Origin of the sequence: Prevotella sp. OH937_COT-195 (assembly GCF_003932845.1) — a bacterium.
Lineage (GTDB): Bacteria > Bacteroidota > Bacteroidia > Bacteroidales > Bacteroidaceae > Prevotella.
The window spans coordinates 1-57,671 of sequence record NZ_RQZH01000001.1 but is presented as its reverse complement, the minus strand read 5'-3'; the positions used below and the strand labels follow the sequence as shown (position 1 = coordinate 57,671).

At 46.2% G+C, this 57,671-nt stretch carries 52 protein-coding genes, 1 tRNA gene and 1 pseudogene (1 of these 54 running past the window's edge); 15 read left to right on the top strand and 39 right to left on the bottom strand.

Going from position 1 to position 57,671, the window contains the following annotated elements:
• On the top strand, positions 1–288 hold the final stretch of the coding sequence (locus EII32_RS00260) for a TolC family protein (protein ID WP_125233461.1). It extends 1,044 nt beyond the left edge of the window; 288 of the gene's 1,332 nt are visible here — the last part of the coding sequence; the start codon falls outside the window, past its left edge; its stop codon occupies positions 286–288.
• Positions 289–388: 100 nt separating this feature from the next.
• Here the strand turns inward: EII32_RS00260 and EII32_RS00255 are convergent, their stop codons facing one another.
• Genes EII32_RS00255 through EII32_RS00220 form a run of 8 tightly spaced genes read right to left on the bottom strand, consistent with a single transcriptional unit; the run spans position 389 to position 7,570 of the window.
• Positions 389–586: a hypothetical protein gene (locus EII32_RS00255; protein ID WP_125233460.1), complete on the bottom strand. Its 198-nt coding sequence runs from the start codon at positions 584–586 to the stop codon at positions 389–391.
• Between the two features lie 52 nt (positions 587–638).
• Entirely contained in the window at positions 639–1,280 is a 642-nt protein-coding gene (locus EII32_RS00250) for an HAD family hydrolase (protein ID WP_125233459.1), read from the bottom strand.
• Positions 1,281–1,330: 50 nt separating this feature from the next.
• On the bottom strand, positions 1,331–2,644 hold the full coding sequence (locus EII32_RS00245; RefSeq protein ID WP_125233458.1) for a DUF58 domain-containing protein: 1,314 nt from the start codon (positions 2,642–2,644) through the stop codon (positions 1,331–1,333).
• A gap of 55 nt (positions 2,645–2,699) precedes the next feature.
• Positions 2,700–3,668: an AAA family ATPase gene (locus EII32_RS00240; protein WP_199741370.1), complete on the bottom strand. Its 969-nt coding sequence runs from the start codon at positions 3,666–3,668 to the stop codon at positions 2,700–2,702.
• 28 nt (positions 3,669–3,696) lie between these two features.
• Positions 3,697–5,034: a DUF4350 domain-containing protein gene (locus EII32_RS00235; RefSeq protein WP_125233456.1), complete on the bottom strand. Its 1,338-nt coding sequence runs from the start codon at positions 5,032–5,034 to the stop codon at positions 3,697–3,699.
• Positions 5,027–5,650 carry a DUF4129 domain-containing protein gene (locus EII32_RS00230; RefSeq protein WP_125233455.1) on the bottom strand — a complete coding sequence of 208 codons (624 nt, stop codon included), beginning with the start codon at positions 5,648–5,650 and terminating at the stop codon, positions 5,027–5,029. Before EII32_RS00230 ends, EII32_RS00235 begins: the two co-directional genes overlap by 8 nt.
• Before the next feature lie 3 nt (positions 5,651–5,653).
• A complete protein-coding gene (locus EII32_RS00225; protein ID WP_125233454.1) occupies positions 5,654–6,580 on the bottom strand; it encodes a hypothetical protein in 927 nt (308 codons plus the stop codon).
• Between the two features lie 24 nt (positions 6,581–6,604).
• Positions 6,605–7,570 carry a stage II sporulation protein M gene (locus tag EII32_RS00220; protein WP_125233453.1) on the bottom strand — a complete coding sequence of 322 codons (966 nt, stop codon included), beginning with the start codon at positions 7,568–7,570 and terminating at the stop codon, positions 6,605–6,607.
• 97 nt (positions 7,571–7,667) lie between these two features.
• Here EII32_RS00220 and EII32_RS00215 point away from each other — a divergent pair, with 97 nt between their 5' ends.
• Positions 7,668–8,402: an RDD family protein gene (locus EII32_RS00215; protein WP_125233452.1), complete on the top strand. Its 735-nt coding sequence runs from the start codon at positions 7,668–7,670 to the stop codon at positions 8,400–8,402.
• Between the two features lie 325 nt (positions 8,403–8,727).
• On the opposite strand, the gene EII32_RS00210 is transcribed toward EII32_RS00215, so the two are convergent.
• From EII32_RS00210 to EII32_RS00150, 13 genes are all read right to left on the bottom strand, one after another.
• Entirely contained in the window at positions 8,728–8,991 is a 264-nt protein-coding gene (locus EII32_RS00210; protein ID WP_125233451.1) for a hypothetical protein, read from the bottom strand.
• 9 nt (positions 8,992–9,000) lie between these two features.
• Complete coding sequence (locus EII32_RS00205) at positions 9,001–11,559, bottom strand: TonB-dependent receptor domain-containing protein (RefSeq protein WP_125233450.1); 2,559 nt, start codon at positions 11,557–11,559, stop codon at positions 9,001–9,003.
• Positions 11,560–11,576: 17 nt separating this feature from the next.
• A complete protein-coding gene (locus tag EII32_RS00200) occupies positions 11,577–12,194 on the bottom strand; it encodes a DUF4974 domain-containing protein (RefSeq protein WP_125233449.1) in 618 nt (205 codons plus the stop codon).
• Positions 12,184–12,678 (bottom strand): RNA polymerase sigma factor, encoded by a 495-nt coding sequence (locus EII32_RS00195; protein ID WP_158611087.1) that lies wholly within the window; start codon positions 12,676–12,678, stop codon positions 12,184–12,186. The genes EII32_RS00200 and EII32_RS00195 overlap by 11 nt, the downstream gene beginning before the upstream one ends.
• 133 nt (positions 12,679–12,811) lie before the next feature.
• Positions 12,812–13,138, bottom strand: coding sequence for a TfoX/Sxy family protein (locus EII32_RS00190; protein WP_125233447.1), 327 nt, complete (start codon positions 13,136–13,138; stop codon positions 12,812–12,814).
• Positions 13,139–13,227: 89 nt separating this feature from the next.
• Positions 13,228–13,632 (bottom strand): OsmC family protein, encoded by a 405-nt coding sequence (locus tag EII32_RS00185; RefSeq protein WP_125233446.1) that lies wholly within the window; start codon positions 13,630–13,632, stop codon positions 13,228–13,230.
• Between the two features lie 89 nt (positions 13,633–13,721).
• Positions 13,722–14,933, bottom strand: coding sequence for an L-serine ammonia-lyase (locus EII32_RS00180; RefSeq protein WP_125233445.1), 1,212 nt, complete (start codon positions 14,931–14,933; stop codon positions 13,722–13,724).
• A gap of 90 nt (positions 14,934–15,023) precedes the next feature.
• Positions 15,024–17,663 carry a 3'-5' exonuclease gene (locus tag EII32_RS00175; RefSeq protein ID WP_125233444.1) on the bottom strand — a complete coding sequence of 880 codons (2,640 nt, stop codon included), beginning with the start codon at positions 17,661–17,663 and terminating at the stop codon, positions 15,024–15,026.
• Between the two features lie 82 nt (positions 17,664–17,745).
• Positions 17,746–18,822: an ABC transporter permease gene (locus EII32_RS00170; protein WP_125233443.1), complete on the bottom strand. Its 1,077-nt coding sequence runs from the start codon at positions 18,820–18,822 to the stop codon at positions 17,746–17,748.
• Between the two features lie 22 nt (positions 18,823–18,844).
• Positions 18,845–19,909: an ABC transporter permease gene (locus tag EII32_RS00165; RefSeq protein WP_125233442.1), complete on the bottom strand. Its 1,065-nt coding sequence runs from the start codon at positions 19,907–19,909 to the stop codon at positions 18,845–18,847.
• A gap of 17 nt (positions 19,910–19,926) precedes the next feature.
• Positions 19,927–21,390, bottom strand: coding sequence for an ATP-binding cassette domain-containing protein (locus EII32_RS00160; protein WP_125233441.1), 1,464 nt, complete (start codon positions 21,388–21,390; stop codon positions 19,927–19,929).
• A 27-nt stretch (positions 21,391–21,417) separates the two neighbouring features.
• Complete coding sequence (locus tag EII32_RS00155) at positions 21,418–22,305, bottom strand: HlyD family secretion protein (protein ID WP_125233440.1); 888 nt, start codon at positions 22,303–22,305, stop codon at positions 21,418–21,420.
• Between the two features lies 1 nt (position 22,306).
• On the bottom strand, positions 22,307–23,563 hold the full coding sequence (locus EII32_RS00150; protein WP_125233439.1) for a TolC family protein: 1,257 nt from the start codon (positions 23,561–23,563) through the stop codon (positions 22,307–22,309).
• Positions 23,564–23,725: 162 nt separating this feature from the next.
• Here EII32_RS00150 and EII32_RS00145 point away from each other — a divergent pair, with 162 nt between their 5' ends.
• On the top strand, positions 23,726–24,634 hold the full coding sequence (locus EII32_RS00145; RefSeq protein WP_125233438.1) for a helix-turn-helix domain-containing protein: 909 nt from the start codon (positions 23,726–23,728) through the stop codon (positions 24,632–24,634).
• A 200-nt stretch (positions 24,635–24,834) separates the two neighbouring features.
• Here the strand turns inward: EII32_RS00145 and EII32_RS00140 are convergent, their stop codons facing one another.
• The 7 genes from EII32_RS00140 to EII32_RS00110 all read right to left on the bottom strand — a co-directional run bounded on the left by EII32_RS00140 (position 24,835) and on the right by EII32_RS00110 (position 32,218).
• On the bottom strand, positions 24,835–26,772 hold the full coding sequence (locus EII32_RS00140; protein WP_125233437.1) for a hypothetical protein: 1,938 nt from the start codon (positions 26,770–26,772) through the stop codon (positions 24,835–24,837).
• 127 nt (positions 26,773–26,899) lie between these two features.
• Positions 26,900–27,940 (bottom strand): YeiH family protein, encoded by a 1,041-nt coding sequence (locus EII32_RS00135; protein ID WP_410524550.1) that lies wholly within the window; start codon positions 27,938–27,940, stop codon positions 26,900–26,902.
• Between the two features lie 24 nt (positions 27,941–27,964).
• Positions 27,965–28,321 carry a fluoride efflux transporter CrcB gene (gene crcB, locus EII32_RS00130; protein WP_125233435.1) on the bottom strand — a complete coding sequence of 119 codons (357 nt, stop codon included), beginning with the start codon at positions 28,319–28,321 and terminating at the stop codon, positions 27,965–27,967.
• A gap of 70 nt (positions 28,322–28,391) precedes the next feature.
• On the bottom strand, positions 28,392–29,984 hold the full coding sequence (locus tag EII32_RS00125; RefSeq protein WP_125233434.1) for a peptide chain release factor 3: 1,593 nt from the start codon (positions 29,982–29,984) through the stop codon (positions 28,392–28,394).
• 35 nt (positions 29,985–30,019) lie between these two features.
• Positions 30,020–30,877, bottom strand: a complete 858-nt coding sequence (gene rfbD, locus EII32_RS00120; RefSeq protein ID WP_125233433.1) for a dTDP-4-dehydrorhamnose reductase — start codon at positions 30,875–30,877, stop codon at positions 30,020–30,022.
• 16 nt (positions 30,878–30,893) lie between these two features.
• Complete coding sequence (locus tag EII32_RS00115; RefSeq protein WP_125233432.1) at positions 30,894–31,472, bottom strand: DUF4924 family protein; 579 nt, start codon at positions 31,470–31,472, stop codon at positions 30,894–30,896.
• Between the two features lie 80 nt (positions 31,473–31,552).
• Positions 31,553–32,218, bottom strand: a complete 666-nt coding sequence (locus tag EII32_RS00110) for a LysE family translocator (RefSeq protein ID WP_125233601.1) — start codon at positions 32,216–32,218, stop codon at positions 31,553–31,555.
• A 208-nt stretch (positions 32,219–32,426) separates the two neighbouring features.
• Here EII32_RS00110 and EII32_RS00105 point away from each other — a divergent pair, with 208 nt between their 5' ends.
• On the top strand, positions 32,427–33,407 hold the full coding sequence (locus EII32_RS00105) for an ROK family protein (RefSeq protein WP_125233431.1): 981 nt from the start codon (positions 32,427–32,429) through the stop codon (positions 33,405–33,407).
• A 501-nt stretch (positions 33,408–33,908) separates the two neighbouring features.
• Entirely contained in the window at positions 33,909–34,079 is a 171-nt protein-coding gene (locus EII32_RS11990; protein ID WP_158611086.1) for a hypothetical protein, read from the top strand.
• Positions 34,080–34,219: 140 nt separating this feature from the next.
• Here EII32_RS11990 and EII32_RS00100 read toward each other — a convergent pair.
• Positions 34,220–34,292: transfer RNA gene (locus EII32_RS00100), tRNA-Lys, on the bottom strand.
• Between the two features lie 269 nt (positions 34,293–34,561).
• A complete protein-coding gene (locus EII32_RS00095; RefSeq protein ID WP_125233430.1) occupies positions 34,562–36,865 on the bottom strand; it encodes an NADP-dependent malic enzyme in 2,304 nt (767 codons plus the stop codon).
• A 278-nt stretch (positions 36,866–37,143) separates the two neighbouring features.
• Between EII32_RS00095 and EII32_RS00090 the strand changes: the two genes are divergently transcribed.
• The gene (locus EII32_RS00090; protein ID WP_125233429.1) at positions 37,144–37,962 is read left to right on the top strand and encodes a DUF3298 domain-containing protein; all 819 of its coding nucleotides are present in this window, start codon (positions 37,144–37,146) and stop codon (positions 37,960–37,962) included.
• Between the two features lie 120 nt (positions 37,963–38,082).
• Here the strand turns inward: EII32_RS00090 and trxA are convergent, their stop codons facing one another.
• The gene (gene trxA / locus EII32_RS00085) at positions 38,083–38,568 is read right to left on the bottom strand and encodes a thioredoxin (RefSeq protein WP_125233428.1); all 486 of its coding nucleotides are present in this window, start codon (positions 38,566–38,568) and stop codon (positions 38,083–38,085) included.
• Positions 38,569–38,774: 206 nt separating this feature from the next.
• Between trxA and EII32_RS00080 the strand changes: the two genes are divergently transcribed.
• The 4 genes from EII32_RS00080 (at position 38,775) to EII32_RS00065 (ending at position 45,480) form a co-directional block, all read left to right on the top strand.
• On the top strand, positions 38,775–39,644 hold the full coding sequence (locus EII32_RS00080; RefSeq protein WP_125233427.1) for a helix-turn-helix domain-containing protein: 870 nt from the start codon (positions 38,775–38,777) through the stop codon (positions 39,642–39,644).
• 170 nt (positions 39,645–39,814) lie between these two features.
• Positions 39,815–41,137: a TolC family protein gene (locus tag EII32_RS00075; RefSeq protein ID WP_125233426.1), complete on the top strand. Its 1,323-nt coding sequence runs from the start codon at positions 39,815–39,817 to the stop codon at positions 41,135–41,137.
• Positions 41,134–42,216, top strand: coding sequence for an efflux RND transporter periplasmic adaptor subunit (locus EII32_RS00070; protein ID WP_125233425.1), 1,083 nt, complete (start codon positions 41,134–41,136; stop codon positions 42,214–42,216). Before EII32_RS00075 ends, EII32_RS00070 begins: the two co-directional genes overlap by 4 nt.
• 24 nt (positions 42,217–42,240) lie before the next feature.
• Positions 42,241–45,480, top strand: a complete 3,240-nt coding sequence (locus EII32_RS00065) for an efflux RND transporter permease subunit (RefSeq protein WP_125233424.1) — start codon at positions 42,241–42,243, stop codon at positions 45,478–45,480.
• Positions 45,481–45,569: 89 nt separating this feature from the next.
• On the opposite strand, the gene spt is transcribed toward EII32_RS00065, so the two are convergent.
• Positions 45,570–46,757 carry a serine palmitoyltransferase gene (spt, locus tag EII32_RS00060; RefSeq protein WP_125233423.1) on the bottom strand — a complete coding sequence of 396 codons (1,188 nt, stop codon included), beginning with the start codon at positions 46,755–46,757 and terminating at the stop codon, positions 45,570–45,572.
• Between the two features lie 169 nt (positions 46,758–46,926).
• Between spt and EII32_RS00055 the strand changes: the two genes are divergently transcribed.
• Positions 46,927–47,949, top strand: a complete 1,023-nt coding sequence (locus tag EII32_RS00055) for a diacylglycerol/lipid kinase family protein (protein ID WP_125233422.1) — start codon at positions 46,927–46,929, stop codon at positions 47,947–47,949.
• 133 nt (positions 47,950–48,082) lie between these two features.
• On the opposite strand, the gene EII32_RS00050 is transcribed toward EII32_RS00055, so the two are convergent.
• The gene (locus EII32_RS00050; RefSeq protein WP_125233421.1) at positions 48,083–48,757 is read right to left on the bottom strand and encodes a YggS family pyridoxal phosphate-dependent enzyme; all 675 of its coding nucleotides are present in this window, start codon (positions 48,755–48,757) and stop codon (positions 48,083–48,085) included.
• A gap of 87 nt (positions 48,758–48,844) precedes the next feature.
• Between EII32_RS00050 and EII32_RS00045 the strand changes: the two genes are divergently transcribed.
• Positions 48,845–49,033, top strand: a complete 189-nt coding sequence (locus tag EII32_RS00045) for a hypothetical protein (protein ID WP_125233420.1) — start codon at positions 48,845–48,847, stop codon at positions 49,031–49,033.
• A 13-nt stretch (positions 49,034–49,046) separates the two neighbouring features.
• Here the strand turns inward: EII32_RS00045 and EII32_RS00040 are convergent, their stop codons facing one another.
• On the bottom strand, positions 49,047–49,544 hold the full coding sequence (locus EII32_RS00040; RefSeq protein WP_125233419.1) for a DUF4494 domain-containing protein: 498 nt from the start codon (positions 49,542–49,544) through the stop codon (positions 49,047–49,049).
• 243 nt (positions 49,545–49,787) lie between these two features.
• Between EII32_RS00040 and EII32_RS00035 the strand changes: the two genes are divergently transcribed.
• The 3 genes from EII32_RS00035 (at position 49,788) to EII32_RS00025 (ending at position 53,778) form a co-directional block, all read left to right on the top strand.
• Positions 49,788–50,489 (top strand): YARHG domain-containing protein, encoded by a 702-nt coding sequence (locus EII32_RS00035; RefSeq protein WP_125233418.1) that lies wholly within the window; start codon positions 49,788–49,790, stop codon positions 50,487–50,489.
• Between the two features lie 178 nt (positions 50,490–50,667).
• A complete protein-coding gene (locus EII32_RS00030) occupies positions 50,668–51,915 on the top strand; it encodes an ABC transporter permease (protein ID WP_125233417.1) in 1,248 nt (415 codons plus the stop codon).
• A gap of 198 nt (positions 51,916–52,113) precedes the next feature.
• Positions 52,114–53,778 (top strand): AMP-binding protein, encoded by a 1,665-nt coding sequence (locus EII32_RS00025; RefSeq protein ID WP_125233416.1) that lies wholly within the window; start codon positions 52,114–52,116, stop codon positions 53,776–53,778.
• Positions 53,779–53,900: 122 nt separating this feature from the next.
• Here EII32_RS00025 and EII32_RS00020 read toward each other — a convergent pair whose 3' ends face one another.
• The 5 genes and pseudogenes from EII32_RS00020 to EII32_RS12445 form a co-directional block, all read right to left on the bottom strand.
• On the bottom strand, positions 53,901–55,430 hold the full coding sequence (locus tag EII32_RS00020) for an NAD(P)(+) transhydrogenase (Re/Si-specific) subunit beta (protein ID WP_125233415.1): 1,530 nt from the start codon (positions 55,428–55,430) through the stop codon (positions 53,901–53,903).
• A 3-nt stretch (positions 55,431–55,433) separates the two neighbouring features.
• The gene (locus EII32_RS00015) at positions 55,434–55,745 is read right to left on the bottom strand and encodes an NAD(P) transhydrogenase subunit alpha (protein WP_125233600.1); all 312 of its coding nucleotides are present in this window, start codon (positions 55,743–55,745) and stop codon (positions 55,434–55,436) included.
• Positions 55,746–55,861: 116 nt separating this feature from the next.
• Positions 55,862–57,019, bottom strand: coding sequence for an NAD(P) transhydrogenase subunit alpha (locus EII32_RS00010; RefSeq protein ID WP_125233414.1), 1,158 nt, complete (start codon positions 57,017–57,019; stop codon positions 55,862–55,864).
• Between the two features lie 238 nt (positions 57,020–57,257).
• Positions 57,258–57,539, bottom strand: a complete 282-nt coding sequence (locus EII32_RS00005) for an RHS repeat-associated core domain-containing protein (RefSeq protein ID WP_233582272.1) — start codon at positions 57,537–57,539, stop codon at positions 57,258–57,260.
• Positions 57,473–57,671 (bottom strand): annotated as a pseudogene (locus EII32_RS12445) (hypothetical protein); the annotation flags it as partial. The gene EII32_RS00005 and the pseudogene EII32_RS12445, both read right to left, overlap by 67 nt.

The following is a 57,671-nucleotide window of genomic DNA, read 5'->3' as shown; positions in this document are numbered from 1 at the left end:
ATTCTCGAACTTGAGAACAAGACAACAAACCTTTACAGCACAATAGAGGACTATTGGTTGCAGGCAGAATCGAATCAGAACCGTTTCAAGGCCGCAAAGGCAGGCACAGAGAGTGCCAAGGCAAGTTTCGACTTGCTGCAAGAGCAGTTCCGGCTCGGACTCAAGAACATCGTAGAACTTATGAACGGCAGAGACAAACTGCTCACTGCAAGGCAAAACGAACTGCAAAGCAAGTTCCTCACAATATTTAATATTGCAATGTTGAAGTTTTACAGAGGTAATTTATAGAACCATGTTTGAAACATGTATCTAAAACTAATCGTATCTTTAACATCTTTGGCTAATCATCTTTTAGCCTTTCAAGCAAACTTTCATTAAAATAAATTATTCAAATTTCATTGGTGTTCTTCCGATGCGATAGATTAAACCCAAATCGGTCATTAGAACCCTCAACTGATTTTGTTCGATTGTTGGGCAGATGTGCAGCCGTTTCATCGAAGGCGTAGCGGGCTGCGTCGAGATGTAATGGCTGCGCAGATGGCAACAAGCGGGCTAAAGCAGTAGGGAAGCGTAACGGCAATGGCAAATCCAAGCAAATGCGGTCTAATGACAGATTTGGGTTAAAAGCACGGAATAACTTAAAGCGAAAGGAGTTCGTCCGGACGGTTTATAAAGCTGTCTGCACCATGTTCCATGAGAAATTGTCGATCGCGGAAGCCCCACAGTACGCTTGCACACCGTAAGCCAGAAGCACGAGCCGTTTCAATGTCAACATCGCTGTCGCCAATATAAAGTGCGCGTGAACGGTCATCGCAACCAAGTAATCGCAAAGCTTCGAAGACTGCATCCGGAGCAGGTTTTTTCCTTATCCTCCGACTCTCGCCGATTGCAACATCGATATATTCGGCAAAGAAACGTCGGCGCAATTCCTCGACAGCCTCCTGCATCTTGTTGCTTACTATCGCCATGCTCTTACCACGTGCTTTCAGTTGGTAAAGCATATCCATTATGCCGTCATACGGTTTCGTCGTATCGAAACAATGTTCCATGTAATGTTTTCGAAAGGCAGAAAAAGCCTCTTCGAAACATGGATTCGCCTCACCATCGGGCACAGCTCGCACCATAAGCATTTTCACACCGTTTCCCACAAATCGGCGTATGTCATCAACAGAGTGTTCCGGCATCCCGCAAGTGCGCAATGCGTGGTTGGTACTCGCAGCCAAGTCGCCGAGAGAGTACAGCAGTGTTCCGTCCAAGTCAAATATAAAAAAATCGGGCATTTCTTTCTAATAAACATTCTTTAGCATAAGATACCGTCTCCGTACCGTAATCAAATTATGACCTGTCGAGCTTTCAGTTCGAGATATTTGTTTATGATATTTACCGAAAGTTGGTCGGGTGCCGTAAGCAGACTGTATATGCCGTTCTGTCGCAGCGTACTCACAATGAGACGTTTCTCGTATGAGAATTTCTCGGCAATGACATGACGATAATAGTCTTCCACGCCATGTGCCGGAGACTCTATGAACTCCTGCTGTTCTTTGTCGAGGAAGAACACCACGAGCAACACATGCTTGCGCGACAATTGTTGCAGGTAAGACAGTTGGCGATGCATGGACACCATATCCGAGAAATTGGTGTACAGCACGAGCAGGCTGCGACGGTTGATATACTTGTCCGTATGTACGCATAACGAGAAATAGTCGGTCTCGCCGAACGAGGTTTTCTGTCCGTAAAGGCAATCCATGAGAATCTCCATCTGTCCCGTCTGCTTTGAGGCCGGCACAAAGGTGTCGAATTTCTCGTCGAATGTCATCAGTCCCGCCTTGTCGTCTTTCCTTATCGCTATGTATGACAACACGAGCGATGCGTTTATGGCATAGTCAAGCAATGTCATTCCGTCGAAAGCCTGTTGCATGACACGCCCACGGTCAATAATGTTGTATACGTTCTGCGAGCGTTCGTCCTGATATACGTTTACCATCAATGCGTGGCGGCGTGCACTGGCTTTCCAGTTTATCGTTCGGTAATCATCTCCCTGCACATACTCCTTTATATGCTCGAAATCGGTGTTGTGTCCAATTCGGCGTATTCTCTTTATTCCGAGTTCCTGCAAATTGTTGCTCACGGCAAGCAGTTCATATCGGTGCAGCATAAGATATGACGGATAAACCTTAACGTCTTGTGCCGCCTTTGTGGTAAAGCGTCGCGAAACAAGTCCGCCGGCCACGGTGGCAAATGTCCTGATGCTCCCGAAACCATATACTCCGCGTTCCTTAGGTTGCAGGCAATATTCTATCGTGGTGCCGTTATTGGCTTTGACAACCGCTTTGAACGAAATGTCTCTCCTCTGAAAAACGAAAGGAATTTCATCGACAACCTCTATCCTCACTTTATATGGAAAAGAGTTCTCCACATGCACCCGTACCACATTGTCATCACCGTTCGAGAAACGTTCTCTGCATGTTCGTCGCGCCGTTATTCCGTGTCGCCAATAAAGCAGCACCGTCTCCGTAATAACAGCCGCAAGAAAAAGTGCAAGCAAAACTTTGCCCACCACAAAGAGCGGCGGAAACCAATATCCTGCGGCAACAATGAAGATTACGACAGTTATTATTATATAAAACCTTCGAGTTAAAAACATAATAAACTTTTAATTGGCAACTGACAACGGATAACAGACAATAAACAATTATAAGTTATTTGGGCACTTCCACCTTGTCAATCAAACGGTGAGTCACTTTCAGCGGTGTGAAACCTTCCATCTCTGCCTCTGCGGTTATAACCATGCGGTGCTGCAATATGCCCGGTGTCACGAACTTTATGTCCTCCGGAATAACAAAATCGCGTCCCTTCAACACGGCGAAAGCCTTTGCCGACCGCATCATCGCCACCGATGCACGCGGTGAAGCCCCGAGTAGAACCCTTTTGCTCGTCCGCGTATGCTGTACGATGTTCACTATGTAGCGAATCAATGCCGGGTCGATATACACATTATTTATATTATTCCTCAGCAATATCAGTTCCTCCTTAGAGATAACCGGCTCTATGTCGGCAAGTTTCACGAAATCTCGCTTGCCCTGATGCAATTGAAGTATTTGTTCCTCCTCGGTAACCGAAGGATAGTTCATGGTTATCTTCATTAGGAAACGGTCGAGTTGCGCCTCCGGAAGTTTATATGTCCCCTCCTGCTCCACCGGGTTTTGCGTTGCGATTATGGTAAAGAGGTCGTCCATCTTGTATGTCGTGCCGTCAATGCTTATCTGCCTTTCCTCCATTACCTCAAACAAAGCCGCCTGCGTCTTTGCCGGTGCACGGTTTATCTCGTCAACAAGTACGATGTCGGAGAATACCGGACCTTCATGGAAATGAAACTCCGAGTCTTTCATGTTGAACACCGTAGTACCGAGAACATCACTCGGCATGAGATCCGGCGTGAACTGTATTCGGCTGAAGCCGGCATCAACGAGTCTTGCCACAAGTCGCGCAGTAAGCGTCTTGGCAACTCCCGGCACGCCCTCTATAAGCACATGCCCATTGGCAAGTACGGCTGTAAGTATAAGGTCAACCGCCTGATGCTGCCCTATGATTACCTTTCTTATTTGCTCTCTCAATTGCTGTATCTTCTCTGAAAATACTGTCAGATCCATTCTATTTTGTTCTTCCACCATTTATTTAAAAGTTAAGTGTAAAAAGTTAAATTCCATACAACATCTCGTTCATGTAGTCAACATACATCATCATTTCCTCCTCCGTCATGGGGAGATTGCCACGACATGCATTTCGTATTGTCTTTATCCGCGCCGTGACATCAGCCACTTCCATTCCCGTGTGCCGTGCGATTGTGTTAAAGTTCTCGGTGTCTTCCGCGTCATTGTCAATATCCACCTGCATCTCGCGCCTGAGTTGTTCTGCGAAGAACATATATTTCTTTCTCACGAGGTCGCCGTGAACACCCTCCTGATAATACAACGTGCCGATGAGTTTTGTGAACTCAAGTTGATTGTTCTCCGCTTTTTTTATAACCGGTATGGCTCTCTGGCGACGACGGGCAGTGAAAAACATGAACAACAACAGAGTTGTCAATGCCATGTATGTTGCCCATCTCAAAGGCGGGTTTGCAAGGAAGAAACGCATTGGTGATTGACTGACATGGCTCTCCTCCGGTTCTGTATCGACAAGACGTATCACGGGGTTATCGCTTATGCTGTTCAAAAGCCGATATACATAACCCACGTTTTCGCCATCCATTATACCGTAATTGGTAAGCATAAGCGGTGTTGAACACACCACTATTTCTCCCCTGCCCCACTTGCGCTTCATAACAATAGGCATTATTTCATTTTCCACGGATTTCCATGCCATCGTTTCCCACTCCTCACTTGTCTCTCTTATTACAACATCGGTATATCCCAATTGTTTAGCAGACTCTTCTTCATCATCATAATCATATATCGTGTCCGGATACATGTCGTCATTTATATAAGATGATAACATCGTGTCTTTCCCCAACTTGAACGCAGCACCATCTATACCTGAATATACATTATAATACTTACCATCGTACATAGAATCTTCATCCCACAAAAGAGTTTCGCGACTCGATATTAATCCGTGACCGAACGAATAAGAATAAAAGAATTTTTCATCCATTACTAAATGCAGGCTATCGAGTAAGTCATCAGAAAAATTATGTGTTGCAATAAGAACCTTGTTCCCTCTTGCAACAAAATCGAGCATGGATTTTATCTCCAAGTCAGGCTTTTCATAATAATTATCATGAATGTCTATCACGCTCAGTGGTGTATTGACACTGTCTTTCAACAACTGATAGTATGTAGTACGTCGTACCGAATACCCATTCTTCATACTCTTCACGGCAAGACTGTCGAACAATTTGCAACCGAACGGCTGTTCACTTTCATGGTCGAACGATGTTTTCCAATTGAACCGTTTAGGGACGGAGAGTTCTATGAGTACAGCCACAACGAGCAGTACCGCTATGACAAATACGAATATCTTGCTGTTATTCATATCCGCCTCCTTTCTTTCCGGTATCTGCGGATTTCAACAACTGCTGCCATTTTTCCATGTTCCGTACATCGTCCTCACCGGCATCGTATTTTCCGTACCTTATTTTAACAAACAGCATGGTCATCTTTCCGAGAAACTCATCATTCATCTCATAAGTATATTGCAGTGGTGTTTTCCACGGCTGCCATACAATTCTCCCCGTGTCGGAAAGATTTTTCAATGTGGCAAGATATACAAGTCTGACTGTTTCGAACCAATCGCCCCGCTCCTTTGCCGCGGATATATCCTTTGCGAAGTCTATTCCGTATATGGTATCCTCCACTTCCCTGTAGTCGAATGTTGTTTTTTCATCGCGCCGGAAAAGGTTTGGCTTAACCTTATATATCAGCCATAGCACCAACAGCAAAATTGCCACGCTGCCTATTATATACAGCGCAACCTTTGTTTCGTATGACACACCGGAGAACAATTTGTCCAAAAAACGGTTGATTATATTCATCAGCCATTCCAAGAGATTCTGCTGCAACCCCACCAACTCGTTGTTGTATTCATAGTCGCCGCTCTCGTGCCATTCGGCAATCTGCCGCGCATTATATGTCAGAGTATCTGCCGTCATCTCTTATTCAAGGTTCTCAAAGTTATCTATATCGGAATCAACGGTTATGCTGTCCTTGCGTTCAGTGGCGTGTGCATAATGGTATGCCGTTGCCAACGGTTGAATAATCATCGCAATATATGTTACGAACATCATCAACACACCGAACAAGAAAGAGAGCACACGAACTGTTACCATGATCCACTGCGGTGTTTCGTCAATGTATGTAAAAATCGATACAAGAGCCAATGCGATACTCCAAGGAACGGCAACAACCTGCTCAATTATGTTCATAACAAAGCCAACAACCAAGTTGATTATGAAAAGCCCCCCCCATGTACCAAAACCAAGTCGTATGGAACGCAGTGCAGCATTCTTGATATTTATGTCTTCAAAAGAATATATGCATGGAAACATTTGCATTGATACACTCATAGCCACAATTACGGGAATGAACAATATCAAACCAATTGGGTTTAGCAGCGAAAAAGCACCGAAAATTATCACAGCCACCATCATGAGCATGGTAGATTTCATCACTCGCTTCATGTTATGCCACATTCTGTTCCATACCATGCCGAGCGTAACGCCTTCAATTCCTTCCTCACGTTCGTTATATTCCTGTACCATGGTGAATGCAAATGCCTGCAATATTATGCTGCCGATGAATAAACAGACTATTATTATTCCGTAACTTCTCAGCAAGCGCAGTATTATGCCCAATTCATTACCAACGCCCATGCTATCGACGCCGACAAGGAATAGATTAATGTAATTTCCGAAGAAACTATTAATGGCTACAGACTGTACGATGCTCAATGGCAGCAACATATATATTGCCGACCTGAACATAACAACCCAGTTATCGCGCAGAAAATCGAGCGCGGCCGTCATTCGTTCTCCTATCGTCCGTTCTTTGTAAAACGGTATTTTGTCTATATCCTCCAACAACACATTAAAAGTTTAAAGTAAAACTCATCGCCCAACGTTTCCCCTCTTTGCCAAAATCCTCGGCCACACCACGAAATAGAATATAACGAAAGCGAGTGAACAAAAGATTATACCAGCCCGCACCATGTCGTTTATCTCGGTATGACGGGTTACGAAACCCTCAATGAATCCTGCAATTATGAATATTGGTACTGTGCCTACAACAATCTTCAATCCCCTGCGCGCGCCTTTGCGAAATGCGACACCACGCTTGTAAGTGCCGGGGAACAGCCAACCGCGCCCGAGTGCCAATCCTGCGGCACTGCTTATTATGATTGCAGAGATTTCGAGTGTACCATGAAGCCATATCGCAAGTGCAGACTCGACGAGAAGACCGTGCGAGAAAAAAAACGTTTGAAACGCGCCGAGCATTATGCCGTTCTGCATCAACAGGAAACCGGTACCCACACAAGCGAAAATTCCAAGGACAAATGCCATGAACGATACCATAACGTTGTTTATCGTTATATGAAGAAACATAGGTGTCTCGCTTTCGCCGTTATAGACGGCCATAGGCTCGCCATAGTTGATATTATCAATAGTCATATCCACATAGTAATCGCCTAATATCAGGCGCGAGAAACCAGGATCGTTTAATTGCGACAATGCACCTACCATTATGAACAAGGCGAAGACAAGGAACGATACGAGCAACTCGCGGCGTGCATCATACATGGTAAGCGGCACCTCGTGAGTCCAATAAGTGAAAATCCTCGTCAACTTCTCTTTCTTATTCCTATATATGGTATTGTGCAACGCCGAGGCAAGGTCGTTGAGATAGACCGTTATCCTCGACTTACGGTAATGAGTCTGAGCGAAAGCGAGGTCGGCGGTAATCTCGGTATAAGCCTCCGCCATATCGTCCGGCGAAATGCTTTCGGAGGCATCAACCAAGCCCTCCGTCCTTTGCCACTTCTCTATATTGCTCCTTATGAATGATGCTTCTTTCAATTCAGAAAAACTATATGTTAAAAACCGAAAACAACTTCCAAGTAAATTCTTTGCAAAGTTAGAAAAAAAGAATTACTTTTGCAACAAAAACAAGGAAATGTCGCAAACAAACATAATAACAGGTCAATATGTACGAATCAGCCAATCGCCGGCAAGTATTATTTTGCGTATCGCGGCATGGATAATAGACATAGTAATACTGACTATATATTCAACCGGAGTGACATACATTATTTCAAATGCCCGTAACGTATTCTTGGAAAAAGATTTATTCCTGTTTGTTTTTCTGTTAGTCATATTCTTTCCGGTAATCTCATATCAGCTGTTGTGCGAGGTTTTCTTCAACGGACAAAGCATAGGCAAGCGCGTGATGAAAATACGCGTGGTAAAGAAAGACGGCTCGGTACCCACACTCGGCGACTATGTAATGCGTTGGTTGCTCTTTATTGTAGACGGTCCCATTATGGGCTGTCTTGGAGTTTTGTTCATAATTATATCGAAAAACAACCAGCGACTCGGAGACATGGCTGCCGGCACAATGGTAATAAAGTTGAATAGTTATTCACGCAACCGCGTGTCGCTCACAGAGTTCGGATATGTATCCAAGAACTACCGCCCTTATTTTCCGCAGGCTGCCGACCTTACCTTGAAGCAGGCCGATGTAATAAAACGATGTCTGCAATCGGAAAATCAGCAGCGCATAACACGCATATCGCGACTTGCACAGAAAGTGCGCACGGTGTTCGGAGTGTCTAACGGACGCATGAGCGACGAACAGTTTCTCCGTACAATACTCCACGATTTCCAATATTATGCCCTTGAGGAGGTATAGTATGACAATAAGGTTGTATAAACCGCCATTTTATTCTCAAAGACATACTCTCTACAAATACAAAGTTAATTTGACAGTTCTGCAAAATTAGTTATTTTTACACAAGTCTCTAACAATTTACACTATTCTTTACCCCGAACCTGCATCTCACTCGTGCTTAATCATAATGCAATTTCGGCGAAATTACCGACCAATTTCGGCGGTTTTGCTTACCAATTTCGGCGAAATTGCCGAGCAGCCTCTGTATAATGACAAACATGCTTGTTGTCAACTCGTAACAGAACGTATGGCAATAAAAAACATATACAAACAATACTATGCAGAATTATTTTAACCCAAATCGGTCATTAGAACCCTCAACCGATTTTGTTCGATTGTTGAGCAGATGTGCAGCCGTTTCATCGAAGGCGTAGCGGGCTGCGTCGAGATGTAATGGCTGCGCAGATGGCAGCAATCGGGCCAAAGCAGTCGGGAAGCGTAACGGCAATAGCCAATCTAAGCAAATGCGGTCTGATGACCGATTGGGGTTAAAAAAATATCCGCAGGAGTAATGACTTTTGCAGAGGTCTTGATTTATAAACCCACACATAAAACCATGTCACAATCTCTTCTTTTCTTCGTTTCCCGCACCGGTTCCTTTGTATTTGCTGCGTGAAGCATTGAAATTATATGTCACGGTAAGCGATACGTTGCGAACATAGTTGTAACAGTTTTTACCTATATCGACACTCTGACCGTACATAATCCACCGCTCGTGTCTCGTCTTCAGCAAGTCGGCGGCATTGATACTGAATACGAGTGCCTTGTTGAGGAACGACTTTACCAGTCCGACATCCAGCGATCCGGCGCTCTGATTAAGTCTGAATCCGTTACAGTTTTCCGTGTTATAACTTACGTTTAACATTGCAAAGCAAGAGGGAGAGAACACAAATCTGTTTCGCAACACAAAGCCGAACTCCGGTTTATACATGGTTCGACTGCTGCCATATTTCCTCGCATCGAATATCTGTTGCCAATAGTCCAACTCCAGTGTTGGCTCATACTTGCCGAATTTGGGAGAGATTCCGACAGAGGCATACAAATACTGCGAATGGTTGAAGTTCATGTTGTGCAGGAATGCTATTTCTTTGTTTTGATAAAGCATACACATCCATTCGATTACATTTTTGATATATGTGTATCCCGTTGATATGTTAAACCATGAATGTGTGACATCAAACTCGAAATTATGTTTGATGCACGGACGAAGATAAGGGTTGCCGCCTTCGTACATATATTGGTTGTCATACTGTTTTTCGTTGCGTAGCGAGTTGTACGACGGCCGTGCCGTCTTGCTGACATAATTCAACTGTATCCCCCATTTGCCTTTATTCCACGAAACCGAAAGATTTGGAAACAGGTTGTTGTATCGTCTGCTCGGAGCCTCCTGCCATACGCCGAACGAGTAATAGTCGGCAGTAACATGCTCAAATCTCAACCCTGCGGATAACGAGAACCGCCCGAACGGTATCTGTATCTCTGTAAATCCGGCAATGTTGTTCTCGCTCACATCGGTTTCCGAAGGCGACACATAATCGATGTTTATCTCGTAAGAACCGACTGCATTGGTATGCGAAACTTCCGAACCCATTCTCAACGTGCCCTTACCTACGGGACATCCTACAACAAACTTACCCGCAAGCATCTTGTTATGCCCCTTTGTCCGATAGAAGATGTCGCGGTTGTCAAAATCTTCGCCTCGTTCTGCGTTATGCACCTTGACCATGCTTTTGTTAAAAACGTATGTGGCATTGAAGTCGAGGGTCACCTCTCCCAACTTGCCAATATAATAAACGTTCAATTCGTGTCCGGGACCTTCACTATTCCTGCGGTCAAAGTTTACTGAGAACTTATTTTCCGGCTTTCCGTTGCGAAGGACATTAATTTCTGCATTTTCAGTCATCGCTTTTCCATAAAGCGACTTGTTTACAGAATATGACATTCCAAACGAGTTGTACTCGTTAATGTCATAACTCAACCCAAAATTCCCTTTAACACCTTTCATGCGCATCTTGGTAAGCGTCTTCTCGTCAACGTTTATATGGTTTTTTCCCACATATATATCCTGCCACAAATTGTTGTCTTCAGTCCAAGAGATGCTGTAATAATACAAGTCGGCAAATGCCTCCCAACCTTTCGAGCGATATTTCAACAATAGTTCGTCGTGACCTGCCCATTTCTTGTTATATTTCACATAGGTATTTGTTCGGAAACTGAATCCGTCGCCTTGCGTTCGCAATGTCTTTATGCGAATTACCGATTCCACCGCGGCATCATATCGCGCACCGGGACTGGTAATTACATCTACCGACTTGATGTCGGTGGATTTCAGTCGTTGCAGTTCTCCTTTGTCCCTTACCGGCTTGTTGTTGATATATATAATCGGCGTACCTTTTGCAAACACACTCACATTACCGTCATCGCTTACCTTTACACGCGGCAACTGCGACAGTACGTCGCACGCCGTTCCCATCTGCGAGAGCAATGAGTGTTCCACGTCAACCGTCAATCCTCCGTCTGTCATTTTGTATTGTGGTCGTTCACCCTTTACCACAACTCCTTTAATTCGATATGATTCGTCTGCCAACTTCAACGTTCCGATATTCTCTGCCGTTGCCATACGGTATATTGTGCGGTATCCTATGCAAGAGACTTTAACCAAGATTTCTCGCAAGGCACATGGTATGACAAAGTCACCGTTCGCATTAGAGACTCCGCCGTTCACGAAACTCGAATCCTTTGGCGACAACAATGCGACATTGGCATATACCACGGGCTGATTACGGCTGTCGACTACCTTACCTGTATATTTTCGATCGGCTTTCTGCGTACATTCCACATATATGCGGTCTTTGTAGAACTTTATTTTCATGGGGTACATCCCGCATACTGCACGCACGGCATCGGGAAGCGTACTGTTGCGAATATCTACGGTGACGGTGAAATCTTCCAGTTCGTTGTAAATGAAATTGATGGTGTAATTTTGTGTTGATTTGCCAAGGTCTTCCAATGCTTTTGACAGAGAAACATTACGATATGAACGTGTTATTTTCTGTGCCCGGGTCGTATTTATAATGCCACAGAACATCAGTATCAAGACGAATAATCTTGTTCTCATATACATTTGCAGATATTTCATTCAACAATAAAGGTATGGTTTTTGATGACGATGTCAACACTCTCGAAATGATTTAACTCTTCGACCACTTCTTCAGCACTGCTGTTTTTATCCCACTTGAAAAATAACCGCAGTTTGCGCACTTCGTCATTTTTGAATTCCACACTGAAATCGTAGAACGCACACATTTCCGAAAGTACCTGTTCCAAATCTTCATTTTCAAATACATGCGGCTTGGCAGAAAGCACTTTAATTTCTTTTGAAGCATCATTTCCAGGGTCTACGGCATTCAACATTTCCCGTTCCGCCTGCTGTTTTTCCACCTTTGATTTTTCACTGCCGCCGGTAGTCAATCTAATGGCGGCAAGGGTGACACCAGCCACCATCGCAATTCCGACAGCCGCAACAGCCGCTTTGCGCCACGGAGAAGTATAAACACACGGTGTAATTTCCTGCCGTGGCAGCATTTTCTCTTCACTCTTTCTTCGTCTGAAACCCTCTTCGGCCATAACCGTCAACTCGTAATACTCGCGACATTCCTCGTCATCCAGAAATTGTTCTATCTCATTGTCGTCAAACATTTCCGGATTTTCCGCAATACGCAACAGCATTTCCATTTTTTTCTCATTCATCATTGTCGGCAAATTCTTTAAGTTTTACCAATGCCTTTGAAAGATTTTTATAGACGGAGGTTTCGCTTATTCCGAGCATATCGGAAATCTCACGATAAGATTTTCTCCCTTCAAACCTAAGTTTGAACACTCTCATTGTCTGCGGTGTCAGTTCTCGCTCTGCGTAGCACAGCATGCGTTCTATTTTGTGCTCGCGCTCTTCCACCGGTACCACCGTAGGCGAAACATCAAGAGTAAGATGTCTAATAACACGCTCCTTTACTTTCATGCGGGCAATTATGTCCAAGCAACGGTTGCGAACGCACGACAGCAGATAATTCTCTTCTTTATCCACCGGCAGGCGCAATCCACCTTCCGATAGTCTTGCAAACACTTCGCTCGCCACATCGCAACCTTCGTCATCATCGTTCAGCATTATGCCTGCCAGTCGGCACATTTTGCCGTAGCAAATGCAATAGAGGTGTTCCACCTCGTCTCTCCTTGGCATTCGGTTATTTGTTATCATTTACTTATATGACGAATTCGTCCGTTATTTCCTAACCTTATAATGACATAAAAATGATTTTATTATTAAAAAATTAAAAGAGAACGAGCCTCTATTGTTCATTCTCTTTTACTTTTTATTTTCCTTTCTTTTTCTTCATCTTCGGTTCCGGTAATGCTATGCATGTCTCACGTACTAACGATGACACAAATTCACGGTCGTCAATGTCTTCAATATAGAAATAGTCTTTCGCTCCGTTGTAAGGCGGATGCAGTTCAACCGTGCCGAGCATTTCACGACCGACATCGGTAGGTTTCAGGTAGAAACGGTCATCGCATATCAAGCCGAATATCTTGCCATTACAATAAATGGCATAATCACCGAACATCTTATGCGTTACTATATCGCCGGCACCGCCGCACTGGTCGGCAACATACTGTACAAAATCCTTATCGCTTGCCATGTATGAAATCGCAAATAAATATTACTACAAATAAAAAAACGGAGGTTCCAGGATGTTGTTTTTCTTGATACCTCCATTTTTATAATACCTTATTCGTAAACGAACGTGAAATTCTTCTCTGCCGTGAGAGTGTTGCCTACGAAACAACCCTTGTGGGCGAAAGTCTCGAGTTTCTTGCGTGTCTTTTCATCAAAGTCGCCCTTGATGTGGAATACCACATTGAGTTTCGTCACGCTGAATGTCTCCATGCTCTCTTCGAATTCTCCCACCTCTGCATAACTGCCCGTTATGTCAATGCCTTCTTTTAATGCTCGCAATGCCATAACGGTAAGTGCGCAGTTTGCAAGCGATTGTCCGAGTATGTCAACCGGAGTCGGATACTCGCCATAACCGCCTGATGCCTTACCTGCATCGGTTACAGTCTTCTGTCCCGATACCACATGTGTTGACTCTACTCGAGCCTTGCCTAAATACTTTGCTACTGAAATTGCCATAATACTTTTTCGTTTGTTTGATAATTTGTTATACCTCAGCATGCCCACAATGAACATGCCGTTCTTAGTTTGTCTTTTACAAGATTACTCTATTCCCATTCAAATCCACGTGCCAATCCGCCTTCGCTTGTCTCTTTGTAGAGCGAAGGTATGTCGTGTCCGGTCTTCTTCATGACTTCCACCACACGGTCGAACGATACGCGATGGCGACCGTCACTGAACGAGGCATACAATTGTGCGTCGAGTGCCCGACAAGCTGCAAAAGCATTGCGCTCGATGCAAGGAATCTGCACTAATCCGCAAACAGGGTCGCATGTCATTCCGAGATGATGCTCGAGTCCCATCTCGGCGGCATACTCCACCTGCGAAGGAGTTCCTCCGAACAACTGGCACGCTGAGGCAGAGGCCATGGCACAAGCCACACCGACTTCGCCCTGACAACCCACCTCGGCACCTGAAATAGACGCATTCGACTTTACCACATTCCCGAACAGACCGGCCGTGGCAAGGGCACGCATAATTCTCGTATCAGAAAATTCGTGGTGGCGCGACATTGCATACAACACCGCAGGAACCACTCCGCACGAACCACATGTGGGGGCTGTGACAATTTTCCCCATGCCTGCATTCTCCTCGCTTACTGCCAGCGCGTAGGCATATACCATTCCGCGCGATTGTAACGAAGGCTTGTACGCGCGAGCCTTTATATAATATGTGGCAGCCTTGCGCGACAAGTTGAGCGGACCGGGAAGCACTCCCTCGTTTTCAAGTCCGCGCTCTACCGCTTTCTGCATCGTATCCCACACTTCCGACAGGTAATCCCAAATCTCTACCCCCTCGCATTCCTCAACGTATTCCCAGAAATGGCGACCGTTCTTTTCGCACCATTTCATAATATCATGCATTGTGGAAAGTTCATAAACAGGATTGGTAAAAAACATGTCATCGTGTCCCTTACCTTCAGACAACGCACCACCACCAACGCTATATACCGTCCAACTGTCTATAACGCTACCATCTTCGGCCTTTGCCTCGAACAGCATTCCGTTGGTATGGAAAGGAAGCCGCACGTCCGATTTCCACAATATTTCAACCGGTGCAACTTTCCCGAGAACATCGGTTATTGCTATGTCGGTCATGTGTCCCTTGCCCGTAGCGGCAAGACTTCCATAGAGTGTAACCTCGAACGACTTTGCTTGAGGATTCCTATCTGCAAATATTATGGCGGCTTTCTGCGGTCCCATGGTGTGACTGCTCGAAGGTCCTGCGCCTATTCTGAATATTTTCTTTATCGATTCCATAATTCATGTTATGTTATAAATATATGCAAACAGTGTGCCACAAAATTGTCGAACCATGACATGACACATGACCAAACGAATACTTACTCGTCACACTTCGCGGAAGAAATGTGATATACATGCCACAAACGGAGAGAGTTTCTGCCGGAAGACCCTTCCCCATTGCGTTACGCGCTGCTTGCTCCAAGTGAGTATAAGTCTGCGTTTGGCACGTGACATTGCGACATAAAAGCGGCGCATCTCTTCCTGTTGGCGCTGCAAGTCGTCGCGTGAATAGAAACCGGGATAGTTATCGTCGCTTACCCCGAACACTATTACGTTGTCAAACTCCAGTCCCTTCGCCTTATGCACGGTAGAGACAAAAACTTTCTCGTTTACCGCACAACTGCCGCACAAGTCGGCTTCTTTCAATGTGTTGAGGATATTGGCATATTGTTCCAACTGCACATGCAACGGCCGATGATCGTCGCCTATCACTTCACCGGCGATATAACGCTCAACGTATGACATCTTCTCAAGTGGAGACATCTTGCAAACATGGAGTAAATAATTATATGCATGACACCATTCGGCAAGCAGTGCCGGCTCGCCGCCATTCCATTCTTGGTATAACAGCGAACGAGTATGGTCGTAAAGCGGTTTATATACCTCGCGAAGTCGCTTTACCGCTTTGTCGTACTTGATTGGAATTTCAACTTGTCGTTCAGCCTTCTGTCTGCCTTCGTCAAAACAATGCTCTGCCAAATGCCATGTTGCCATTATGTCATCATCGGCAAGATGTGTGTTCTCGCCCTCTATACCGAACTCCGTTATGAGGTCTTTCAGTTTGTGGCTGCGCAACCTCGGACTGACTATACGCGAAATGTGCAACGTGTCGAGACATCGTGGGAAACGCTCCCTGAAGTCGACGATGCCGCAGCGGCGACGCAAGTTGTTATCCATTATATGGTAATCGTAGGCAGAGTTATGTCCGAGTAGTACGCAACCATCGGCATAATCAATAAAACGTCGCAGTCCTTCGGCGGGGCCGAGCAATTCCCTATGTTTGTATTCCTCCACCAACGGATTGGGCACATCTCCCAACATTTGCGGAATTTCGCGGTCTGTGCGTATGAAGATATTAAAATCCGAGCCTTCGACATATTCTCCTCTATGCAGTTTAATTGCGGCAACCTGCACCACATCGTCTTCCTCAATGGAGAGCCCCGTGGTCTCTGTGTCGAATACCACAATGTCATCGTGCGAGTACGATTGCAGAAACTCCTGCAATGACGTTATGCCGTCATCGCGCATAAGGTCGGCAGGGGTCATGCCGTTCGTGGCTAAGTTGCGCACAATATCGCGTGCCGACGAGTTCGACCCAGCCGCCTTTATGCCTGCAAGTATGCGCGACCATGCAAGGAAATCGTGGTCACCCGTAATCACGCCAAAGTGTGCAAGCAACAGTTTAACCAAAGGTTCGGAGAACAAGTCGCGACCCGACACCTTGAAATGGTTTACTCCTATATTTGTAAGTCTGGCACTTATGTCGTCGGCTTCGCTGTTGTAACTTACCACAACTGCCACCGTCTCATCGGCATACTTGTCTTTTAAACGTTTCGCAAGTTCCGCCGCATCCTGTTGCTCGTCAATGTTGTTGTCAGAGCATATAATAAGCAAGTCGTCCCGTCCGGCCTCCGTCTTGTGTGCGGTTTGCGGCAACAATCGCTCGTCAATGCCCAAAACCTCATGTCCATAAGCGTTGAACACGTCAAGAAGATATTTCGGCGAGCGATAGTTGGTATATAGGTTATGAATGGAACATTGACTTGCGAGCATGTTGAGAGTCTCGCTCTTAGCCCCCATGAAAGAGTAGATTGACTGCTGACTATCCCCAAGATACATTACCGTTGGCGAACGGTGATCGGTTACAAGATTTATTATCTCAAGTTGCAACATACTCAAGTCTTGCACCTCATCAATCTGTATCCATCCGTACCGTTTTCCAATATTCCCTTCTTTCAGTGTGTCGTAAGCAAGCAGCAGCAGGTCGGCAAAGTCAACGAGATTATGTCGTTGTTTGTATTTCTCATAGTGCCGTGCGGCAGCCATCATGCATATAAAGTTCTGTATTTCTCCGTTACGGTTCAATTCTGCCAACATATAGTAGTCGTCTATGTTACGATAGAGTTCCGATATACTCTCGCGAGTAAATTCTTTCCTTGTTATCGAACAAATCTGCCTCAATGTCTTGCTATTCATGTCCTCCCCGTGCACGGTAAGTTCGCGCGGATATCCGCCGGCATACTGGTGCATGAAATGCTGCATGTTCACTATTTTAGAATATTGGTGGCGCATCTTGGCATCTCCCTGAACAGCCAGTTCGTCTTGTTGCAAGAAATCGGCAATGATACTGATTCCATCGTCCTCGTCGAGTATTGATGTCTCCATCGGCAGTACTTCGTTGTCAAAAAGGAATTGCGAGCAGAACTTGTGTATGTTGCCCACGAACAAATCATTCACTCTTCCGCCTGCCATCTGCTCTATTCTCTCACGCATACCTCTCGATGCACGGTTTGTAAACGTCAGACACAGCATGTCGCCATAATCCACTCCCTGCCTGTGTGCCTGCATGATACGCTCCGCCAGAACCTCTGTCTTGCCGCATCCGGGCGGAGCGAGTACGAGGTGGTATCCCTCTTGTGCGGCAATAACCTCCCTCTGTTTCTCATCATACTGTTTAACGTCCATTTCCTTCTTTGTTCTATGTCAGATACAAAGGTAGTGAAAAAATCCGATTAACAAGCACGCAATCAGTATCTTCAAACAAATTTCATTGATTTTTCCTATAACTCGTCACAGCCCATACGTTTATCAGTACGGCAATGACGGCGAGGACGGATAACCGGGGTAATATGCTGCCAAACGTTCCACCACGCACGAATACAGTGCGCATGGCATCAATGAAATAACGCATGGGGTTGACCGTGGTTAATAGTTGTGCCCAATGCGGCATGCTCTGAACCGGAGTGAAAAGCCCGCTGAGAAGAATGCAGCACACCATGATGAACCACATTACAAACATTGCCTGTTGCATTTGATTGCTGTAATTGGAGACTGTCAGACCTATTCCGCTGAACACGAGTGCGAGAAGCATAACCAAAAGGTAAATGAACAAAACGTTACCGGCGGGAGTGAAACCGTATATAATCCATGAAAGTAACAAACACGCACTGACAACAAACAGTCCGACAATCCAATATGGGATTAGTTTGGCAAGAATAAACTCCCACTTCCTCACCGGTGTAACGTTAATTTGCTCTATGGTTCCGGCCTCCTTTTCGCCCACGATGTTCAGTGCAGGCATGAAGCCGCACATCATTACTATGAGGACTGCCGTAAGAGCCGGTATCATGAAAAGTTTGTAATCTTGATGTTTATTATATAGAATATTGTCTATAATTGATAATTGGGTTAGACTTTCCTGTTCTCGCCCGGTAATCCGAGCCAGATATACAGTACCCATCATTCCCTTTGTGCCGTTTACACTGTTAGCGGTGATATACACCTGCGGCATCATTCCATTTATCATGTCGCGCTCATAATGTCGCGGTATTACAACAATGACATCTGTCTCGTCTTTCTCCATCAGCAAACGGGCATTATCGTACGACGACACCATACCGCAGAACTTGAAATACTCCGAATGTTCTATGCGGTGGACTATACGCAGCGAAGTCTGACTGCGATCGTTGTCCACTATGGCAACTTTTACGTCCTTAATCTCCATGCTCGTTATCCACGGCGCGACACATATCAGTACGATAGGGAAAAGCACTATCATACGGGGCAGAAAAACATTGTGGCGCATCTGTATCAACTCCTTGCGTATCAAATATTTCAATCTCATTGGTTCATGTTTTCATTATCAATCATTCCAATCTCGTCTTGAACTTGACGAGTGCCGTGCCAAGTATTAGCAACGTCATAGCTGCCATTATCGATATTTCCTTTATTGCCATCTGCCACGGCACACCCATTATCATTAGTTTCTTAATTGCGGAAATGAACCATCGCGCCGGCATTGCACAAGAAATCCACTGCAATATATCCGGCATGCTCTCTGTTGGATATATCATACCCGAGAACAGAATACTCGGCATTAGCAGCAACATGCCCGAGACAAGCATCGCAACCAACTGACTCTTTGCAGCAACACTTATGAGAATTCCTGACGAGAGTGCAAGCAGGATATAGAGCATCGAAACGAGGAATATCGCCATAAGATTTCCTGAAAGCGGAACATCGAGAACATTATGACTTAGCAGAAGTATGGTTGCGAGTATCACAAGCGACAAAAGAAAATAAGGAACTGCCTTGCCCATGATTATAAGCACAGGTCGCACGGGAGAAACAAGGAGCGCCTCCATCGTGCCACGCTCTTTTTCCCTGACTATGCTGACAGAGGTCATCATCGCGCAGATTAGCATAAGGAGAACTCCCATTATGCCGGGAACAAAATTGTATGCCGACTTCATCTGAGGGTTATACAGCATTCGCGAGACAACTGGTTGCGACGACGGATTGACAATAACCTGACGCATGTATGCCGTGCGCATCAAGGCAGTATTCGGATCTGTGCCGTCAACAAGCAACTGAATGACACACTCCTGAGGATTGGCGGAGTACCGGCGCGAAAACACCAAAGCCATATCCGCCCGTTGGTCACGCATAAGACGTTCTGCCGCTGCCGCATTCTCCACTATATATAGCACATTGAAATACGGCGAGGCATCAATCTTGTCTGTCAACTGTTGTGTACCGCCGCATGCCGATGGAGCCACAACAACCACGCGCACGTCTCTGACATCTGTGGATATGGCAAAGCCGAAAAGTAGAAGCATTACCACCGGCATGCCGAACAATATCGTCAGCGTCAGCCTGTCACGAAGTATGTGTCTCGTTTCCTTTATTACGAATGAAATAAACTGTCGCATAACATCATTTGTTTCTTTTAGTTACCCGAAAGACGAACGAAAAGGTGATTCATGTCGGGCTGCCCAAACTTCCTCAACAGTTCCTCCGGTGCACCGAGAGCCTTTATCTCGCCTCCCGCCATTATGGATATGCGGTCGCAATATCCTGCCTCGTCCATGTAGTGCGTGGTCACAAACACCGTTATTCCATCACTTGCCGCCTCATAGATGAGTTCCCAGAACTGCCGCCTCGCTGCCGGATCTACCCCTCCCGTAGGTTCGTCGAGGAACACCACCTCCGGCTCGTGTATTATACTTACAGAGAAAGCGAGTCGTTGTTTCCGGCCAAGAGGAAGCGACCCTACAAGCGAATCTCCTTGTCCCGACAAGTCAAGTCGATTCAGCAGGGCTTCTCCCTTTTCTTTTATACGTGCCGGTTTCATACCATATATTCCGCCAAAGAGACGTATGTTATCAATCACCGTCATGTCATCGTACAGCGAGAATTTCTGACTCATATATCCAATGTTGCGCTTTATCAGCTCATGCTCCGTGGCACAGTCGAATCCTGCCACCGTGGCATGTCCCGATGTCGGCCGGCTCAATCCGCACAATATGCGCATAGCGGTGGTTTTGCCTGCACCGTTGGCTCCGAGGAAACCGAATATCTCGCCTCGTCTCACACGGAAAGAAATGCGGTTGACGGCACGGAATTTACCAAAATCCTTCACCAAATCTTCAACGATAATTACATCTTCCTGCGGCGACTGCCTCCGCGGTAAAGTATAACGGGGCGTGACGGGAGTGAAAATTTCTTTGAACCGAGTGAGTATCTCACCGGGCGTTCCGATGCCGCGCAATTCGCCATCGGAAAGGAATGCCACACGGTCGCAATGCTTTATCTCATCAAGATATGGTGTGGAAACAATAACAGTCATGCCGCGCTCTCTCAATCTGCATATCATTGTCCAAAATTCAACGCGGCTCACCGGATCGACACCCGTGGTAGGTTCGTCAAGCAACAGCACGTTCGGGTTATGCACAAGGGCACAACAGAGGGCAAGTTTCTGTTTCATACCACCGGACAACTGTCCTGCCGGTCGCTTTCGGAACTGTTCTATATGTCCGTAAATATCCTTTATACTGTCATAACCTGCCTCAACGGTGGTACCGAAAAGGGTGGCGAAGAAATCAAGATTTTCCTCAACAGACAAATCCTGATATAACGAAAAACCGCCCGGCATATAACCCACACGACGACGTATTTCTGCCGTATGCGTCTTTGTTGAAAAACCGTCAACAAGGCATGAGCCTTCAACGACTGCCCCTTTGTCGGTTCCGTCGGGAAGGAGCAGTGTGGCAATGATACGGAACAGCGTGGTTTTGCCCGAACCGTCGGGACCTGTCAATCCGAACACTTCACCGCTCCTTATATCCAACGACACGTCGTGCAATGCTCGCAGACTGCCGTAATACTTGGATACTCTGTAAATTTCAACCATTTGCGTCACAATTAAGATGGCAGTGGTTCAGAACCTTACCTCGCCATACATTCCTATCTTTACATACCCGTCATTCTTAACTCTTATCTTAACGGCATATACCTGATCGGCACGTTCGTCATCTGTGAGAATGTTCTTGGGTGTAAACTCGGATCGGCTGCTAATCCACGTAACGACACCATCATATTCATGCTTTGTGCCACCACCATAGTCGGAGAAAACCTTTACATTCTGTCCGATCTTCACTCGCGACAATTTCACCGATGTTATGTATGCACGCAAATACATATTTTGCGTGTCGGCAATTTTGAAGAGCGGTTTACCCACGGTGACAAATTCTCCTTGCTCGGCATATTTTTCGAGTACAGTGCCGGCAATCGGAGTCGTGATGTAACATTTCCTCAACTGATCAAGCACTTGCAACCGCTGTATTTCAGCAGCTCCCACCTGCGAGTCGATGCTCCGCGCGATGTTTCCGAGTGACGATTTTTGTGCTTCCAACTGCTTTCGCAACACATCCAACCGGCTCTGTGCGTCTTCAAGTTGTTTGCGGTTGGCGGCATCGTCCTTTACCAGATGTCCGAACCGCGCCACTTCCCGCTCCGCCTCTGCAATCTGCCGGCGTGTGGCTGCGACCTGTTTCCGCATGTCGGGACGTTGGTTGGCAATGCTCTCTCGGTTGGCTCCCAACTGTCTTGCTTTCAGTGTTAGTTGCACCGTGTCTATCACCCCTGCCTGACGGTCTCGTTCCAAAAAATCACCCTCTGTAATGTCGAATGTCATCAACCGTCCCGATTGCTCGGCACTAACCATTATTTCCGTTGCCTCGAACGTTCCCGTTGCATCATATTCTTTATTTCCCGACGAACATGCCGCCGCCATTACGGTTGTCAATAATAAAAAAAACTTTCTCATATCAGTTGTTGTTTATCGTTTTCAGTTCATAGACTGCTTGCAACATCTTCACCTCATGAATGTCACGCTGCAATCTTGCCTCACTAACTGCATTTATGTCGCGCAACATCTCGTTTACCGTCTCTATGCCGCCCCGTACCCGCTTCTCGCTATTGCTCCGTATGTTCTCGCGCAGGCGGATTATCTCATCGTCCATTACAATCTGTTTACGCAGGTTCTCTATCAGTCCGTTTGCATGCTGTTCTTGCATTCTATGGTTGAAAAGAAAGGTGGCACGTTCGGTCTCTGCCTGCCATCGTTCCATTTCTATGAGCCTGCAATTGTTCTTCCATGTATATATTGCACCAATGTTCCACGACACCGTTGCTCCCACCTTGTAATATGCGTCCCAACCCTTTTTGAGCATGTTGAGACCGGGATTGCCGAATCCGCCTTGCAGAAAAACACCCACTCGGGGGCGTAACGAAGCATCGAGCGACCGCCGGCGGGCATCGAGTAATCGCTGTTTTGCATCATATAGCAACAGTTCGGGACGGTTGTTGCCCAATGTCACGAGTGTATCGTCCGGCTTTTGCAATCTTGCCAAGTCATCAATCGGAATGCCGGTGAACGTCGAGAGCATTCTCGAGTACGTTTGGCGCATCGTATGCAGCGTTGCTTTCTGTTGTCTTGCACGTATCTGTTCCACCATCACCGCATCAACATCGGTTCGGTTGGCAATACCTGCGGCAAACATTGACTCAACCGTTTTCAGCCCCAGCCGGAGGTCGTCTTGCAGCAATTCATTCCGGTCAAGTTGCACATCAATGAGCAAAATGCCGAAAAACAGTTGGGTCACGCGTTCCCGTATGCCGTACATCGTGACATTTATTTGCTCGCGCAAAACATCGTTATATGCCGTGCCAACACCCTTTCCGGTTGCAATCGTGCCACCGTCATATATTGTCTGACTTACCATTATATGCGTATCGTATTGGTAGCGAGACAGTCCTTCATATTCTGCCCCAAACATTTTGGCATCGATTGGCAGTCGCGTAACGTCGCTCTGATATGTGGCACGCCCCGACACCGACACTTGCGGCAACCAACCTTTGGCCACATTCGACAATGTGAAATCGCGACTCTGCTCCAACAGCGCATACTGCTTTATGTAAGGATAATTTGCACGCGCACGCTCCAATGCTTCGTCAATGGTCAGTTGTGCACATACGGGGAGACAGCAAGCCGTGAGAAACAATATTAAAGCATTTTTCATCATTCTTTTTCATACATTTTTTATTGGGTGTAAAGTTATGCCGATTTATACGGGTTGTCAATATCCAATTTTAGCACTTTATGTTCTTTAAGTACGAAATATCGTAAAAAATAATGCAGAATAAGCATTGTTTGCTATCTTTGCATCGAAAAAGTCATAAATGTCATGTCAAAACAACAGCCACAGAGAATTCCAATTTCGAGTTTGCAGGAATTGCTTGAAAGCGGGATAAGGATTGACGGAATACAGCCTTTTGTATTTCCGAATTTCGCAGTGCTTCACAGAGTGAACAGCAATCAGGTAATAAAGGGAATGTTTTCGATGAATGTACCATACAGAGTTGATGATTTCAGATTCCTGTTTTTTCATCAAGGAAATGTCAGGATCGTGGCAAACCTGCTCGAAGTTGAAGTGTCCGGTGGCACAATAGGATTCATGGGCAACGGCGGAATAGTTCAGTTTGAGGACATATCGCCGTCGGTAGAGGTATCGGGAATTGTGTTGAAAGGAGATTTCCTGAATGTTGTAATGAACGGACATCTGCCAAATGCCCTCAATGGCAGTGTGCGCAATTTTTATGTCAAGGTAAAAGAAAACGAGATGGAAATTGTGGAACGAATGATTGTAACAATGAGAATGATTCTCGAAGATGCCGACTGCAACAGCAAATCGGTGGCATCGTTGCTGGCAGCCGCAATAAACTATATCTGCTCCTTGTACGAACGCTACGGCAACTGTCACCGGGAAACACAGACAAGGGTGCAGGATATGTTCAAAAAGTTTATCGTTCTCGTAAACGAACACGGCTCAAGGCATCACACACTCGATTTCTATGCCGACCGTTTATGCGTTACGAAACGCTACCTCGGCACTCTCGTACATAAAGTAAGCGGGGTAAAGGCGAAAGAGTGGATAGATAGAGCCATAATAACCGATGCAAAAGTGGCTCTCAAACATTCCGACATATCTGTATCGCAACTATCGGAAGAACTCCGTTTTCCAACTCCTTCTTTTTTCTGCAAGTTTTTCAAACGAATGACGGGAACCACCCCTGCGGGATACAGGAGTGAATAATGGAAAGCCGCAGACTGTTGGAACGGAGGGCTGTCGTAGCACCGCGATGAGCAAAACCGCCGGTATTGCATGGGAAAACCGCCGAAATTGAAAAGCAAATTCGGCGAAATTATCACTCAATTCCGCCGAATTTGCTTTATAAACGATGGTGTGATGCCACGGAAAAGAACTTTCTCCGCAGGATACTTCCCGACAAGTTGTTATTTATTAATAATTTTGACGGTCTTTACCGTTCCGTCTTCCATACGCGTCTTTTTGATGAGAAGTCCCTTGGCGGCGGCATTTGTCCTGCGTCCCTGCATGTCATGGTAAACGACATCGACAACGGCAGTGCCTGTTTCGTTTATGCCCGTCACTTCCGGATGTATTGTAGTCCAGCGTATGGGTGTTTCGTTTTTCTTGCCTCCTCCATTGTATATGCTCTTCACTCCGAAGCGTTTCCATGACGCAACGTTGTTGGTATTTATGAATACGGTGTGGTAGTCGCCCTCGTTGAATATGGTTCTGTTATTGGAGTTGAAATCGTATGGCATTGTTGTCATGTCACTGTCAAGACAGTAATACGCAGATGTGAACACATAAGGAGTAGTTTTGTCGTCGCCTTTGTCAACAAACAGTTCGTAACTTAGTTTGCTCGGCATGATGTATTCGTCTATATCGTCTTTTGCATAGACATAAAACGTAACGAAATATTCGCCCATCGCATTCATTTCGAACGTGTTAACGTCCGGAAGTTCGGGGGTTGTCGCCACGTCTTCCATGAACGTTATCTCCGCGTCTTCATAATTGTCATAGTTAGACAAACCTGTATCGCTGGTCTCGTCGGCAAAGTCTATGCGGTATGCATCGGCTGTGTATATAAGGTTTTCGGAGTTGTATTTGAACTCCACGTTGCCTTCCGGGTTGAAATAGTAGTGTTGTACTTCATTCGATCCCGGCACGATAAACTCTCCGATGTACTTGTCGGCCGTGAATGTTGCGACGTCGTCCTTCATCGTTCCCTTGAGCCAAGAATACGGGAAACGGCTTGCCAGTCCGCTGATGTATATGTTTTCGCCATCGACCGCCACCTTTACGATGCGCTTCTCTTCGTCGTTATCATAGTTTGCGTCTTCCACGTTAAGTACACACTCTCGCGGAGTAAGCCCTGCGGGCAACGTGTCTGCCTCCAACAAACTGAACCAACCTATCGCGCTCTCGTGAATCTCGCCTCCTCCGCTGTATATCGCTTTCACGCCGATTCGGTTCCATGCGGTGTATTCCATCAACAAATCGATGTCGCATGTGTATATGTTTTTATTGTCCGAGAACAGATATGGTATCTCCGTCATGTTTTCCGACAGGGCTGTATATTCGCTCTTTTGCAGAGTGACGGGAGCCATGGCATGGCGATTGTCGGAGTAAATTTTGTAACTTACCTTGGATGCCGCCATTGCGTTTCCGTTCATGTCAACCAGAGGAATGGTGAAAAGCAGCCTCGGGGCGGCTCCCGACTTGCTAATAAATATTTCGTTAACATGCGGCGTCAAAGGGGTGCCCCCACGCTCTATAACCTTGAGAAACTCAGTTCTGGTGTATATTGAAAACGGAGAAAATTTATTGTCGTTGTCATTGATTAGAACAAGTTGCTTGGTTGACATGCTTTTTTCTTCTGCATCATAGTCGAACACAACGTCTTTCAGAGTCTTTGCAAACGGGTCATAACCGGCAAAATACATGTTGATGTATCCACCCGACACACCCAAAAACTGACCGGAAGCGAACGTAATCTTGCTGCCGCTGACAGTTCCTTTTATCCATGCGTTTGGAATATGTACGCACAAACCTTGCACATATATATCGTTCCCGCTGAAACCTATGGCCAGCACGCTGCTCTCTGTCTTGCCGTCAACATCGGTGGCCATGAATACATAGTCCTCGGTCTGCATGCCTTCCGGCGGCGTTACCGGAGTTGCGACTTTGCGCGGAGCCTGTCCCGTGTCTGTGTTTTCTCCTGCATTCCGTGCGTCCTTCATACCGGAACGCGAATAATTTTTCAAAGCATCTGACATTGGCGACATCTTCCCGACAAACGGGTTCTGTGCAAATGCTGCCGCAGAAAGAAATACAGCGACAAGCGTAAGTAAACTTTTTTTCATAAGCATGTTGTTAGTTTTGATAGTATTATATTGAATTTAAAACGTATTAAAAATCACTTTAAACATGCAAACTTACAAAATTTACCTAACAAACGAAAAGAAAAACAAGTTTTTTTACAATTTATCCTCAATAGTTCATAACGGGAACAAACCACTTTGCCATGGCATATCCGCCTCCGACAAGCCAGACATACAGTATTGCCGCCAACAAAAACGGTTTGAAACCGGCTTGTTTGAACTTGTCGATACCCGTCTCTGCGCCCAGTGCCGTCATGGCCATTGTGAGCAGAAAGGTGTCGATGATGTTAATGAAATCTACCAACGAGGCAGGCAGAAGGTTCAGTGAGTTGAATCCTATCACTGCCAAGAACAGTATGGCGAACCATGGTATCGATATGTTTACTTTGTCCTTGTTGCCGCCTGCGATGTTTCGCTTTACATAACGGGCAGTGAAAAAAGTTATGACGAGCAGTACCGGAACGAGCATCATAACACGAATCATCTTGACGATTATGGCAGTGCTCGCTATCTCCTGCCCCATTGCATTGCCCGCGCCCACCACATGTGCCACCTCGTGTACGGTGCTGCCGGTAAATATACCCATCTCGTCGAGAGGAAGATTGAATATGCCAGCACGATAAAGTATCGGATAAAGGAACATCGACAGCGTGCCGAATATAACCACCGTAGATACGGCTACGGCCGTTTTATACGGTTTGGCGTGTATCGCTCCCTCGCAACCGAGAACCGCCGCGGCACCGCAGATGGCACTGCCGGTAGATGTGAGCAGGGCGATGGAACGGTCCATCTTGAGCAGTTTGCCAACGAGCATGCCTATGAGTATGGTTGCCGTGACGACCACTGCATCAATTACGATGGCAGAAAATCCAACTGCCGTAACATCTTGGAACGTCAATTTGAAACCGTAAAGAATGATTCCGGTACGCAATATCCGCTTGGAACAAAACTTTATTCCCGGCACCCAAGTATCCGGTAGATTGTTGCGCAGACTGTTGGCGTAAATCATTCCGAGGATAATACCGACAATCATCGGAGAGAAAGAGACGGCCTTTACAAAATCCATCTCGCCGATGTAGAATGCAGCACATGCAAACAGCGTCATCAAAAGCACGCCGTGAAGCATGGAACTTCTTTTTTCGCTTATCATTATATTATTTCTTTATATTTAAAATCATTCACTAATTTTAAGTCCGGCATATACTGCCATCAATCCCGCGGCAACACTCATGCCGACATACGCGGCGAAAAGCAGTGCCTCGCCGGAACGCATCATGCGGAACGACTCGTATGCAAAGGTGCTGAAAGTGGTAAAACCTCCGCAGAAACCGGTAACGAGCAACAGTTTCATGTCGGCAGATAAGATTCCGCGACCGACAATGCCCGTGAGCAGTCCGATGAGCAACGACCCGATGACATTTACCATGAAAGTATCCCACGGCATGTCTCCGGAGAGCCATCTCGAAACAAGATAGCGTCCCACCGAACCGGCAGCACCACCGAGAGCCACAAGAACAATGCCTCGTATCATACCGTCACAAAACATATTTTGCATCTTAATGTCACTTCATAATAAATGCCGAAAAGGCATTGAAGCGACATCAGAACTCACTCGTGAAATGGAATTTTATTTTCTTGAAATCCTCTTGCGCCATCTGCAGAACGTAACTGCTGTCGGCAAGGAATACGTCCCGTCCCTCTTTGTCGAGTGCCATGTACTGGAATTTGCGTTTCTTGAAATTGTCAAGTTCTGCCACATCGTCGCTCTCTATCCAACATGCTTTGTAAAGATGAACCGGTTCCCAGCGGCATTTGGCGTTGTACTCATTATCAAGGCGATATTGTATTACCTCGAACTGCAACTGCCCCACGGTACCGATAATCTTTCTTCCGTTGAATTGGTTTACGAAAAGTTGCGCCACTCCCTCGTCCATGAGTTGGTCTATACCCTTTGCCAGTTGTTTGGATTTCATCGGGTCGTCGTTCTCGATATACTTGAACATCTCCGGCGAGAAAGACGGCAGTCCGCGGAAATGCAACTGTTCACCCTCTGTCAGCGTGTCTCCAATCTTGAAGATACCGTTGTCCGGCAGTCCCACAATGTCTCCCGGCCATGCTTCGTCTATTGTACTCTTGCGCTGTGCCATGAACTGTGTGGGCGACGAGAAACGTACCGTCTTGCCATGTCGCACATGCAGATATGGCCGGTTACGCACGAACTTGCCGCTACACACCTTGCAAAATGCTATGCACGAGCGGTGATTGGGGTCGATGTTTGCCGTTATCTTGAATATGAATCCCGTGAATTTCTTTTCCTCCGGCTTCACCATTCGTTCTTCTGCCATGGTTTCCTTGGGACTTGGTGCTATCTCCACGAAACAGTTGAGCAGTTCTTGAACGCCAAAATTATTCAGTGCCGAGCCGAAGAACACCGGTGCCACATCGGCCGAGCGATATGTTTCCACCTCGAACTCGGGGTACACACCGTCAACAAGTTCAAGGTCGTCGCACAGCCTTGCGGCATCTTGTTCTCCCACGAAATCGGCAAGCATGGCAGCATCGTTTATGTAAACCTCCACCTTCTCGGTAACACGCTGCTTGTCGGGGGTAAAAAGGTCGAGTTTCTTCTCATATATGTTATACACCCCTTTGAATTTCGCGCCTTGGTTGATGGGCCACGACAGCGGGCGTACTTTTATCTCAAGTTCTTGTTCCAGTTCGTCGAGCAGGTCGAAAGGGTCGCGTCCCTCACGGTCCATCTTGTTTATGAAGATGATTACCGGAGTGTTTCGCATTCGGCACACGTTCATCAATTTGCGCGTCTGTGTCTCCACTCCCTTTGCGCCGTCAACCACTATTATAGCCGAGTCAACGGCGGTCAGCGTGCGGTAAGTGTCCTCGGCAAAGTCTTGGTGTCCGGGAGTGTCAAGGATGTTCACCTTGTATGGTTCCTCGCTCTTTCCCGTAGGTGGAACATAGTCGAACTCCATTACAGAGGTGGACACCGATATTCCGCGCTGTTTTTCTATGTCCATCCAGTCGCTGGTGGCAGTTTTCTTTATCTTGTTGTTTTTAACTGCACCCGCCACTTGTATCTGTCCGCCGAACAATAGGAATTTTTCGGTGAGCGTTGTCTTTCCCGCATCAGGGTGCGATATTATCGCGAACGTTCTTCTTCTTTCTATCTCTGTCATCTGTTTATGTTTTATAAGTCCGTCGGAAATCCGTATCAATCCGCCGACAATTCGCGAATGCAGTCGACGAGCGACTCCTCCCAATACGGCACTTCCATGCCGTACGTCTGTTTTATCTTTGTCTTGTCGAGTACCGAATATGCGGGTCGTCTCGCCGGCGTGGGGTATTCCGTGGTATGTATTGGCATCACTTGGCACGAATTTATGCCCGCAATGCGGTGTATTGCCTTTGTGAAATCATACCATGATATTACTCCTTCGTTCGAAAAATGGTATGTTCCGGGTACTATGCCTTTCGTTATTGCCGTCATTATGACATTTGCAAGGTCGCGCGCATAGGTCGGAGTTCCGATTTGGTCGAATATTACCCCGAGCCGCTCTTTCTCTTTCCCGAGTCTTATCATTGTCTTTACGAAATTGTTTCCATAGGAAGAATAAAGCCATGCCGTGCGTATTATCATTGCCTTCGAGCATGCTTTCGCCACCGCGAGTTCTCCTTCCAATTTCGTAGAGCCGTATACACTGTCGGGCGAAGGTGTGTCGGTCTCGGTGTATGGTGTGTGCTTTGTTCCGTCGAAAACATAATCCGTGCTTATCTGTATAATCCAGCCGCCGCGACTTTCCACCGCCGCAGCAAGATAAGACGGTGCCGTAGTGTTGAGCAGTTTGCATGTTTCGGCATTGCTTTCCGCCTTGTCAACAGCGGTATATGCCGCGCAGTTTACTATACCGTCTATTTTTTTCTCCCGCACCATCTGCTCTATTGCAGTGCGGTTGGTAATGTCAAGTTCTGCCACATCGGTGTTTATCCAATTATGCTCCGGGTGTTCCGCCTCAAGGCGTTGCATCTCGCAACCCAACTGTCCGTTGCAACCTGTAACAAGTATATTCATATTCAATCGTCAATTATCAAGTGTCAAACTCCAATCCTTCTTCCCTGTCTTTTTTGTAATAGTCGGAAAGCATTCCTATGAACGTTGTTATCTCTTTTATCGCATGCAGGGTATTCTGACTTATCTCTTTCTTCTGCAACCGCAACATCATCGTTCCATAAAGTGCGTTGAAACACGTCTCGATTTCGTTTTCATCGTTTTCTTTTGTATCAGAGTGCCCGTCGTCAGACTGTGTCCGCCGGTTTCTAAGTTCTACTATGAACGGCAACACCTTATAGTATTCCGATGTGTAAAACGGGAATTTTGAACTTTCGAGCAACTGTCCGTGCAGTTCGATGAGTTGCATCATTACCACTTTGTTTATCTGCAAGTGTCCTCTCTCCCGGCACCCTTCCTGATTTACCATTCTTATAAGGTCTCCATACCAATCGGTAAGTTCCTCTTTCTTCTCCTCGTTGTAATCGAACTGCGATATATAGTCTCTTCGCAATGCCGTCAACGAGCAGTCGTATGCCCGTATGATGTCCTCCACCTGCCACATATACAACAGGTATTCTGCTATGTTATCCTTTCTTAATTGTCGGGAAATAAACATTTTTACAAAAAGAATTTATATTAAAAGAATGCCCTCACGTCAATCAGTACCGACGAATATCGTACTGCCGGTGCCGATGTTCAGTGCAGGTGATAGATATTGAAAATTGTTCCGAACATTATCAATATGGATAAAACGATTACGGCAGAGCCGATGACACGGTTGATTATGACAATGCCGCCGGTGGTAAAATTGCCTCGAATCTTATCTACAAGCCATGTCAGCCCGAACCACCACAGCAATGCACCGAGTACGATGCTCAAATAGCCGACACACATTTCTATCGGATGATTCGGCACAACGAATGCAAACTGGGCATAACAACCCATGAACAGAAAGATTATCAGCGGGTTGGAGAATGTCACGAAGAATGCCGTCACTCCGTTATGCACAAGCGATCCCTTGTTCTTTCCACTCTGGTGCATCTTTTTTGTGGGGTTGCTCTTGAAACAATATATGCCGAAAAAGAGCAACATTATACTGCCACTTATCTGTAAATAGAAAAGATTGCGCCCTTGCTCGATGAACTCCATAACGAAACTCATACCCAGACCGGTAATGAGAGCATAAATAATATCGCTGACAGACGCGCCAACACCGGTGACAAGTCCGTACCAACGCCCTTTATTCAAAGTGCGCTGAATGCAAAGGACACCGACCGGCCCCATCGGAGCAGATGCCAAGATGCCTATCAATATCCCCTTGAACATCAAACTCAATATGTCTATTTGAAAAGGAAATTGCATAATGGCTGCAAAGGTACACATTTTAATTCAAAATAAAAGACTGCCGAATGATATTTTTTGTAAATGCAATATATTTAGCAAGCAAATAGCAAAAAATATGTTAACTCGTTTGATTTAAACAATCACTATATGTATTTATTTCTCTTTTCTTTATTATCTTTGCCCACAAGAAACGAATTTAAGGTAAAAACAGATATAATTCTTTATTATGAATTTACAAACAGAAATTAAACCGTATGTAATCGGTTTGGACTTGGGAGGAACGAACTCCGTTTTCGGCATTGTCGACGCAAGAGGCGACATAAAGGCAACCACAGCCATAAAAACGCAGGGGCACGACAGTGTGGAGAAATATGTGGATGCATGCGTAGAGGCGCTGCAAGTAATCATTGACCAAGTGGGAGGACTCGAACTCATCAAAGCGATGGGTATCGGGGCACCAAACGCAAATTTCTATAAAGGCACAATAGAATATGCACCAAACATTGCATGGGCACACGAGGGTATTGTACCGCTCGGGGAAATGTTCTCCGAAAGGCTCGGCGGAATACCCGTCGGACTGACTAACGATGCCAACGCCGCTGCCGTGGGCGAGATGATATACGGCGTGGCACGAGGAATGAAGAACTTCATCGTAATAACACTCGGCACGGGAGTTGGTTCCGGCATTGTAATAAACGGACAAGTCGTGTATGGCTGCGACGGCTTTGCCGGCGAACTCGGACATGTCACGATGGTACGCGAAAACGGACGCATGTGCGGCTGCGGCCGACAAGGATGTCTCGAAGCTTACTGCTCGGCAACGGGAGTGGCGCGCTCGGCACGCGAAATTCTCGCAAGAACCGAAGAACCTTCGCTGTTGCGGGAAATTGAACCGGAGAAAATAACATCGCTCGAAGTATCTGTTGCAGCCAACAATGGCGATGACATAGCAAAAAAGATATATGAGTTCACGGGCGAAATGCTCGGAAAGGCATGTGCCGACTTTGCCGCATTCTCAAGTCCGGAGGCATTCATATTCTTCGGAGGAATGACAAAAGCGGGCGAACTGATCATGGAGCCGATAAGGCGTTCATACGAAGAGAACGTGATGAAAATTTTCCGTGGAAAGGCAAAATTCCTCATCAGCGGTCTCGACGGGTCGTCGGCAGCCGTTCTCGGGGCATCTGCCATAGGCTGGGAAATATGATGTTTCGCCGAAATGGCATTTCTTTGTATCCCAATGTTTTACACAACTCCGAGTTCAACATTAACAAATAACTTTGTGAACAGAGAAGCGGCAAAACGATAAAAGAAAACAAATTCAAAGTATCGTACTACCAAAAACGAGGTACGAAATACAAAAATACTCCGGTTCGGGATAATCCCAAAAAGCGAAAGTTGTTCGGATTATCCCGAATTTTGGTGTTCTATATATTACTTGTTGGTTGAATTGAATATCCAAAAGCGACAGAGAAATAGAATATGGACGACTTTCTCCAACTCAACGATCACCTTATGATGATACGAAATCATGCCAAACAGCCACAAGGACTCTTCACAAGAATGGCTGCAAAGGTTTCCGCCTTTGTCATGTTACAATATTTCAATTTTATCAACAATAAACCTATATGCCAAATTAAAAATGATTTATTATAACTCAACCAATAGATTTAACCCAAATCGGTCATTAGACCGCATTTGCTTAGATTTGCCATTGCCGTTACGCTTCCCAACTGCTTTAGCCCGCTTGCTGACATCTGAGCATCCTTTTCATCTCGACGTAGCCCGCTACGCCTTCGATGAAAAGGCTGCACATCTGCTCAACAAACGAACAAAATCGGTTGAGGGTTCTAATGACCGATTGGGGTTTAATCAATGATTTAAATCCGCTTGCAAGGTTTGAACTTTGCTTGTAATCATTGTGATGATTGTAAAAAAGTATAAATTTGGCATTCAAAATGTTTATAATCAAGATAAAAACAGACGGAAATTCCTTATTTTCAGAATTTCCGTCCGTTGTACGCCTGCAGGGGTTCGAACCCTGGACACCCTGATTAAGAGTCAGGTGCTCTACCAACTGAGCTACAAGCGCGTCCTTTTTTTGCAATCAAAAACACGATTTCCGAATTGCGAGTGCAAAGGTAGTGCCTTTTTTCGTAATCTCCAAATATTTCCTTTTATTTTTCAAAAAAAACTTTCCGCATACATTTCATTTAATATTTGAGAATTTCATTTACCATTTTCGGCACGGCAATTCCATCGAAATTGTAAAGCAAAACAGGTGGAATTGCTTTACAATTTCGGCAGAATTACACTGCAAATCCGGCGAGATTGGCATTCACGCACAATGTTGCAGTTGTTCTATTCACAACATTCTCCCATGCAACTCTTTATCTTATAGACGTATGCGTCTATTACTGCCACTGCCGTGATGTTCACGATGTCGCGTACAGAACTGCCGAAGTCGGTAAAATGTATGGGCTTGTTCAGTCCTATTTGTATCGGTCCTATTATTTCGACATCGGGTGCCAACGTCTGCAACAACTTGTAAGACGAACGTGCACTCGCGAGGTTCGGGAATATCAGAGTGTTCACATCTTTTCCTTTCAGACGCGTGAACGGGAATAGAGCATCGCGTTGCTCCCTGTCGAGAGCAAAGCCTATCTGCAATTCCCCGTCAACGACCATTCCGGGATTTTCCCTGTGCAACTGCGCCACGGCATTCCTTACCTTTCTTGAACCATCGGAATTGTCGCTGCCGAAGTTCGAATGACTGACAAGTGCAATTACCGGTTTCTCGTTGAAAAAACTCACCGCTTTGCAACTAAGTCTTGCCAAATCAACCATTTCCTGCGTGTTCGGGTCACTGTTTATCAGCGTATCGGCAATGTATAAGGTTCCTTTTGAAGAGTTTATTATGTGCATTGTCCCGAAATTTCCATACTCCGGGCGTATTCCTATCACCTCCTTTGCCACCTTCGTCGTATTCGAGTATTTTGTGTAAAGTCCCGTGATGAAAGCATCTGCCTCTCCCGTCTCCACCATCATCATTCCGAAGTAGTTGTGTTCGAACATCTTGTCGCTTGCCTCATCGAATGTATATCCGTCGCGTTGTAGTTTTTGAGTCAGTATCTTCGCATATCTTTCTCTGCGTTCTGCCTCCTTGTCGTTTCGCGAGTTTACAATTTCCATTCCGTCGAGCGACAGGTCAATTTCCGCCGCCAGTTTGGTTATGCGCTCTTCGTTGCCGAGAAGTATCGGATGACAGATGCCTTCCGCTTTTGCTTGTACGGCTGCACGAAGCATTGTCGGGTGTGTTGCCTCGGCAAACACCACCCTCTGCGGGTGCGCACTCGCCGTGGAATATATCTTCTGTGTGAGTTTTGTCTTCAGTCCGAGCATTACGCTTAGCGAGTTTTTGTATTCCTCCCAATCGTCAATGGTTCTCCTCGCCACTCCGCTTTCTATTGCTGCCTTTGCCACGGCAGCCGACACTTCGGAGATGAGACGCGGATCGACAGGCTTCGGTATGAAATATTCTCGCCCGAATTTCAGGTTGTTTACCTTATATACATCATTTACCACGTCAGGTACGGGCTGCTTTGCCAAGTCGGCAATGGCGTGTACTGCCGCCATCTTCATCTCCTCGTTGATGGCACTTGCATGAACATCGAGTGCTCCTCTGAAGATGTATGGGAAACCTATTACGTTGTTTATCTGGTTAGGATAGTCTGTTCTGCCCGTTGCCATCAGCGTGTCGGGGCGTGCTTCCAAGGCATCCTCGTACGATATTTCAGGTACGGGATTTGCGAGTGCGAATATTATGGGGTTCTTTGCCATGGTCTTCACCATCTCCTTTGTAAGCACATTACCCTTCGACAGCCCCACAAACACGTCGGCACCGCTTACTGCCTCGGCGAGCGTGTGTATGTCGCGACGGTCGGTTGCGAAAAATCTTTTCTGTTCGTTCAGGTTCTCGCGGTCGGTTGTTATTACTCCTCTCGAGTCTAACATCATTATGTTTTCCTTGCGTGCGCCAAGTGCCATGTACAATTTTGTACAACTTACGGCTGCCGCTCCGGCTCCGTTCACCACAATTGTCACGTCTTCTATATTCTTTCCGGCAACCTCCAAAGCGTTCTTGAGCCCTGCGGCAGATATTATCGCCGTGCCGTGTTGGTCGTCGTGCATTACCGGAATGTCAAGTGTACGTTTCAGTCTTTCCTCTATGTAGAAGCACTCCGGTGCCTTGATGTCTTCGAGGTTTATCCCTCCGAACGTCGGAGCAATTCTCTCCACAGCCTCACAAAACTTCACGGGGTCTTTCTCGTCGACCTCAATATCAAACACATCGATACCCCCGTAAATCTTAAAAAGCAGTCCCTTGCCTTCCATTACGGGCTTACCGCTTACCGCACCTATGTCGCCAAGCCCAAGTACTGCCGTCCCGTTGCTTATCACTGCCACGAGGTTACCCTTGTCGGTATATCTGTATGCGGCATCAGGATTGTCTTGTATTTCAAGGCATGGGAAAGCCACCCCCGGCGAATATGCCAGACTGAGGTCTGTTTGTGTACGGTGAGCCTTTGTGGGTCTCACTTCTATCTTGCCCGGTCTTCCATTTTCATGGTATGCCAAGGCTGCTTCTTTTGAAATCTTTACCATAAACACCTATGTTTTTTTCGTTATGTTCTCATTAAAATTTGTTTTGCACGCAAGCATTATAAACTTTCGGCAAAGTTACGAGTTATCGTGATAATACTGCCACCATAATCATCAAAAAAAATCGTTAAGCCGCAATAAATATTAAATTATACGACGAAAAATTTCATTAAATCAAAATTATTATTTACATTCGCAGACAACAATTTAATTTCGATGCGGAACGTCTACCGCAAAAATAATCAAAAATTGACATACAAACCATTAAAACACATATTGATATGAATATCCAAAAGACTTTGCTGCTCGCCTGCATGTCGGCGGTTTTCGCAGCAATGCCCGCAACGGCACAGCACAAAACCAAACAGAAGAAAACGGGAATCTCGGTGGAGCACCGCCTCTATGAAGGTGAAAGTTTTTTCAAAGCCAAAATCAAAAGACCGCTTTATGCCGATCAGAGATGGAGTATCATGTGGCCTGAAAACGGAGTGAACTGCAACGTAAAGAAACTTCAGGAAGCGATAATCGCTTCTTTGTCAGACAAGCATTACCCTTCCATTGATGCCTTTGTATCTTTCATGGAGAACAATTTTGCAGGCAACGGCGAATGGCAGAAAGTTGCGGAGATGGTTGAAACAGAAACCTCTTTCGATTGCGAAGATGAATATAATCCTTTCCCGCAGTCGATCGCGTATAATGTCGAGACAACCGAGACGGGATGCGAAGGCATAGCCACTTATCGCATAAGCGATGTGTACGACCTTGGTTCGGGAGTCGGCGCAGGAATTCTTTTCGATGATAGATATATTATGTACGACCTTTACACCGGACAAGTTGTCAAATACGAGGACATCTTCAAACAAGGAAGTGAGGAGGCTGTCGCAAGGTTGCTGAAGACCAACGCAGTAAATCTCAATGATTACAAAACGCTTATCAATGCCGATTTTCCTCCGGTACACAAAGACAATTTCTACTTGGATCATAACTACAAGACGGCTTTTTTCATATACGGCAAATATGAAGTGGCTTCCGGAGTAGACGGAGTGGTAAAACTCGGACTCTCGTTCGATGACTTGAAACCTTTTATGAAAGGCAGATAAAAAACATTAGAGAGTTCAGGCTGCGTCTTGTCTGTCATGATACGCGGAACCGTCATAAACAAAACAAGCCTCTGCCCAAACTCTCGAATGCCCAAATTCGCATAAAGATACGGCAACGGGTTACTTACCCTGAGACAGCAATACTTTCTGTATCGTTGAGTCCATGTCGCCTTTGCTCATCGCACCCTGCATAATGGTGGGTTGTCCTTCCTTTGGAATGAACAATAATGTCGGTATCGAACGGATGCCGAACACTGCGGCAAGTTCTTGTTGCTTGTCAACATCTATCTTGTAGAAATCCACCTTGCCGTCGTATTTCTCCGACATCTCGTCTATTATCGGAGACAACATTTTGCACGGTCCGCACCATGTTGCGTAGAAATCCACCACTGCCGGCTTATCGCCTTCGAATTCCCATGACTGCGGTTTCTTCTCATAGTCGAATACTTTCTTCTTAAACTCTTGTACATTCAGTTCCATAATTTTTCCTTTCTTTTCTTTGTTGTTAATTGTTTCCTTGTCACTCGCAGCCCCTGAGTTTGTTTTCGAGGTGCAACCTGTTGTCAGCGCAATCAGCGCAATCAGAATAATCGTAATCTTCTTCATCTTTTTATTCTTTGTTTTGTGCAAAGATATAATGTTTTGTCAGTACGCCAGTTATACAAAAGGTACAAAACATGGTAATATAAGGACAAAGAATTAGAAAAACAACAAAATGTCCTTAATATACCATAAAGATTCCATAAAATACGAGTTGGTTCAAATATTAAACCGTAATTTTGTAACAAACAAGACAATAAATACAGAAAATCATGCAAATAAACCAGTTGATACAATCGGCACCGGAAGCCGCATGCGATTCTTCTTTCGAATTTTGCATCTCCGACTTGAAATCGGTATCTGAAGGAAATAACGATATGTTCAGACCGCATACCAGCCAATGTTACCGGATAATTTGGTTTACAGGAGGCGAAGGCGAGTTTGAAGTAGATTCCGTATGCTACCGGTTTTCGTCGGGAGCACTGTTTTTTCTGAATCCCGGACAGGTGAACTCTTTCGTCGAAGGCAAAACTCCGGGCGGTACGGGCATTCGTTTCTGCGAGCAATTTTTAAGCGATGAGAGTACAATGGAGAGCATTTTCCTGAAATATGACTTGTTCGACACCGGCGACCGAGTGCCTTATATAATAATAAGTGAAGAAGAACGGAACACTCTGCTGACACTGCTCGACTCCATACGGCAGGAACTTAACCGCAATGAAGCATTCGCACACAAAGACTACCTGCAGCACCTGCTACACCTTTTCCTTATTACCATACAGCGCAGAGGTAACGACACAAACGAGAAAAGACTGTGCATAAACTGTCAGGCAGACCGTTTGTTCGTGCGCTTCCGCCAGCAATTGGAACATCATTTCCGCGAGAAACATACGGTACAAGACTATGCCGAACTGCTCAACGTATCGGCAAAGACACTTACGAGAGGAGTTGCGGAAGCTGCAAAAACAACACCGCTGAAAGTAATAAATCAACGGCTGACAGTCGAGGCGCGCCGTCTGCTGCAGTATTCTGACATGAAAGTAAAGGAAATCGGCTATCACCTCGGCTTCGAAGACCCGTCAAATTTCGTGAAATTCTTCAAACGTCAGACCGGCAAAATGCCGTCATCGTTCAGAGAATAAAAAGCATCGGCACGCTTTAAGACAATGGTATATACACTACATTACATGGTATATTAAGGACTTTCATTTTTTTACACACCGCAACTGTCCTTAATAAACCATAGATTGTCTTTCTTTAACATTGCGGTTTTCTTGTGTCGTAAGTACCTTTGCAGCCAAAAACAAAGGACATGACAAGAAGTATTATTATCTCATTCGTTTGCCTTATCCTGTTTACAAACGGGATAAACGCACAAGAAAGACACCTGCTAACCATAAACGAGGCTCTCGCAAAGGCTGAAAATGGGAACAGACAGATACGCATGGCACAAATCAACGAGGAGAAAACTGCCTCAAACCGAAGACTGATCGAGGGAATGTTTCTTCCGCAAATATCAATCAACTATGGCGGAATGATTACAAACAATCCGCTCAACGCCTTCGGATTTCTCCTCCAGCAAGGACATGTCACACAGGCATCGTTCAATCCAGATCTACTCAACTCTCCCGATGCAACACATCAGTTTACTGCAGGCATAGACCTGAAAGTACCAATATTAAACATGGATTTGTTCTATGCAAGGAAAGGAGCACGGTTCATGGAGGAAGGGGCACGGCACCAAAGAGAATATGCAAAGACACAGACAGAGTATAACATTCGATACGCATATACCGCCCTGCAAATGGCATATCGCTCGGCAGAGATACTCGACTCTACGCTGACCGACGTGAATACGATTTGCCGTAACGTGAAAAATTTCTACGATGAAGGACTTGTGCAGAAATCTGACGTGATGAATGCAGAGGTGCAAGTGAGAACGGTTGAGAGTGCAATTGCCAAAGCACGCAACGCTGTATCAGACGCTTCCGACCAACTCAAACTCGCCATGGGAGAACCACTCGGAGGCGAAGACTATGCGGTAGTGCCTCTTACACAGGAATGTTATGCCGCAAACAACACCACACTTTCCATCTATATGCGCGACGACCTGCTTGCAATGCGCTCGGGATTAAGTGCATCAGAAATGGCAGTAAAGAGCGCGAGAGCTGCATTATTGCCAAGAATTAATGCCTTCGGAAGTTACCAGTTCAACGACAAAAAATTCATGGGCTTCCACAAAGGAGCATATATGGCAGGCGTAAGTATATCGTGGAATCTGTTCGACGGCAACGTATCACGCGCAAAATTGCGTGCCGCCACTGCCGACCAATCGCTCATGCAGGAGGCATATCATGCAAAGATGGAAGCAAGTGAGGCGGAGTTCCATTCTAATTTGAGGAAATTGGAACAACTGCAAGCCGAGATTCTGCGTCAGGAAGCATCCGTGGAACAGTCGGCAGAGGCTCTTCGCGTAGTGAAGAACCGCCATGCCGAAGGACTCGATTCTACGACCGAACTGCTCACGTCGCGCGCAACGCTGCTGCGTCATCAACTCGAACAGGCACAGACCGTAATGGAGTATAACATTACTTATTATTACCAGCAAATGATAACCAAAATTTCAACAGAATGAAAAAGATGAAAATAACAGCCGCAATGTTTGCGGCAACGGCATTGGTGTTTGCAAGTTCTTGCACTGACAAACCGAAACAGACAGAAAAAGAAACCACAGAAACGGTAGAAGTATATAACCCGAGCCGTTCAGAAGGAATGAACATCGTTACAAGCGGTCGCATAACGGCAGAAAACAACGCCGTCATAGCGACACGAGTAATGGGGTTTGTTGACAAAATATATGTAAAAGAAGGCGACAAGGTGGCAAAAGGACAACTGCTGATTACAATAAACAGCAGCGACATTGCCGCACAACGGGCAAAAGCACAAGCGGCACTCAACTCGGCACAAGCGGCATACCAGATGGCGGAACGCGACTACAACCGATACAACAACCTCTATCAACAGGGCAGCGCATCGGCAAAGGAACTCGAAAGAATGCAAGTTGGCAAGACCACTGCTGCCTCACAAGTGGAAATGGCACGGCAGTCACTGCGGGAAATCGCCACCATGCTGTCATACACAAGAATATGCGCACCTTTCTCGGGAACGGTAACACAAAAGATGATCGATGAAGGAAGCACTGCCAATCCGGGCATGCCGCTCATGGCTATCGAGCAATCCGGAAGACTTAACGTGAGCGCATTGATTCCGGAAAGCGTGATAGGTAACGTTAACGAGGGCGATGCCGTAAAGGTAACGGTAAAGTCTGCCGGTACAGAATTTACCGGACAAATAACACAATTAAGTCCGTCGGCAACAATGACAGGCGGACAATATTCCGCAAAAATAAGCATTTCGCCCGATGTGGCGGCACGTCTTAAAAGCGGTATGTATGCCGGCGTGGTTATCAACAACGACCGAAAGAGAGAAAGCGGTAGCGTGATGACCGTGGAAAAGTCGTCCATCGTGAAAGAGGGACAGTTGCAAGGAGTTTATGTCGTCAGTCCGCAAAACCGCATAGTACTGCGATGGCTGCGTCTCGGAAACGACTACGGGACTCATGTAGAAGTGATTTCAGGCATCAGTGCCAAAGACAAGGTAGTAAGAAATCCCGCCAAATCAATCAAGACTGGCGAGAAAGTAAATATCAAATAACAGTTTGAAAAAGGAACATATAATATGGAAAAAGGAATATCTGGCAAGATTGCGGGCATCTTTCTCCAATCTAAACTGAGCCTTCTGCTGGTGGGTGCGTTTATGCTTTTGGGACTTTTCAGCGTGGTATCCATTCCACGCGAGGAAGAGCCGCAGATAGACGTGCCGATGGCAGACATGATGCTCGCCTACCCGGGAGCATCTCCGGAAGAAGTGGAGCGCATAATATCGGCTCCATTAGAGAAAGTAATATCGAACATAAATGGTGTGGAGAACGTCTTTTCCACATCTATGGACGGCATGACAATGGTCACGGTGCAGTTCTATGTAGGCGAAGACGTAGAACGCTCGATAGTGAAACTCTACAACGAGGTAATGAAACACATGGATCAGATGCCGCAGGACGTTACTATGCCACTCGTCAAAACACGCTCAATCGACGACGTGCCTTCCATGTCACTCACACTGTGGGGCAAAGACGACGGCTACCGATTGCGTCAGGTGGCAGAAGAGGTCGCAGACCGTCTCAAACGTGTTCCCGACGTGGCTCAAATAAAAATATCAGGCGGACAGAGACGTGAAGTGCGTATAGAACCCGACCGCGAGAAGATGGCAGAGGCGGGAATATCAATCGGAAGCATAGCACAAGCTCTGCGAGGCGAAAACGTCGAGGCGGAAAGTGGAACTCTGCCTGCCGATGGCAAGATGTTAAGAGTTTCAACGGGAGGATTTTTCCGCAATGTCGATGAACTGCGCAACACCGTGGTCGGGGTATCCGGCGGTCTGCCCGTCTATCTGCATCAGGTGGCTACGGTGAACGAGGGACCATCGCTTCCGTCGCAATACGTCTCATTCGGATATGGCGAAGCATCGGCAACAATGCGCGACTCGTTCCCCGGAGACCACCCTGCCGTTACACTTTCCATCGCCAAAACCAAAGGCAGCGATGCCATGCAATTGGCAAAAGATATAAAAGAAAAAGTGGGACAGATGCGTGGCGAACTTGTTACCGACGACATTCACATAGACGTTACGCGCGACTATGGTGAGACGGCATCGCACAAAGTGTCCGAACTACTCATGCACTTGCTCTTCGCCATCTTTGCCGTTACGTTGTTCGTAATGCTCGCAATGGGCTGGCGAGGTGGTCTCGTGGTGTTTCTCTCGGTGCCGATAACATTCGCACTGACACTTTTCTCGTACTATTTCCTCGGATACACGCTCAACCGTATAACACTATTCGCCCTCGTTTTCGTAACAGGTATCGTTACAGACGACTCCATCGTGATTGCCGAGAACATGTACCGCCACTTCAAGATGGGCAAACTCTCGCCCGTAAAGGCTGCACTTTTTGCAGTCAACGAGGTGGGAAATCCGACTATATTGGCTACGCTGACCGTGATTTTCGCAGTAATCCCGATGGCATTCGTATCCGGAATGATGGGACCATACATGAGTCCGATGCCGATTGGAGCATCTATTGCCATGGCATTCTCGCTCTTTGCCGCGCTCACGCTCACTCCTTATTTCGGTTTCCTGTTCCTGCGTCACAAAGCCGGAAGAACGGAAAACGGCGATGAGAAGAGAGCGGACGATGGCGCACAACACGAAAGCGAGGAACCGGAAAAACGCAACGCATTATATCGTTTCTACGAAAAGATAATGGTGCCGTTGCTCGAGAACCGTCGTAAGCGGTGGACTTTCATGCTCGTTCTTGTGGGTGTACTCTTAGGTTCCATGCTGCTTTTCCCGACAAAAGCCGTGCCGGTTAAGATTCTACCGTCCGACAACAAGTCCGAATTTCAAATTATCGTTGACATGCCGGAGGGCACCACGCTCGAGCAGACAGATGCAGTGGCACGCGAATTGGCAGGATATGCAAGCCAAGACAAAGAGGTGGCAAACTATCAGATATACAGCGGCACGGCATCTCCAATCAGTTTCAACGGACTGGTACGCCACTACGACATGCGTTCCGGCAGCAACGTTGCAGACATACTCGTAAACCTTACGCCCAAAGGCGACCGCAGCGAGCAGAGCCACGACATCGCAAGACGAATGCGCGAGCCGTTGCAGGCTATAGGAAAACGCCACGGTGCAAACGTGAAAGTGGTGGAGATACCGCCCGGTCCGCCGGTGTTGTCGACCATTGTTGCAGAAATATACGGTCCGGATGCCGACGAGCAGTTCCGGATTGCCGGCAAAGTGAAAGACATGCTGCAGGAAACGGAAAATGTGGTAGACGTGGATTGGAGTCGTGAAGACGCACACCCGAAACTTGACATACGCATAGACAAACAGAAAGCGGCGACAAAGGGTATAAACACGGCAATGGCAGTGCAAGAGATGCGCGGCGCAATGGAAGGCATGAATGCAGGAGTGATGCACAGCACCGTAGCACAGACACAGACAGAAATCAATATACGATACCCCGAAACGGCACGCTCGTCGGTGGCAGATCTGCTTGCATTGTCCATACCAATACAGTTCGGAGGAAACGTGAGAATAGGAGATATTGCCGACACTGTGACTACCGCCGCCCCATACAGCATATTCCGCAAGAATCAAAGACGAGTGGTGTATGTAACGGCAGAGGTGGCCGGAGAACCGGAAAGTCCTATATATGCCATGCTCGACATGTCTGACAGGTTGAAAAATCTGCGCTCGCACGACGGCACGGCAGTAGAGGAATTATATGTGGCAACACCTTCCGACGACGGCTACAGCCTGAAATGGGACGGCGAGTGGAAGATAACACACGAGGTTTTCAGAGACCTCGGACTGGCATTTGCTTTCGTACTCGTGCTCATTTATATACTTATAGTGGGCTGGTCGGGCAATTTTGTCACACCGTTGGTACAGTTATCGGCAATACCGCTGTCGTTGATAGGCATAATCATAGGACACTGGGTTATGGGAACATATTTCAGTGCGCCGTCAATGATTGGCTTCATAGCACTCGCAGGCATAATGGTGCGCAACTCCATATTGCTAATAGACTTCATCGACATACGCCTCAAAGAGGGCATTTCGCTCAAACAAGCAGTCATAGACTCGTGTGCAGTGCGCACAATGCCTATCCTGCTAACGGCGGGAAGCGTGGTTCTCGGAGCATTCATCATTCTCTTCGACCCTATCTTCCAAGGTCTTGCAATATCGCTCATGGGTGGAACAATAACATCGACTATGCTTACCCTTGTCGTCGTTCCGCTGCTATACTACAAGCAAATGAAAGGACGCACTGACAAGGAATCTACCAAATAACAGCAATTTCTCACAAATACATAATTCAACAGGGCAGCACCATGATTTACGGTGCCGCCCTGTTGAATATAACATATTCTGAAATATTACTACTTTATGATGCCCTGCTCTACGAATATTTTCTTCAATGCCTGCACTCCGCGCTCCACCTGATCTTCCGTATGTGTAGCCATCAGTGCAAAGCGTACCAATGTATCCTGCGGGGCACACGCCGGCGGTATTACCGGATTGATGAACACCCCGTTGTCGTAAGCAAGTTTCGTAACGAGGAATGTTTTCTCCACATCACGCACATAGAGCGGTATGATCGGACTTTCGGTCTCCCCTATCTCGAAACCTTCTTCACGGAAACGGCGCAGAGCGTATCTCGTCGCCTTCCACAAATTCTCTATCCGCTCCGGCTCTTTGCGTATTATGTGCAGAGCCTCCATTGCAGCGGCTGTGGCAGCCGGTGCGTTGCTGGCACTGAAAATATATGTGCGACAGGTGTGACGGAGAAAGTTTATGGTGTCGAAATCGGCTACCACGAAACCTCCTATGCTCGCAAGGCTTTTTGAGAAAGTACCCATGATTATGTCAACATCGCCGGTCACGCCGAAATGGTCGCACACACCTCGACCTTCTCTTCCGAAAACTCCGAGTCCGTGAGCCTCGTCCACATAAAGACTCGCATCGTATTTCTTCTTCAACTTAACTATTTCCGGCAGGTTGGCAAGGTCGCCCTCCATCGAGAACACACCGTCAACGACAATCATCTTTACAGATTCCGGACGGCATTTCTGCAACTGTTTCTCCAAGTCCTCCATGTCGTTGTGCTTATATTTCAGACATGTGGCGAATGACAGCCGCCTTCCGTCAACAATTGAAGCATGGTTGCGGTCGTCGCAGATTATATAGTCATCGCGTCCGCAAATATTTGCCAACACTCCGGAATTCACGGAGAAGCCTGTCGAGAATATAAGTGCATCGTCCTTGCCCTCGAACTCTGCAAGTTCTTTCTCGAACTTGACATGCAGGTCGAGGGTTCCGTTAAGGAAGCGACTGCCGGCACATCCCGTGCCGTATTGGTCTATCGCAGCCTTTGCCGCAGCTTCAACGCGCGGATCGCCCGTAAGCCCCGTGTAGGCATTGCTTCCGAACATAAGAACGTGTTGACCTCCCATTTCCACCTCGGTGCCTTGTTTTCCGATAATCTCTCTAAAATAAGGATAGACACCGGCAGCAATGAATTTCTGCGGTTCGCGGTATTTCTTATACCTTTCTTGTAATAGTCCCATTTATGTAATTTAAGAGTAGGTTTCCTACTATTTTTTTATTCAGGCTGCAAAGATACAAAAAAAAATATTCCGAAAATGTTTTTTACGCAGAAAAGTGCATTTTAATTAAATTTATAATACACATTGATTGACTTTCAATTGATTTATGGTAAATTTGCAAACGTAAAGTATGAAGAAGGAAATCACATTCATAATGAATCCGATTTCCGGCACTGTGAGCAAAGCCGGATTGCCGGAACTTATAGAAAGAACCATAGACAAAGACAAGTTCAATTACGACATCGTCTTTACCGAGCGGGCAGGGCATGCCACGTTGCTTGCCGCCGATGCCGCGGAAAAAGGCAAAGACATAGTCGTGGCAGTCGGCGGAGACGGTACCGTGAATGAGATTGGGCGGGCATTGGTACACACCGACACAGCAATGGCAATTCTGCCGTGCGGCTCGGGCAACGGATTGGCGCGCCACCTGATGATACCGATGAATTTGAAAAAGTCGATAGAGACAATTAACCGCTGCGTGATACACGAACTCGACTACGGTGTGATAAACGACATGCCGTTTTTCTGCACATGCGGAATGGGCTTCGACGCCTTCGTAAGCATGAAATTTGCCGAGGCAGGCAGGCGCGGACCGATAGCATACGTGGAGAACGTGCTGCGCGAAGGACTGCGATACAAGCCGGAAACATATATCATAACCGATGAAAGCGGGACGAAACAACGCAAGGCATTCCTCATATCGTGTGCCAACGCATCGCAGTACGGCAACAACGCGTACATCGCCCCGCAGGCTTCAATGAGCGACGGAATGCTCGATGTTATAATAATGGAGCCTTTCGACATGTTCGATGCCACGCAAATAAGCATCGATTTGTTTGCAAAGACGATTGGAAACAACAGCAAGATAAAGATGCTAAAGGCGAGCCAATTGTCAATAAAACGGCATAAAGAGGGATACATACATTTCGACGGAGACCCGTTGATGACGGGCAAGGAAATAAAAATACATGTAGAACACAAAGGAATAAAAATCGTGGTTAACCCCGATGTCGACAAGTCGAAACGAAAGCCGGCACGAGTGGTAAACGCCATGAGCGAGGCTTTCAACACACTGCGAGACGACATAAACAGCAACCGCAGAATGATACTCGCACTGAACAAGAAAATACTTCGCAAGTTGAACAACTTGTAATTATACGATTTTGCCGTGCAATTCTGCCTAAATTGAATTGCAAAACCGGCGAAATTGAATTGCAAATTGGGCGGTTTTACAAATAAAAACCGCCCAATTCATACAGACAAGGCTAATCCGATGCCTTGTTTTTTCAATATGTTCGCGAGCCGAAGATTGTCGTTCCCACGCGAACCATTGTCGAACGGCACTCCACGGCAATGGCATAGTCGTGGCTCATTCCCCACGAACGCTCGCAAAAGCGGTCGTCCGAGGAGAAATACCCCGCCTTTATCTCGTCAAAGAAGTCGGCTGCAAGGAGCATCTCCCGCTTAATTGTTTCGGCATCATCAACGTTGCTCGCCATCATCATCAGTCCGCATATTGCCACGTTCTCCAGTTCGCGCCACTCGCCGGCGGCGAGCATCTCCCGGCAGGCTTCGAGCGAGAAACCGTATTTTGTCTCCTCTTCTGCAATGTGAAGTTCGAGAAGAACCTTTATTACACGACCGTTTTTCTTTGCCTGCTTGTCAATTTCTTTTAGCAACTTGAAAGAGTCCACGGCATCAATCATCGATATGTATGGCGCGATGTATTTAACCTTGTTCGTCTGCAAGTGTCCTATGAAATGCCACTCAATGTCTTTCGGCAGCACTCCTGCTTTCCGCCTTATCTCCTGCTCGTGACTCTCTCCGAAGAGTCGCTGCCCCTCTGCGTATGCTTCCTCGATGTCCTCGGCAGGATGATACTTGCTCACGGCTACGAGTTTCACGCCGGCGGGCAGTTTTTCCAGAACTTTTTTCAGGTTTTCCTTTACGTTGTGTCTCATATTGCTTGTTTAGATATTCAGGGCAAAAAGTATTTTTCTTTCTTTCGGTTTAACCCAAATCGATCATTAGACCGCATTTGCTTAGATTTGCCATTGCCGTTACGCTTCCCGACTGCTTTAGCCCGCTTGCTGACATCTGCGCAGCCATTACATATCGACGCAGCCCGCTACGCCTTCGATGAAACTGCCGCACATCTGCTCAACAACCGAACAAAATCGGTTGAGGGTTCTAATGACAGATTGGGATTTAATCTCTTGTCTTGCCGTAAAATTTAAGCCTTAACGCACATTACTGTTCGTACTCCGGCTTGGCGTCGTCTCCTTCCTCTGCTTTGTCTTTTGGTGCGGCGTATTCATATACGTCCATTATCATTGTTTCTGACAATCCGGCAACGACATAGTCGTTCATCGTTGTACCCATGAGGGCATCGATGTTCCTGAGTGCCGACTGCAAAGACGCGCCCTGCACAAGGTAGTTCACGGCCGAGCGTTTCTCTTTTCCGCTCTTTTCGTCAATCATTATAAATTGAAGTTTCGCCTTAAACCATCTGTCGTCCGATGGTGCATCGCTGAAAAAAATTTCTCCGTATGCTGCGGGTTTTATGTTTTTCACTTCAAAGTCGCCGCTTATGTAAGTTGACATCTCTTCGGTAATACGCTGCTCCGCCTCGGTGAAACTGAGCGCGTCCACGACGTACAGTTCGTTTACTCTCTTCTGCTGTCCGTCTTCCATTATCTTTTCAAAACTCACTTTCGTCTCAAACCATTTGGTTACTCTACTTCTCATATTCTTGTTTTAATTATTAACAGTCGTGTTTCGGGCGGCAAAAGTAATGAATAATCCACAGCATACCAAATATAAAACCACTTTATTTCCGACATACGGGGAAAATAAGTAAAGCGTATGTTTTCACTTAATATATTTCGTTTTTTCAAAAATGTTTCATAACTTTGCAACAGATATAAAAACATATATGACATGAAATGAATATAATACGAAAACACATAACCATTAAAACCATAAAAGAAAATGAAAAAAACACTTTTAATAATCATCGCAATGCTTGCCACACTCGCAATTCAAGCACAGAAAATTCGTAAGGGAGACAAGTTCTTCGACGGACAAACATTATATACATGCCAAGAGGTGCGCATGGGAAAAATTGCATACTTTACGGGAAACGACTACTCTGAACTGACACTTGAGAAAGACAATTCCAAACCGGGTATGTACAAACTTATTCCAAGCAGACAGGCCGAAGAACCGCCTTTCGGTGCGAAATTTGGATGGAAAGTGCAGTATATCAGACAGGACGGCATGAATTTTCTTGCCGTGAAGAACAAACAAAACAACATAGTATGGATATTGTTTCTTACACCCGACAATATCGAAAACTGTCTTGCACAACAGCGTAATTTGTGGAGCATGGGCTCTACCATGGCATATTCCTGCCTGCTTACACGGCATTTCCTCGGCTATTTCCCGAAAGATGCCCTTCGCATAATGCGCAACACCATACTTGCGCGCCACGGATACCGTTTCAAATCGCCTGACCTGCAAGAGTATTTCGCCGAGAAGAAATGGTACAAGCCACGCATGGACAACAATTCAATACGCCTGAGCATCATCGAACAGACAAACATCGAAATAATAAAGGCGGAGGAAGAGATGCCCGACTCGCAACGGAAATATCAGGGAGAAGATTTCGACTACTCGATATTGGAAGATTGAGGAGAGGCATCCGGGCAGTGTACGGCATGTATTGTCAAGAGCAAAAATGCAAGACCGTAAAGCCGAACCGGTTGCAAAGGAAATGACACGACATACCAAATCGCCAACATGTATTAGAAAAACGACAAGGAATATTTGGCGTTTATGGCAATAAGTCGTAATTTTGCAAGCCGGAAAGATGAATTTCGCTTTATACACCGCAAGGAAAATTTACAACGACAAGGGCGACAAACGACAAGTTAGCCGCCCCGCGATAAGAATTGCCACGGCAGGAGTGGCGATAGGTCTTGCCGTGATGATACTGAGCGCAAGCGTGGTAATGGGCTTCAAACACACTATAAGGGACAAGGTAATAGGGTTCGGTTGCAATATTACCGTTACCAATTTCCTCGCCCTGCAAGACGACAGCCACTGCCCCGTCTCCATGAACGACAGCATAATAGACGTGCTGAAAAACATCGATGGCGTGAAGCATGTGCAGAGATATGCCATGAAACAAGGCATACTCAAGACACAGAACGATTTCATGGGGGTTATGTTCAAAGGCGTGGCAGAAGATTACGACACCACTTTCATACACAATAACCTCGTGGAGGGAATCGTACCGAAATTCAGTTCGGAGAGCGGCAGCAACAAAATTCTTATATCGAAAACAACCGCAGACAATCTCGGACTGAAACTTGGCGACAAGGTGTTCGCATATTTTATCGACGGAAACGATGTGAGGGCAAGACGCTTCGATGTTGCAGGTATATACCAAACCAATCTTGCCAAATTCGACAAAGTAATATGTTTCTGCGACTTGTACACCTCGGTAAAACTCAACGGATGGGAAAAAGACCAGGCAAGCGGAGCGGAAATAACACTTGAAAATTACGACCGGCTGGAAACGGTGGAAAAAAGCATCGTAAAAAAAATAAACCGTACCACCGACAAATATGGCGAGACATACTCTTCAGAGACTGTGGAACAAATGAACCCGCAGATATTCACTTGGCTCGATCTGCTCGACCTGAACGTATGGATTATCCTTGCACTAATGGTATGCGTGGCAGGCATTACTATGATTTCCGGTCTGCTTATAATCATATTGGAACGAACTAACATGATCGGGATAATGAAAGCACTCGGGACACGAAACAAGACAATAAGGCACACGTTCCTATGGTTTGCCGTATTCATAATAGGCAGAGGTATGTTATGGGGAAACATCATGGGAACGGGACTTATTGCACTCCAACATTTCACCGGCATCGTGACACTCGACCCAACGACATATTATGTAAACACAGTGCCGGTGGAGTTCGACTTCATCATAATTGCCGCAATAAACATTGCCACGCTTATAGTGTGTGTCGTGGCACTGATAGCCCCGAGTTATCTCGTATCGTTCATACATCCTGCAAAATCGATGAGGTACGAATAACTCCGGAGAACACATGTCCGTTTTTTCTGTTTTCTTGTTCAAAACAAACAACATACAAGTGATATGGGACAATTATGTATATGACAATCGGAAAAAATGCACAAAACATTTGCAAATGAGCAGACAAGACCTTACCTTTGCACAAAAATTAGTTGATTGTGCAGTAAAAGCACAAGAAAACCGGAATATTTAAGAGACATGGAAATTTCTAAATTCAACTCTATAATAGAGAAAAGTGTAATCGAACATTGGGACATGGATGCCCTGACAGACTACAAGGGCGTTACGTTGCAATATAAAGACGTGGCTCGGAAAATCGAGAAACTACACATAATGTTCGAAAGCAGCGGGATAAGGAAAGGCGACAAAATTGCAATGTGCGGACGAAACAGCGCGCACTGGGCGGTGTCATTCATTGCAACACTTACATACGGAGCGGTGGCAGTACCGATATTGCACGAGTTCATTCCGGAACAGATATATAACATCGTTAACCACTCCGAGGCAAAACTGCTGTTTGCAGGCGATGTGGTGGCACCAACGTTGGACGCTGCCAAGATGCCGGGACTTGAGGGAATAATATACATACCGGACTACTCGTTGATATTGTCGCGCACCGACAAACTGACATACGCACGAGAACATCTCAACGAGATGTACGGACGCAAGTACCCGAAATATTTCAGAAAAGAACATGTTAAATATTATGTGGAACAATCTCCGGACGAACTGGCACTCATAAACTATACAAGCGGCACCACAGGGTTCTCCAAAGGTGTTATGATTCCATATCGCGCACTGTGGAGCAACTACGACTTTGCAATGGACGCGATAGGAAGCAAGCATGTAAAATCCGGAACAAACACGCTCAGCATACTGCCAATGGCACACATGTACGGCATGGCTTTCGAGTTCCTTTTCGAGTTTTTGCACGGTTGTCACATCTTCTATCTCACACGAATACCGTCGCCGGCAATCATAGCACAGGCTTTTGCAGACATAAAACCTTCGATAGTGATTGCTGTTCCGTTGGTAATCGAGAAGATAATAAAAAAGAAAGTGTTCCCGAAACTGCAGAACCACCGCATGAAACTGCTGCTAAACATGCCGGTAATCAACAAGAAGATAAAAGAAAAAATATGCGAAAAGGTTATCTATGCGTTCGGAAATAATTTCTACGAGGTAATCATAGGCGGAGCCGCACTAAATAAAGACATAGAGAAATTTATGCACGAGATAGGCTTCCCATATACCGTGGGCTACGGAGCAACAGAATGTGCACCGATTATATGCTACAATGATTGGCACGACTTTGTACCCGGAAGTTGCGGAAAAGCGGCAAAGAACATGGAAGTAAGAATTGACAGCAATTCGCCATCGGTGGTTCCGGGAGAAATACTGACACGCGGCCCCAACGTAATGCTGGGATATTACAAGAACGAGGAAACCACGAAGCAGGCAATAGACAGCGACGGATGGTTCCATACCGGCGACCTCGGTACAATGGATTCAAACGGCAACGTATTCATAAAAGGACGCAGCAAGAACATGCTGCTCGGCGCAAGCGGACAGAACATATACCCCGAGGAAATAGAGGATAAACTTAACTCGATGCCGCTCGTGGCAGAGAGTATAGTTATACAAAAGGACGAAAAACTCATCGGACTCGTCTATCCGGACTATGATGAGATAAAAAACCTCGGACTTTCGAATGAAGAACTTGACAACATAATGGAACAGAACCGGCAAGAACTCAACTCCGCCATGCCTGCATACAGCAAAATATCGGCAATAAGACTGCGCGAGGAGGAGTTCGAGAAAACACCGAAGAAGAGCATAAAGCGATTCCTGTATCAAAACTGACCATTGCAAAAGACAAAACGAACAAGTAGTTTCAAATAAAAGGAGCGGAGCCGTCGAGAAAATTTTCCGACAGTTCCGCTCCGATAATTTATGCTTGCGAACTTTCCGTAATTCGGGCAAGACTATCTCGTGGTAACACCGGCAATGAGCCGCTGAAGTGTCTCCTTGGCATCACCAAGTTCGAGATATACACCGTGGTCGCGAGTATATAGAGGATTCTCCACACCGGCATAACCGGGATTGAGGTCGAAATTACAGATTACCACCTCGGGGGCTTCGTCAACACTTAGCACCGGCATGCCGTATATAGGTGTACCCTCGGCATTGCGTGCTGCAGGATTTAGCACGTCGTTTGCACCGATTACCACAACGGCATCAACATTTTTGAAATCATCGTTTATCTGATCCATTTCATAAAGTTTCTCGTATGGAACGTCTGCCTCGGCAAGAAGCACGTTCATGTGACCGGGCATACGACCTGCCACCGGATGGATGGCGAAACGCACTTCGGTGCCACGGCTCTCAAGCAATTCGGCAAGTTGCTTCACTTTGTGCTGTGCCTGAGCCAATGCCATGCCGTATCCGGGTACTATTATCACACGCTTTGCAGCGGCGAGAACCTTGTCGGCAGAAGGAGCATCACCGCTTACTGCAGGTGCCGCCTCTATCTGTCCATCAAGCACTTTTACTCTGTCTTCAAGTTGTGCGACGATGGCTTCAAGTTGTTTTATTCTTTCTTCTAATTTCATTACTCTTGTTATTAGTTCTTTGTTTTCTTCTGAATTATCTGTTTCGTTAACCGTACAAGGTGCTTTTCGTGGAACACGCGGTACGAGAATGTTGATGAGACTGCGATTCATTGCACGACACATTATCTGTGTCAGCAACAAACCCGACGCACCGACAATACCACCCACGGCAACAAGGAAAATGTCGCTTATCGCCATACCTGCAATGGCACCTGCCACACCGGACAGGGAATTGAGCAGAGAAATGGTTATAGGCATGTCGGCTCCGCCTACACGTATGGAGAAGAATAGTCCGAACAGTGACGACGTTATGATGCACGCCACGATTATGATTACTTTTCCGTCGAACGTCCCCGTAACTATAAATGCGATTGTAAGCGAAAGGAATATCATTGTAAGGAGCGAATGCCCCGACCAGATGACAGGCTTCTGCGACAGCATGCGATGAAGTTTGCCGGCTGCAATGAGACTGCCCACAAGCGTAATCATGCCCACTGCGATGGCAAGCATCGACGTGAAGAGCATGAACGGCATGTAGCCGTTGTCAGTGATTGCCGCAAGTTGCTCTTCACTAAAGCCTGCCTGTGTGGCAGAAAGCACACCTACCAATGCCGATGCACCGCCACCGAGACCATTGAACAACGCCACGAGTTGGGGCATCTGTATCATCTGCACGCGGCGAGCCATAAAACCGCCAATCAATGCTCCGACAAGAATGGAAGGATAGATTGTCCATGCAGAGACAACACCACTGAACCAAAGTGTAGCCACCACACCGACCAACATGGCAAGAGCCGAAAGCAGATTGCCGCGAACGGCACTGCCCACCTTGCTCATCATGGATATACCGGAAAGTACGGCCAAAGCCAATACTGCGCTGATTATGATTTGCACTGTTGCCATGGGTCAGTTCTTTTTCTTCTTATTGAACATCTGAAGCATTCGGTGGGTTATTCCGAAGCCTCCGAAAACATTTATCGCAGCCAAGACAATGGCGAGGCATCCTATAATCTGTGTCAATACGCACAAACCTCCGGCATTCTGCGTACCGACAAGAGCATAACCGGTTGCAGTTATCGCACCGACAATCGTAACTCCGGATAAAGCATTCATGCCCGACATCAATGGTGTGTGAAGCAGGCTTGGCACATTCTTTATTATGAAATAGCCTGCTATCGTGCATGCAATGAATACAGATACCAATATAATAGGATTAATCATTCTGTGTGAAAGGTTAAACGTTAATTATCATAAGTCAGAGATTAAAGACAGAATACCATGTAAACATACGACTAACACGACATCTCACACTTAATCTCTGACATTCTAATCAATTAAAGTCCCATGGCCTCGCGGGCACCGGCATGAACGAGTTCGCCATCGATGCATACAAGACTCTTGTTTACCACTTCGTCTGTGCGATCGATGTTTATCTTACCGTCTTTCATCAGATACTTCACGAGATTATATACGTTGTTGGCAAACATCCATGTAGAACTTGTAGGCAACAGGCCGGGAATATTCTTCACTCCCATCAGCGTTACGCCATATTTCTTCTCGATGCCGCCCGCGGGTGTCAATTCGCAGTTGCCGCCTTGATCGATGGAGATGTCAACTATTACGGAACCGCGTTTCATTCCCTTTACCATTTCTTCGGTTATGATGATTGGAGCCACCTTGCCCGGGATAAGTGCCGAGCTGAACACGATGTCCATTTCCTTTATGGTGTCGTTGAGTTTCTCGCGCTCAACAACGAGAACTTCTTCCGGAAGACGCTTTGCATAGCCTCCCTCGCCCACTGCGAGTTCTGCAGGAACACCCGTATCGGTAACCTTTGCACCGAGCGAACTTGCATTTTCGGCAGCCATCGGGCGAATGTCGGCAGCGTATGTTATCGCACCAAGACGTTTTGCCGTTGCCAAAGCCTGAAGACCGGCAACACCGACACCGATTACCATTACCTTTGCCGGCTCTATCCTGCCTACCGCCGTGAACATCTGTGGCATGAAAGTTGTCATGTGGTTCGCAGCCATCAAGATACCCTTATAGCCTGCACAAGTACTCATTGAAGTGAGTGCATCAAGGTTTTGGGCGCGTGAAATGCGTGGTATGCCGTCAAGTGTTATTGCCGTAACGCCCTGTTTCGTAAGTTTCTTCACCATATCGTGATTAATGGGAGAAGCCGGGTGGATGAATGTTATGAGGTACTGCCCCTTATGCATCAGTTCAACCTCGTGTTTGCCGAGAGTTTCGTTGAACAACGGCTCCTTCACCTTAAGGATTATCTCGGCATTGTCATATACCTCCACCGGACCGTCAACCAATTTGGCACCGGCGTTTACATAGTCCTCATCATGATAGAGCGCGCCATCACCGGCCGATTTCTCAACAAGTACTTCAAACCCGTCTTTAACGAACTTACCCACTGTTTCAGGGGTTGCCGATACACGAGCCTCGTCGTGCATGATTTCCTTTGGAATTCCAATAATCATAATTAATGTAGATTTAAGATTAAACTTTTACGTGTATTTTTACTGTACAAAAGTACAATTTTTATTCATTAAGTACTATCATGCCGCTTCTTTCATTGCACTTTTTAGTGATAATTAACTTATAGGATATTTAGTAAGTCACTCCTCCAATATTATTATTCATTTTTCCAAAAGATAAAGACTGTACAATATCAGTGTTCCCTTGATAAATAGTAACATTTCCAGACTTTGTTCTAACCTAAAATTCATATATTGTATTATGAAATTGTGTTGAAATGGCATTTTTATAAGCACTTATCTGCGCTGTTGTATAATTACCCGATACAGATAGATTTAACGCCACATTAATATTAGCATCTATAACATATTTCCATTCTCTAACATCCGGATCAACAAACCTCATCGGATTATTCACACAATAAGCATAAGGACTTGTGGAGTAATATTTCTCCGCTAGCGGATCCATCGTAGTGAAGCGGCAAGTGGCGGCATCGTAGCGTCTTGCCCCATAGTCATATATGTCAAGACCGATTTGACGTTCGAGTTCCTTCCGTTGTATTTGTAGGATTGAAAATCACCGTTCAAGCCCTTGCCCATCAAACCACCGAAAGGGTAATAGTCGTTGCGTTCCTCCAAATTACCATTCCCACAC

Bases quoted from the DNA above. Each gene is read 5' to 3' on its own strand.
- EII32_RS00140 (WP_125233437.1), bottom strand. From the start codon at position 26,772: ATGAAAAAAAGTTTACTTACGCTTGTCGCTGTATTTCTTTCTGCGGCA.
- EII32_RS00210 (WP_125233451.1), bottom strand. From the start codon at position 8,991: ATGTGTGGGTTTATAAATCAAGACCTCTGCAAAAGTCATTACTCCTGC.
- EII32_RS00020 (WP_125233415.1), bottom strand. From the start codon at position 55,430: ATGGCAACAGTGCAAATCATAATCAGCGCAGTATTGGCTTTGGCCGTA.
- EII32_RS00230 (WP_125233455.1), bottom strand. From the start codon at position 5,650: ATGACGGCAGATACTCTGACATATAATGCGCGGCAGATTGCCGAATGG.
- EII32_RS00145 (WP_125233438.1), top strand. From the start codon at position 23,726: ATGTCAAAACAACAGCCACAGAGAATTCCAATTTCGAGTTTGCAGGAA.
- EII32_RS00155 (WP_125233440.1), bottom strand. From the start codon at position 22,305: ATGAGAAAGTTTTTTTTATTATTGACAACCGTAATGGCGGCGGCATGT.
- EII32_RS00110 (WP_125233601.1), bottom strand. From the start codon at position 32,218: ATGCAATTTCCTTTTCAAATAGACATATTGAGTTTGATGTTCAAGGGG.
- EII32_RS00195 (WP_158611087.1), bottom strand. From the start codon at position 12,678: ATGCCAAGGAGAGACGAGGTGGAACACCTCTATTGCATTTGCTACGGC.
- EII32_RS00055 (WP_125233422.1), top strand. From the start codon at position 46,927: ATGAAGAAGGAAATCACATTCATAATGAATCCGATTTCCGGCACTGTG.
- EII32_RS00190 (WP_125233447.1), bottom strand. From the start codon at position 13,138: ATGGCAAGCGATAAGGATTTTGTACAGTATGTTGCCGACCAGTGCGGC.
- EII32_RS00160 (WP_125233441.1), bottom strand. From the start codon at position 21,390: ATGGTTGAAATTTACAGAGTATCCAAGTATTACGGCAGTCTGCGAGCA.
- EII32_RS00185 (WP_125233446.1), bottom strand. From the start codon at position 13,632: ATGGCAATTTCAGTAGCAAAGTATTTAGGCAAGGCTCGAGTAGAGTCA.
- EII32_RS00025 (WP_125233416.1), top strand. From the start codon at position 52,114: ATGGAAATTTCTAAATTCAACTCTATAATAGAGAAAAGTGTAATCGAA.
- EII32_RS00245 (WP_125233458.1), bottom strand. From the start codon at position 2,644: ATGTTTTTAACTCGAAGGTTTTATATAATAATAACTGTCGTAATCTTC.
- EII32_RS00165 (WP_125233442.1), bottom strand. From the start codon at position 19,909: ATGCGACAGTTTATTTCATTCGTAATAAAGGAAACGAGACACATACTT.
- EII32_RS00235 (WP_125233456.1), bottom strand. From the start codon at position 5,034: ATGAATAACAGCAAGATATTCGTATTTGTCATAGCGGTACTGCTCGTT.
- EII32_RS00135 (WP_410524550.1), bottom strand. From the start codon at position 27,940: ATGATAAGCGAAAAAAGAAGTTCCATGCTTCACGGCGTGCTTTTGATG.
- trxA (WP_125233428.1), bottom strand. From the start codon at position 38,568: ATGAAGAAGATTACGATTATTCTGATTGCGCTGATTGCGCTGACAACA.
- crcB (WP_125233435.1), bottom strand. From the start codon at position 28,321: ATGATACGAGGCATTGTTCTTGTGGCTCTCGGTGGTGCTGCCGGTTCG.
- EII32_RS00200 (WP_125233449.1), bottom strand. From the start codon at position 12,194: ATGATGAATGAGAAAAAAATGGAAATGCTGTTGCGTATTGCGGAAAAT.
- EII32_RS00030 (WP_125233417.1), top strand. From the start codon at position 50,668: ATGAATTTCGCTTTATACACCGCAAGGAAAATTTACAACGACAAGGGC.
- spt (WP_125233423.1), bottom strand. From the start codon at position 46,757: ATGGGACTATTACAAGAAAGGTATAAGAAATACCGCGAACCGCAGAAA.
- EII32_RS00095 (WP_125233430.1), bottom strand. From the start codon at position 36,865: ATGGTAAAGATTTCAAAAGAAGCAGCCTTGGCATACCATGAAAATGGA.
- EII32_RS00040 (WP_125233419.1), bottom strand. From the start codon at position 49,544: ATGAGAAGTAGAGTAACCAAATGGTTTGAGACGAAAGTGAGTTTTGAA.
- rfbD (WP_125233433.1), bottom strand. From the start codon at position 30,877: ATGAATATACTTGTTACAGGTTGCAACGGACAGTTGGGTTGCGAGATG.
- EII32_RS00010 (WP_125233414.1), bottom strand. From the start codon at position 57,019: ATGATTATTGGAATTCCAAAGGAAATCATGCACGACGAGGCTCGTGTA.
- EII32_RS00065 (WP_125233424.1), top strand. From the start codon at position 42,241: ATGGAAAAAGGAATATCTGGCAAGATTGCGGGCATCTTTCTCCAATCT.
- EII32_RS00215 (WP_125233452.1), top strand. From the start codon at position 7,668: ATGTCGCAAACAAACATAATAACAGGTCAATATGTACGAATCAGCCAA.
- EII32_RS00050 (WP_125233421.1), bottom strand. From the start codon at position 48,757: ATGAGACACAACGTAAAGGAAAACCTGAAAAAAGTTCTGGAAAAACTG.
- EII32_RS00150 (WP_125233439.1), bottom strand. From the start codon at position 23,563: ATGATGAAAAATGCTTTAATATTGTTTCTCACGGCTTGCTGTCTCCCC.
- EII32_RS00250 (WP_125233459.1), bottom strand. From the start codon at position 1,280: ATGCCCGATTTTTTTATATTTGACTTGGACGGAACACTGCTGTACTCT.
- EII32_RS00090 (WP_125233429.1), top strand. From the start codon at position 37,144: ATGAATATCCAAAAGACTTTGCTGCTCGCCTGCATGTCGGCGGTTTTC.
- EII32_RS00105 (WP_125233431.1), top strand. From the start codon at position 32,427: ATGAATTTACAAACAGAAATTAAACCGTATGTAATCGGTTTGGACTTG.
- EII32_RS00080 (WP_125233427.1), top strand. From the start codon at position 38,775: ATGCAAATAAACCAGTTGATACAATCGGCACCGGAAGCCGCATGCGAT.
- EII32_RS00180 (WP_125233445.1), bottom strand. From the start codon at position 14,933: ATGGAATCGATAAAGAAAATATTCAGAATAGGCGCAGGACCTTCGAGC.
- EII32_RS00125 (WP_125233434.1), bottom strand. From the start codon at position 29,984: ATGACAGAGATAGAAAGAAGAAGAACGTTCGCGATAATATCGCACCCT.
- EII32_RS00205 (WP_125233450.1), bottom strand. From the start codon at position 11,559: ATGAGAACAAGATTATTCGTCTTGATACTGATGTTCTGTGGCATTATA.
- EII32_RS00175 (WP_125233444.1), bottom strand. From the start codon at position 17,663: ATGGACGTTAAACAGTATGATGAGAAACAGAGGGAGGTTATTGCCGCA.
- EII32_RS00035 (WP_125233418.1), top strand. From the start codon at position 49,788: ATGAAAAAAACACTTTTAATAATCATCGCAATGCTTGCCACACTCGCA.
- EII32_RS00115 (WP_125233432.1), bottom strand. From the start codon at position 31,472: ATGTTTATTTCCCGACAATTAAGAAAGGATAACATAGCAGAATACCTG.
- EII32_RS00075 (WP_125233426.1), top strand. From the start codon at position 39,815: ATGACAAGAAGTATTATTATCTCATTCGTTTGCCTTATCCTGTTTACA.
- EII32_RS00170 (WP_125233443.1), bottom strand. From the start codon at position 18,822: ATGAGATTGAAATATTTGATACGCAAGGAGTTGATACAGATGCGCCAC.
- EII32_RS00070 (WP_125233425.1), top strand. From the start codon at position 41,134: ATGAAAAAGATGAAAATAACAGCCGCAATGTTTGCGGCAACGGCATTG.